The following is a 53466-nucleotide window of genomic DNA, read 5'->3' as shown; positions in this document are numbered from 1 at the left end:
TTATACATACAGTACAAGAATTCGAGTGTAGCTATGTCTGTTATCCTTGAGCACATTAGCAACAAGCCTTACGAAATGGCACCTTTTTTCAGTGATTTACTAAGCTGTGGAGTGATGAGTCCGTGCGCCGGGCATGAAGATAATGAATTAAATTTGCATGAATATGTAGTCCGCAACCGCCCCTCAACCTTCTTTGTCAGGGCGGCGGGCCTCAGTATGATCAATGCCGGTATCAATGATGGAGCAATACTGGTTGTGGATCGGTCTTTAACAGCACGACACGGCTCTATCGTCGTTGCGCTGGTGGATGGAGAGTTTACGGTAAAGATCTTACACACGTATCCTGAGCTGCTTTTGATGCCTTCTAATCCAGCCTATAAGCCGATACGTGTAAATCCTGAATCCCTTGAGATATGGGGCGTCGTCACCTTTGCACTGAATCAGTTCAGCCATGTACATGCACGTTGATATTAACGGAGCCTATGCGGCATTTGAGTGTGCGATGGATCCCAAGCTGTCAAAAAAGCCGCTCATCATAGCCAGCAATAACGATTCGTCCGTCATTGCAATGAATAAACTGGCTAAAAGCGTTGGTATTAAGCGTGGGACCCCAATTTTTAAGTGCAGGGATTTGATTCAGCAACACCGGATCGAAGTCCGGAGCTCTAACTTTACTTTGTATGAAGACTACTCAAATCGCTTCCATGAAACGCTGGAAAGCTTCGCGCCTCAATCGAGTCGATATAGCATAGATGAAAATTTCATGTTATTGAAAAACATGAACAAGATAATAGATTATGAAGATTACGGCCGGTTGATCAGAAGTACACTTCTTCATAATCTGTCCCTTACCTGTGGTGTGGGTTGTTCAAGCACCAAAACCCTCGCTAAATTATGCACCTATGCGAGCAAACGATGGGCAGCTACAGGCGGGGTTGTAGTTTTGACTGATCAGGCCAGGATCAGGAAGCTCCTGAGCCTGATCAGTACCAGAGAAATATGGGGTATTGGTCGAAAGATTAGTGAACGCCTGTCGGCTTTCGGGATCATCACTGCCGGTGATTTTTATAATAGCGACGTTCGCTTTTTACGTAAAAGCTTTGGCGTTGAAATCGAGCGTACCTGGCGGGAACTGCATGGCGAACCATGTTTCCGGCTGCACGAGTCTCCTCCTGTCAGGCAACAGATTATCGTTTCCAGAAGTTTTGGTCAGCGCCTTAATGAGATAGGCAAGCTACATGAGGCAGTTTCATTTTTTACCGCCCGGGCGGCAGAGCAGCTGCGCAAGGATGGCTCGTGGACCCGTCAAATCACAGTCTTCATTCAGAGTAGCAATTATGCGCAAGGTGAAAACCGCTACAGCAATTGTGGTATCGAGCCGCTTACCGCTACACAGGACACCCGCGATCTGGTTGATGCAGCCATGACCATCCTGAACCGCATTTACAGACCCGGGATAGCGTATGCGAAAGCAGGGGTAATGCTCTCCGCTATGACTGACGGCACAGAGCAACTCAGCCTGTTTGATACTCGCCCGGCCAGGCCTGGCAGTCAGGCACTGATGAAAGTTATGGACCGGTTCAATAAAGAAAAGCGCGGAGCTCTGTTTTTACTGGGGGAAGGCATTCAACAGGATTTTCGTATGAAGCAGGCCATGCTATCACCGAGATATACGACCCGCTGGGATGAATTACTCGTTGTAAAAGCGTAGCGGCCATGACCGGCATGGCCGTACTCATCAAATGTGAAAGTAACTTTAGGCCCCGCGAGCTTTTTCGATTGCGCCCTGCAAAGTTGCTGCGTCCATAGCCCCGGGGATAAATGTGGTAGTCGCCGCATTCGGCTTTTTCATATTCATAATGATGAAACCGGGTGTGCCGGTGATCCCGAGCGCTTCGCCCAGCTGCATATTGCCGGAGATCACGTTTTCATACCGGTTTTTTTCCCTGTCAGAAAACGTGCTGTTAAACCCTGACTTTTCCACCACAGTATTAAAGTCAGTGAGTTCGAATTTGCGTTGAGAGGTCATGAAGGTATGAGCCACAGCCATCAGGTTGTTGTGGTACTTACGATAGGCTTCAGCACCGAAATTCTGATAGACGTGCAGACCCGTAGCGGCCCCCATGGCAGATACAGGTTTTGAACCGGCAAAAATCGGGAATTCTTTAAAGAAGAATTTTACATCTTTGCTCTGATTCATTACCGATTCAACAACAGGTGTAACCCGCATGCAGTAAATACACTGATAGTCGAAGAACTCGATTACCGCGACGTCGGCGTCATCAGGGCCGATGTTTGGCGTCTCCTTGGTATCCAGCAGAGCTGGCGCATATGGAATTATTCGTTCCACTGAGGCACTCACGTTCTGATTTTCCAGCGCCTTACCTGCTTCCACTAAATAATGGGGATTTTTTACCAGGTAAGTAGCGGCAATTTTGCCAATTTCTTCCTCACTGAGCACCTTCGGTTTAAAATAAGTTGCCGTGATTAACGCCGAGGCAGCGGTAGCAATAACCGCAGAAATTAAAATCGTGGCCATCGGTTTTAAATAAAATTCTTTAGACATAGCTACCTTTATGCTTTTCAGCCTGTTAGTTATTAACCTGCGATGGATTATACTGGCCCGGTAAATCGGAATTATTCGTGAAACAATGCTTTTTGGAGATTAAAGGATGATTAGGCAGGGCTTTATACTCACAACCGCAATGCTTTTGAGTGGATGCGGATATCATTTCGCAAACCAGGTAGATGCGTACGATCTAATGCCTCGTCCTGTTACAAATAAAAGGTTTCAGATAGTCCCTCCGGACGAAAGTATTCAGTCCAGAATGTTTTCAGGCCGTTTTGCTGATGGATTAGCAAAAAAAGGAGTCATTATTTCCACTCACCAGCCAGATTATGTGCTCAGGTTCCGAATCAGCAGCTCACAGGAGAACATGCAGTATAGCGAGCAGCTTCTTACTGGGGTGACAGGCTACGTTGTAGATAAAAAGACAACGAGAACTGACAAGCATGGCGAATTGCATACTGACTATGACTACAAGCCAGTCGATGGGGTAATAGGCACTGAGACGATGTCGCAGATGCACTATATGCGACAGCTGGATGTCGAGGTATACCCGTCAGCGAAAGGAGCAAAGCAGGTTCTGAAAGTGAGTATGCAAAGCAATGCACCTGTGCCGTCAGACAGCATTGCTTATTCAGCAATGATCGACGCCTTTACTGATAAATTTGATGCGCCGCTGCGTTCCGGAAATTATGTTGCAGTGATCCCCTGGAACTGAAAGCAGACGGCGGGAAGAGAATGTTCAAAAGTGACTTTTGGACACGCACATTAACGTGGCTATCGCCCTCCCCCATTAAAATCATAAAGTCGGTAAAGATCGCCCATCGTGATGGAATTGGGCTTATTAATGAACAGATACTGTAACTGTTCTTTATGTTGAGTACTGGCAGCTGCATTCATAAGCACTTCCAGGTAGAACTTGTAGCCTATGCTTCGCTCTGAATACATATACTGGAACTGCATCAGTAAAATGCCTGACATAACATACAACAGCAGCAGACTGAGTAATACAGTGCTATCAGGCTGTTCCAGTGCCATACTGACATACCCTGAACCCAGAATGCACAGAAGCCACCCCGTCATTAGAGCAGGCACCCTACGACTCAGACGTTTATAACAACGTTTTATTACGGGATCCCGGAGATACTTTTTGTCAGGTATCCCCGTTGCTCTGATGACGAAGCTACTGAGTATCGACATCTTTTTTCCTTCTGGACGCTCTCAGTCAATAAATCAGGCCAGGCGCTCATTGAAAGCTACCACGAGCTGCGAATCGGGATTTTTTACCAGTTCGGGCCGGATAACTTTTAGTTGCCTCGTTGGGGCGAGCTCATCTGTAGGCCTGATGGTGGTATTACCCGGCCCCTTGCGGGTACTGTCGGTGTTTACCTTGAGCTTTTTATTTCCCAGGTAGCTTTCCATCTTTTTAGAGATGGTGTCACCTGTGGTCGCAACACCAGAGAGTTCCTTTAGATGTTCACCTTTATCCATTTGTACCGATGACATCAGAAATCCGATTCCGGGATCGTTTTCCGTTCCACAGGCTCCGTACTGACATTGTGCAGCGAAAACGGGCTGTACACCTACAGCAACCAGCATTAACGTACTCAGTAAAGTAGATTTCATACACACCTCTTACAGTCGGAAAAGTTACTTTTGCGCAGCGCCCATTTGGGTCACCAGGTTTTCCGGGCTCAGCCACCCCGTAAATAACTGCGGTTTGCCGCTTAGTGTCACCATGGTAGGAGTACCTTGCAGCGGGATTGTTGAGGCCACCTGGAAATGCGATTTGATAATGTTTAAGCAAGCCTCATCAGGACGTCCTTCCGGGATAGTTGAAACCGGATTCATCGCTGCATCCAGAGCTTCGTTTGGCTTTGCTGAACACCAGATTTTGGCCATGTTCCCGGCTACTACCGAGTTCAGTCCTGCACGTGGGAATGCAAGAAACTTAATCGAAATACCGGCATCAAGATAAGACTTCAGATCATGATGCAGTTTTTGGCAGTATCCACAGGTTATATCGGTAAAGATAGCAAGCCGGTATTTTTCGTTTGGTGATTTGTAGTCGATGGATTTTGTTTTGGATGCGAATTCCCGGACGCCCATTAAAATGGCCTGCTCAGTGGTGTTTACCACATCTTTACCTTTCACGTGGAATAAGCTTCCGGTAAAAATGTAATCTCCGTCTTTGCTCACGTAACTTACCCCCTCCCTGGAAATCACCGTAAAAATATCTTTTACTGGCGAGGGTTCGACGTGCTCGATTGAAAGCCCAATGGCTTTGAGCTTATCCCGGGCTGCATCTGGCAGTACCATTGTATTAACCGGCTCGGCATTCATCGTGAAGGCGGTACTTAATGAAAGAAGTAATACCGATGCCTTAATAATTTTTTTCATTTCCGCTCCTTAAATCGAGCACTAATATTATCACGCCCCAAAATTCCAGAATTTTGCTTAAACGCTTAAATCAACGGGTAAAGCCGAAAGAAAGTCGATAGATATATGGGAGAATAGATAAAACGTAGATTCAGTGGAGAAATCGTTGTGTTTACACCACCAGCAGATGATGTGAAACCTATTCCCGTTCCTGATGAGATTTACACTCAGTGCATTACGGATGCCGCCCGCTACTTCGGAATTGATGCTGAACTGGTTTTTACGTTGTTTGACAATGAAGGCGGTAAGGTTGGTACTTTCAGCAGGAATACTAACGGCACTTATGATATTGGCCCAATGCAGATCAACTCATCCAATCTACCTGAAATAAAAAAGCATTTCCCGACGGTAACGTGGCGGGTTCTGGCTTACGATGCTTGCGCAAGTTTCTGGGTTGGAACATGGTGGCTCTATAGAAAAATTGTTGATCGCAAGGGCAATGTGTTTGAAGGGATTGCAGATTACAACAGCAAAACCCCAAAGGTACGTGCAAAGTACATATTTAACTTCATGGTAAAGTACAATCGCCGGATCCAGCAGCGTAACGGGATGGGTGAGCTTTATCAATGGACCCAGCAACCTCCTCGATACAATGGCCATATAGCTAAAAATGTCCCGGAGCAAAACCCGACTCCTGTTGTTAAATAAATACAACCCGATATTACAGAAGATCATCGAGTGGCTTGGGTAAACCACCACAAATATTTCACACTGACTCAGGAGTAATATATTGTCTTCTTCTGCAAGAAATTTATTTAAGATTCTCTCTTCTTTCTTGATCCAGAAAAACCCTCATCATGAAGAAGTATGTGTTCATGAAGAAACAACAGCTGGTTTATGGGCCCCTCTCCCTGATTCGCATGTCGTGCTTTTCTTAGATTTCGATGGGGTTTGCCACAGGTGTAAAAATGAAACCTTTGAGCGAATGCCACTGTTAGAGAAATTGCTGGATAACTGCCCTGCCATGGTGATTGTTATCTCCAGCTCATGGCGTGAGTGCGCTAATACAAGTTATCTGAAATCTCTGTTCCGGGTGCCTTATAGAGACAAAATCATAGGTGCAACCGGTTCGGTATATTTAAAACACGGACAGACTGGTGTGCGGGCTGCCGAGTGTGAGGACTTTGTCTTTTCACATCGAGTTAAAGCATTTATCTGCCTTGATGACGACGAATCATTATTTCCGGCCGGTTATCCGCATTTGCACAAAACCGATTATTACACGGGCCTCACCGAATCTGACCTTGCAGCTCTTAACGCAAGGTACCATCAGCTCATGGGACGCTGATGAACAAAGTAACTTTCCTTTTACCCTGTCACTGCTGATCTCGTACGCCCATCCACTTTAGGATTGATTGTTTTATACCATACGCAATAATGTCTCATATGAATTCGACAAGAAAGGGACATTATGCTGCATCACTGTCAGGCTAAGTCACTGGATGACATATACCTTGAGGATATTCCCCACATCATACATCCGGCCACGGCGGTACATGACCTCGAAGATACCGCCCTGCCAAACCGGATTATTCAGGAATGGAATTTACCGCAGGGATATACACAGTTTGTCAGCCGGTATCACCAGTTCCACCATCAACGCCCCTGGCTCGCTTACCGCGATACGCTTGACGACATCAGATACGGTAAGATCGTTCTGCTTAGAAAAGACATAACCGGCAATGCCGGGCCGGGGGTTATATCAAATGGCAACCTACGCAATGACCTGCCCCTGTCCCTCTTTACCCGTCTGCGCGATATCATCTCTCGTCAGTTGAAACGCCCGGGGTATTACGTTCGATCAACGACACCAGCACAGCACGCCCAATCAACAAAAACCATTAATTCCAAAGCGGCTGGTCGTCTTCTCGCAGCTGGCGGGCTTTATAATGGAAATGTGGAGGGATTTCGACATACGGCTGAACAACTTGGCGGCGAAGCTGTTGAAGGCTATGACCAGGTATTGAACGAAACAACTTCAGGTATGCTGGTTGCAGCGGCTTCACTTCTGGTTATCCGAAATCCAAGGTCTGCGGATGAATTGACAAGTTATCTCGGCAAGTACAAAAAAGCACACGTTTTGCTCGATGATATGAATGTTAGCGAATTGAACTACATGCGCCGAGACAGAGCTGAATATTTAGCTCTCCGTGGACAATTCAACAATACTGTACGCCCTAACTTCCTTAAATCACTTTCAGACCACCCAGATGCCCTGGCTACGTTTGAACCTAACGATTTGATGAAACTTGCAACAGGCAAGGTCCCCTCTGGGTGGCAGGTTCACCACAAGATCCCTCTTGATGATGGTGGCACAAACGCTATAGACAACCTGGTACTTATTCAGAATTCACCATACCATTCAGCACTGTCGAAAGCACAATCCATCATTACGAAGGATCTACCGTATAATTCAAGCACCAAAGTTCTATGGCCATCGCCGAACGGTGTTATCTACCCGGTAGGAAAGTAAGAGGCGCTCATGAAAGATTTAACTCAACTACTCAGCAGCTTAAAGAGGTTGATGGTTGCAGATCACTACCCTTTAGCCAGCCCGGTAGCCCCGGAAGTCTTGAAAGACTTAATCTGCAATCCGCCTCCAGTGGAGTGGGCAGATCACAAAAAGAGCGCCTATATAGATATACAGAAACTCATTAAAACCAGGCTTGATTATGCCCAAGTGTTTAATGCTATGGATGGTTTTGAGTACAACGGACTTACGTTTTATAACCTTGTTCAGGCAGAGAACGAAAATCTATTGTGGTCAAATATTTACATACGCAACTTTGAAGCACGAGACAATGAAATCTACGTTGACCCAAATCTCACTGATAAGGTGTTAATCGGAGAAGATGGCATGTCACTTTTCGCTTATAGTTTTGCAGACGACTGCTTTCAGATAAGAGACAAAGCATCTACTGATTATGTTATTGAATCTCATACAGAGTTTGATAGATTTTTGTCTTCACTGATTCAAACCGTCAGTTGAATGTTCCGCAAGAGCGGTACTTCTGAAAAAAAGGCCGCAAACACATACTTTGCGGCCTTAATTGTTTAGCAGTAATTTACAATCTATTGATAGTCATTTCAGGAGGTTATATTCAACCTCCCTTATTTTTTATTTTCATTAAGCCACTGATCCGCTTTATCGACACGTGACTGGTAAGGCTCATTTGTGTTGCTCAGCTCTGACTTCATGTACTGAATGAATTCATCTGCTTTCTGAGGCCCAAAGCGTGGGTCATCCGTCAATTGCTGCCGGATAGCCCTTTCAGAGTTCTGCGCTGCATTCGCATAAGTCGAAACGCCGTCGCTGCTAATACTCTGATACCGGTCACTTACAGCTGCGACGCCATCAGACATCTGCATGTGATTAAGGACTTTACCCTGGAGAGAATCAGGCATATTTGCAGGGTTAGAGGCATCATTTGCTATCGATGTCTGGGTTTGAAGGATGCCCGCTCCCGTAAGCATCTCATTTACCGGTTTCGCCCCAACGCTGGTTAGCGTATCCGAAACAAATTGCTGGCCCCCGAGTAGCGCACCAGAAATCGCGCCCCGCTCAGTGTTGGCCTCTATCTTTTCCCCAACCAAGCGATCTGTGACGGTCTGAGTGCGGTTACCAACGAGACCACCGCCCGACCCACCTTCTCCCAGGTTTGCCCGTACGACTGACTCAAGTGAACCATCAGCTCTGTTATGAGTGTTGAAACTGCTATGGATGCTCTTAACGTCATTCATACTCCAGTTAACGTTATAGTTACCCAGTTCATTAAGGATCTTCTGGGTATCCGCTTTGAGCTGCTCTCTTTCGGCACCGGTAGCCATGGTGCTGGCACCATAGGTAAAGACAGCTTGCTGTGCCAATTCAGCTCGCTTATCGTCCCGGCTTAAGTTCGGGTTGTTGGCAACACGACTAAAGTAGTTATCAGTGTTATTAGATAAGCCACGAACTTGCCCGCTCTGATACATACTGTTCAAAGCAGTGGCTCGTTGATCCATTCCATCACCAACCACCCGACCTCCAACCTTTTCCAGATCGTTAAATGTGCCTTCTGCATTTCTGACATCCTGACCCGAATTGACGACTTTCTCTACACCCTGATTATTCAGTACAGGTCCATTCTTTTCGAGAGAATTAAGCACATTCCTTTCTTCATCAGAATAAGTGCGGCCCACGTTGTTGTTATGTATTCCCTGAATATCGCCTTTGCCCGCGTTATCAAGGTTATACGGAGTAAAGCCAGCTTCACTTTTTCCAGGGACATGCTGTGTCGCGTCCTGAGCGTTGGAGGAAAGACCGAGTTTAGCCTGCGAATCTACACTTCCACCCAGTTCCCCTACGCGTGACGCACTCATCACGCCAGACGTATTTACGCTGTCAGGAGTTCTATCCTGTGCCTGAGTGATAGTATTAATTCCTGACCCGTCACCTGAAATTCTGTCGAGCTGATTGGTGATAGGTAGCAGCTGCTGTGCATTACCACCGAAGTCGGAAACCAGACTTTTAAGCAGGCTGGAGGTTTCACGGAGATCCTGTTTATTACTTTCGGCCGTCTCTCCCCGGGCGGTATCAATCGCAATTTTTTGCTCACTGAAATCTCGGGTTGCAGCCACAAGCGCGTCAGTACGTTGAAGCTGCGATCCAAGCTGATTACTGGCCTTGAAGGTATCGTTATAGGAGTTGAATTTCTCCATAAACGCATTCTCATCCAGCCCATTCTTACGAGCAAAATTCCTTACATCATCATCACTGAAGTTTTTGTTGCGAATAGAATCGGAGAACCTGTCCAGGTTAATGCTTTGTTTAGAATCAAGGCTCATTCCACTATTGGAGCTTGCGTTAGTCGAAACCGATGTAGAAATATTTTGCGCCATCGTCTGTGTCGCCTGGTTCATTTTCGACGATGCTTCTTTAAACGCATTAGTATTGGATATCTGATCGCTGCTTACCTGAGACGCCGCTTTACTGAACTGGTCAGTTAACGCAGAATCCTGGCTAAGCTGATTCGTGATTGCTTTTGAAAGGTCATTTGAAAGCGAGTCACTGCCTGTATTGGTCTTAGATGCACCGCTACTCAATTGCCCTGCTACAGCCGCTTTCAGCCCGGCTCCATTGCCAGTTCCAACACCTCCATTAAGCCCAGCGTTGAGAATAACATTTGAAGCAATGCTGGCCATCTGAGACGCACTCACCCCATGTTTCGTTGCAATACCTTCTGCTACAGAGGCACCAATCTTATCCGAGATCTGCTTCATTGTTTGCAGGTTGGTTGAGAACTGCTGGCTCGACTGTCCTGACCTTCCAATTTCGCTCATCTGACTGTAACCAGCCTGGAATGAATTACTTGCCGCACTCATAACTGATGAGGTTACAGCTGATCCTTGTCCCTGGCTGTTAGCGATACTTGAACCAGCATTCCACATTCCAAGACGGAAATTACTTGAATCAACTGCGCCGCCATCGCTGTATCCCTGACCGGTACTGGTTAAGGCGGTTCGTGTCACGTCACCAAATGAAGATTTACCGCTGTTAGGGCCATCCCATACTTTGGGCGTTACATGACCAGTATCCACCGGCGCATCGGGGGTCACTCCCTTAACCGCATTCATCATCGGGTGAATCGACTGTGTCATCAGGAATAATGTGAGTACCGGAATCAGAGCATAGAGGGCGGAAGCAACAGACAGGTATGAACTGTATGTTTCCGCAAGCCCTGGGAGTCCCATCCACGTGACGGCATTATTCTGGCTGTTGAGGGTGCTCCAGGTATCCAAGTCGGCCGTCGCGACTTTCTTCACATACGCGTTGACCATTACTGCCGTAAGCGGCCACATATTCACGAAGAGGATAAGTTGCAAATATTTCGCCGCAGCGGCAACACCATTACCACCTAACGCCAGCAGCATAAGCAAAGCAAATGGAGCAACCATATAAGCAAACATTTCAAGGAATGCGATTGCTGCTCCCGACAGTTGTAACCACAACTGGCCCTGTGAAGCCATTGTGTTGGTTCGCTTCAGAGAAGCCTCAAACAACTGCATATCGGAAGCCAGACCGAGTGGGGTCTTATATTTGCTTGCGCCATTTCTGAGCTCATTCATAATGAACAGGTTCAGGGTGGCGTCATACGAACCAATAGCCTTACCGTACATACCATTTGCTGACGCCATAACATCAGTAAAGCTTGCGCCGGTAGGTGCACCATTTGCTTCGTCTGGAGTAAGGATGCCGTTTGTCTGTCCTATAAGGGAAATAGTCTGGCGAGCTTCAGCTGTACTGGTAACCTGTTTCACAGTTGACCAGACCTCATCACACGTACCAGATTTTGAACCGTTAGCGCCAACAATACTGGCAGAGGCATTCTTCAGTGCGCCTTTCATCGCCTGATTAATCCGGTCCATGCTATCTGCCAGATTAGCTGAGAAAATATCGTTAAAAATAGTTTCTTTACCGGCAATATTTGCGCTTGAGTTTTGGGTAGCCTTCAGGCAGTTGTATGCAAGAGACTGAACGGTAGCACATACGTTCATTGGCCCTAGCCCGCTGGCCGGTTCAGGAAATGCGGAACAGTAGCCCTGGCTATCGCCGCCCCATTGCAAAAACTTCACGAATCGGATCATCGGACCGAGGGTGATGTCATCGTCCAGAGTTGTTGCAGACAGGTCCACCGGAGAAAGCGGATCAAACGCTGTTTTATAATCCTTCAGCAAACCCTGGCTTAAGTTAGTGGTGACGGTTGCCATCGCAGCAATAAAAATTGGAATTCCGTCGACGTTTCTGACCTCTCCCGACTTTACAGATTCAATAGTTACATCCACTCGAACCATTGCCATCATGAAAAGGATCAACCCCAAAAACCAGGAGAAAAACGGTAATTCATTTTTGGTCGGAGCCTGAAGCCATAGCCACGTTTTATAGAATAGGCTCACACCTGCTACAACGGCGGCCGTGGTCAGGAACTCTTTTACACCAGTATATTGAGAAAAGATCAGGGCAATACCGGTAAAAGCCGACCAGACAAAATCAATATCACCCAGGGTATATATGTTGTAATCCATGTCAGACCTCAGTTACGTGTGCCACGAATACTTTCAGTGAAAGCCTTCCGTTGCAGGCGACGGTTATCCCAGGTTGAAATGACGTCCGAGCTGGTACCGACCTGGTTGTGCGATAGCTCATAGGCGGCTTTAACCTGTTTTGAGAGATTGTCTGTTAATCGGTTGAGATCATCCCTTTTACCCGACAGCGACTCACTCGGTATGCTCATGGTTGAAATTTTGGCCTCAACCTGGCGCAACATGTTGATTACGAGGCTCGTCGCAGCAATAGTGCTGATGTCCTGAATGTATGCGTACCCTTCCGGTGCTTCGAATGTTTGCAAAGAGTCGATAATGGTCGGGATGCCGATATAGGAGATAATGCGTAATTCATCATCTGAAACACGAACGTCGTTGATGATTTTTTTCTGTACGTTTAAAAGAAGATCAGAAATGGTATCCTTCAATCCCTTAAAACCACCGTCATTAACTTCTGACATGACAAGGCACTGAGCCTTTCGTGGGGATGATGGATCTGGTGCCGGAGAACACTTGAGCATTTTAATTGATCCGCCAGCTGGTGGCCCCATGATGTAATCCGTGACAGTCATGGTAGACGGGCGGACTTCCATTCCCGCTTTTTCGCCTTTGCTATCCCAGTTGATAATGACAGTACCTACGAGAGACATAAGTTGTTCTGCCAGTTTATAACCGGATAACTCCGTTACCCCTCCGATGTTCATCGTTCCCTTATCAATATCCATGAACGACATATAGAAGAGGTTACCACTGAATTTTTCAGCGAACTCTTCGGGATCCTTTGCTTTAACCTGAGAAGTGACAGCTTCAGGTGACTTTGTCATCGATGAGCCAAAATCAGGAATAAGACCATTAATCGATCCCAGAATTGAGGCTGGTCCAGAGCTAACTGAGTTAGCGAACTGGCTTGGCGTACCCACGTTTTCAGAAAGGAAAGAGTAAGTTGCATTGCATGAATCTTTCGCAAATTTATTTAGCGCTTGCAGTTTGTTTTGGATGTCATTAATCGTTGCAGCACAGTCAGCACAAATAGCTGAAACAGCAACGTTAAAAGCATAGATAGCCGCACCCTGGGCAATACCACGGGCCACCTGCACAAGCTGGTCCCCGTTGATCATGCTGAAGGACCCAAGAAAAACGTCAATACCGTTACAACCGACAGAAGCTTTTGGAAACGACATGGAAACAAGGTTGGTATTAACGTTTGTTGTTCGGTAAGACATTGACCCGCCAACTATGCCTGTACGGGTTGCTGTGGAAAAGGTGGCCGGGCTGGTAGACGTCATCATGCCATTGAAAATGTTACGCATTGCGTTGTCTGCATTTGCAGTCGGGGCTAAAATTGCAGCACAAACAGAAAGAGACAAAAGTAACTTTTTGAAGTTGAAAACGGCATTACTGCGCATAAGTGCCTCCAAAACTGCCGCCAGCATTGAGATAATTGACCGGATCGGCCGTAGGCATGTCATAGCCTTCGAGTTTTTGGTCCATTATTTTTTGAAGTAGGAATGGGTCTGATTCCATTTCGGATTTATTAACGGTAATAACGCCATCATCGCCGATGGTATATTGCCTTTTAATATCTAGAGTTGACTGGAACGAAGCGTCATCGATCAGATTCATGCCCTTCGCGGCAAGTATAATAGTGTTCTTTAATTCATCAGCGGAGATCATGCCTTCACTAATGCGCTGAGCTGATGTCCCATCCTTTGAAACCAGGAAAATTGTAGGTACCTCTCGAATTTTAAATTGATCAATAATTTGTGCGTTGGGGATGTTAAAATCCTGAAAAAGGCCATTATGCAATGGCCTTCCATCCATACTGATTGGAAGAATATCTACCGAATAATAGTTCTGCATAAATTGAAGTATTTGGCTTTCTTCGTGGCAAAACTGGCAAGTACTCTGGAAAAAGAAAAATAAACCTGACTTAGTAAAGATATCTTTCATTACCGTTTGCTGATTTTTTTCAACAACAGTGCGGTGAGCATCCAGTGCCACCTTTTCCACTGGTTGCCTGCGTTTTTCAGACATCATCGGGTTTTTAAGAAAATAATCTTTTGATTTGTCAGAAAAACGCGTACTGATATCCAGCATTAACCTTTGCGCCGTGTAATAACGTGATAGATTTTCTGCGGTAGGGTTATCCATTGCCTGCGTTAACAGTCGAGGCATATTCTCTTTTAGCCATTTTGAATTTAAATCTACCATTTCCTCTTTTGAAGGCGAGCTAGCAGCACCGGTTGGTGGCAAAACCTCTTCTTCTTCAGCTTCGCTTTTTTTAGCAGGATCGTCATACCAGAAGAAACCCTTCTTATAAGCCTGGCCAGATACAAAGGGCGTATCTTTTATTAGGGGTTGCTCAGGGCTGGCGTGGGCACCAGTAATTACCAAAGACATAAGCAAAACCATCTTTGAAGGCGCTAATGCAATACGAGTCATAGACCGTTCTCCTTTTCTGATGCGGTTATGATGGCATACAAAAAAAAGGTTAGAGCTCGTATAGCATGGTCGTTTTTATGTTGAAAAGGACGGAAAAGGAGTGCTGACTAAGAAGATAGTCTCGGTGATGGAAAGATCATCCATCTTGCACGTTGTCAAAAATCCGGTGTAACAAAAACATGGTTTTATCGAATATCTAAAAGCAAATATTGCTTTGAAAACAGGTGTATTTAGAGCTGAAAAAAATCATCACAAGTAATGCTGTTTCTATATTTCAAAAAAGGAATAGCTAAGGATCAAAGAAGCGAACTTAGACAAGAATATAAAATATATTAATTGAAAGCGATTAAGAAGTCGTCATGCATAGAAGGTTTTGAGAACCTAAGTAGTTTTACGTTTTCAACAGAAAAAAAGGTGCACATTTTTGGAACGAAGAAAAACTGAATAAAGAAAAATCAAATTATATCTTTACTTGTCAAGAGTTGATATTTAAGTTGTAACTAATATTTGATTGTAAAGCAAACAACAGAATTTGACTTAAGTCAATATTTAGATTCAGACAAGGCAAGTTTCGCGATATCTTTTTTAAATTTAATCTAATTCTTCTTGAGAATACCTCTCTATGGCTGAAGCAGTTGAAGATAATCTGCAACGTGGACAATGAGCATCATTTGTCACTGGCACAATGTATGGGCGTTTACATTTTTCGCAGGCACCTAGTTCTTCAATTTCTTTCATAGAAGTAAGGATTTCTATTATTTTATTAACTTCCGGTGCGCATACAAAGTATCCCAGATTATGAAGGACACTCATTATTCGGTTGAAGTCAATTTGCCGAAAACTCGCTTCCGGATTTATTGGATCAAAACCAAAATAGTTAACTGCGACATCAATAACAGCAGAAAAGGCTCGGCGGTTATCTGTGCGTTTGCTCCAGCCCCGGATACCTTTTTTGAGTTTTGTTTTTGCACCAGGCTCAAAATCGATATTTTCAGCAACATGATTACCGTACAAAATTCGTATTGTATTTTTATTTGCCCCAAGCGACATAGTTCTTGCTGCTCGCAATAGAGCATTAGCTTTTGTTTGATCGACCTTTGCCATATCAATAATCCTTTAACATAACTTTATTTGTTAAAGTGTTGAACACATCCTGACGGTGACTGGTGAACATAGTGTCATAACGTAATAGTTCCATCAAATCATCACTAACTTTTCCTAACCGGATGTCAGCAGACAATTCATAAGCCCAGGCAAAAACTTTCGTTTTAAGTGAAACACTCTCTTCAATATGCCCTTGTGAGAAAGCAATTGTACGTGGGAAAAGAACGACATCGTTAATTGTTTTTAACGATGAATAACCAATGTCTTTAATAGCATCAGCTGTAGTTGGTTTTAAACCAAAGAAAATACTTACAAACTCTGGTGCGAGCATTGAGATAAAGAACACCTGCATAAAGTAGTCATTCTGTATATCAACACATTTAGAACGCAACTCATGAATCTTCTTGGGATTATAGATATCCACTGTACCATTCAGAAAAGTCACTTTTTCACCGGCATCGTAAATACCATAGTCAATATCATTTGTATCATATTCACGAATTACATTGGAATCACCGTCCAAGACCGCAGAAAAAAACCTCTCCCATGTAATTTCCTTTCCGAGTGTACGCGGAACCAAAAAACTACCTGGACGTGTTTCCACTTCAAAAGCTAAATCAGCGGCTGTACTAAATCCTTTCCCAAATAGGCGACGCTGGAGAAGAGGAGTCCCAGTTTGATATGCAGAAGATCCATGCACAGGCAATAACATTAAAAATGCACGGTAACTACGAATAAGCGAAATCTCAGTGCGGAAAAGTTTACCGAGTAAGCTACGAGTTAAATTATCAGATTCTGACATGTGCTGATTGTCCTTGCGCCATTACAATTGTTCAAATCTTCAACATGGATTTTTTGTTAGGTGTTCGGTAGGGTGAAAAGTAACTTTTAGTATTTTCTTAAGGCTTGAATAAGCCTTAAATCTATCCCTTCAACCACACCGCTTACTTGTAACACTTTTTAACCAAACTAACCAGAATTTTATCAAAAATTCCTGCGCATGCTAACGAAATGTGAAGCGATTAAAAAAAAACCTAAATCCAGCCCCTCCCAACGTTGGATTAGAATAACGACGTCTTTCACTGACCGTCATAAACTGACATTTTTACTTTTCATCAACCTCATGCTTACATAGGATCACTAAACAAAGAAAAGTGACCCTATGAATGCCTCACATAGGGTCACTTATGTTTGAAAAGTGACCCTATGTAATGTCGTCATAGGGTCACTTTTTATAAAAGTGTCACTATGGACAAAGTTCCATAGGGTCATTTTTTTTGGAAAAGTGGCACTAGATATATGTATAACTTTAATAGAGCAATGCACATTATCAAAAGCAATAATCCACAATGGTCATTCTGTCAAAAGTAACTTTAGGGGGTAGCGATGGAAGTGAGGCTAAACTCGCTGTTACTGTTTCTGAAGGCCCCTCCCGAATGGGGGAAACAGCGAGTGCATTACATCTGTTCAATTCCCTCATCAAAGAGCATTCAAAAATCTTCTGTTCGTGAAAAAAAACGGAAATTTCCTCCGGTATAGTAATTTCACATCAGGAGGCGTCATGAGTAATTCAAATCTTATAAGTTCTATAGAGCTAACACGTAAAAATTTACGTGCTCAGATTGAAGGTTTGCGTGTTGAGGCTGAAGATCTCATTACAAAATACTGGATCAAGTGGAAGGAACGAAACCACCAAGAGATTAACCTTACCCGACATAGCAAAGTTCCAAAGAGGGAGTACCTGGGTTCTTACGCACCAAAAGTTGAGCTAATTGGTAATGCCAGAAAAGTAACGATCACTTGGCATCAGTTCAGCCCTTATAAAACAAGAGCGCCTAGCCACATGTCAAAACGGGTGCAACCAATGAAAAGTGGAAAATATTCTAAGAACTGTTTTGTAAACCATGCCAGCTGGGAATACGAAATGATTTCTGAAACGGAAGCATTGCTGGAGCCTTACAGAGAAATGCTTGAGCTCTATCATTCAGCATATATCGAACTTGGACGAAAAATCCGTCAATACTCAAAAACTAAGGTGGCACAATGAACGACGCAATTATCACGGACAATGAGCGTATTAACATTGAACCAAAAGATGTAATGGTAAAAGGTTCAAATAAAAAGCAAGGCGTAAACGCTCAAACTTCTACTCAACGTAGACCAGAGCACCAGGGTATGGCCAAAGTTATTATTAACCCCGGCACCCCAGACTTTAACCGGTTTTTAACTGCCAGAAATGGAGCAGTCATCAGAGGTTTTGATGATGTGAGTATCGCTATTTCCTCTCTCTTTAAAACGGTTGATGCAGTTAAACATCCTGACCTTGTTCAGGCTATTCAGGATTGGTTCAACGAGCTGCATGAAGAAAACAATAAGATGAAAGAAAATCTTGTTGCTTATATTAAGTCAATTGAGTTCGACAAGAATGACTCATTCATGTCATCAACTCAGTTTGTACCTTTCAGTTTTGAACCAGTACAACTCAACTTCAATAACCACAACACCATGAGGTTTTACAAGTACATCTTCGAGATGAACCAGCTCATGAACACAATGTATGAGTACAACTCATTGGGTTTACTGGCTGTAAGCGACTATCCGGTTATGTCTCACAACATTATAAAGAGTATTAATTTATATGTTGAGAATGTGAAAAAGACTCTGAATGTTTCTCGCCGTAAGGATGGGCCATACAGTCCAGCAGAGTTCATCACCAAAGTAATGCAATATAAAAGTGTGCAGGCATACATTGCAGCCGAACTGTCAGGCAAACGTCGATAAGGTATGATGATGAATTTCAGGGCGCTGTATTTATGTATTAAACGGATTTTGGGGATATTCTCATCTCAGGAGAATGATGCAACCTCTGTAATGATTGAGGATATATCAAGCCTCTCTCCTTTTGCGCAGATTCTAGGAGATCAGAAGTACACTGTTCCTGATCATCCAAATCCAGAAGTCCTGAAATTCATCGAGTATCCAACTCGTCCGACGGGCATACAGACATTTAATGAACAGTCAATCCTGTCTCTGTATCGGGAAAAGCTGCACTCAATTTCAATGATGTTAGCTATCAGCGATAGCGACATCAGGGACGATGCATATACATTTACTAATTTAGTTTTAAAGCCCTTGGTTGAATATGTTCGCTGGATACATCTTTTGCCAGCTTCCGAAAATCATCATCATAATGGTATTGGTGGGTTACTTTCTCACAGCCTGGAAGTGGCCATACTCTCTTTAAAAAATGCGCATCACTCAGAACTGAGACCAATCGGATATCAAGATGAAGAAGTAGTCCGTAGAAAAGTATATCTCTATGCTGCGTTTATCTGTGGTTTAGTCCATGATGCCGGAAAGGTTTACGATCTCGACATTGTAAGCCTGAATTTAGCTAGTCCGATCATTTGGACGCCAAGCTCACAAAGTCTTCTTGACTGGGCACGTGAAAATGACGTGGTTGAATACGAAATCCACTGGCGAAAGCGTATTCATAATCAACATAATATCTGGTCCAGCGTTTTCCTTGAGCGAATCCTAAACCCGGTATGTCTTGCATTTTTGGATCGGGTAAATAAAGAACGTGTTTATTCAAAAATGATCACCGCCCTAAACGTTTATACTGATGGGAATGACTTTTTGTCTAAATGCGTGAGGACCGCTGATTTCTATTCTACTGGTACAGACCTTAATGTTTTACGTGACCCTATCATGGGTCTGCGTTCTAATGATGCAGCAGCAAGGGCCATTAGTACCATCAAGCACAACTTTACCAGTATCAATATCAACAATTACAATGCTAAGCCTATGCACATCATTATCGTAAATGGTGAGGTATACCTTAACGAGAACGCATTCCTTGATTTTGTTCTCAATGATTTCGAATTACATAAATATAACTTCCCTCAGGGAGAGGCTGGTAAGACCGTATTGGTAGAATCCCTAGTTCAACGTGGTTACGTCGAGCCCTATGATGATGAGCGTGTCGTTCACTACTTCATTCCGGGTATCTATTCGGAAAACGAAATATCAAACATCTTTAGAAATGGGATAGGGAAACTAGAATTCTATAACCTTCTTAAGCTAAGGTGGATTGGTTTAATCTTTGATTCCTATAAAATCCCTGACTCAGTGCCGGGTCTTTTTAGCGTTAATGCCAATAAAGACTTTATTTACATTGACGAGCAAAAAACAGTTACTGAATACAGAAGACCAGTGCCCGGTCGGGACGTTATAACTAAAATTACTGATACTGTTGAGACGGCTGTTCTTAAGGTTAATGATTTAGGCCGCTCCTCTGCCTCTATTGATGTTGATATACATTCTAAGAAAAATGAAGGCTCATCCGACGATTTTGAGAAGAAAGCCGAAAGTGATAATGAAATTGATAATGACACGCAGATAGTTAAATCTGAGGGTGAGGAAGCAGCTGATCCTGTCATTCCTGATATAGAAGAAAGTGAAGATGAATCGGCAAAGGACACGGAATCCCATGTCCTGGTCAACCAACTTCATGAACTCCTTTTAAGCGCTCCACTTTCCAATGACTATATAGTGTGTGTTGATGCTGTCCCCTACCTCAACATAGATACCACTATGGCATTGCTGCCGGGATTAGATGAAAAAGCATTCAGTGAAGAGCCCTATTTCCAACTGACATTCAGAGAAGGCTCTCTCGATGGAATGTGGATAGTAAGGGACATTGACGATCTGCGTTTAGTCCAGCTCGGCGATAACTGCGCCGGGTTCCAGCTCACCTATCATGAGCCAAGAAGGCCAACAACTTTAAAGTCACTTTTCAATACTTCTATGTATCAGGCATTAGTGATTAATGATGAGTCTTCTGTTGAAAACTCTGCCCCACGTCCAAAGCAAACGCTTGAGCTGCCTCCCCCACGTGTAAATGCAGTCGAAGAACATTCTGGCGACGTGGAATATCATGGAACCGATAGTGCATCCGCGACTGGTCCGCTGAAAACTGAGGCTGTGGAATATGAACATTATCAACATCTTTTTGAGAAAGAAGATGAAGAGCATGAGATCATTGATTATACCGATTTCTCACAGCTTAGTGTTTCTCGGCCAGAAGTCGGTAGTTGTGCAACAAGCTCTTCGGTCCATAATGAAAAGCTTCTCTCCGAGCCGTCAGAATTACCAGAACTTAACCGAGAACAGAACGCTGATCCCCAGGGTACGAATGAACGCTCTATGGATGTTTCTGTAGGACAAGAAAACTCAGAACCAGATACTGAGGGTAACTGCCCACCACCAGCTGAAGTTGTGTATTCCCAGACCGAAGCAGCCGCAACCAGTGTGATGGCAAGTGAAGAGCCCGCCTTACCTCCTGTACTTGAAGAATCAAATGGAGAGCATGCGCCCACAGACGCTAAGGGGCATCATCTTTCGCCAGCACTGGCCAGACTGTTCGCCCCAACAGCACCGGTAGAAAAACAAAATCCCAAGCGCAACCGGAATAAATCATCGGACAAAGCAGAAGTACAAAAACCAGCATCACCTGTTTCTGGTCACAATCTGAACAGTAAAGTCTTTGCATCTACTGAATCAGACCAAAATGGTGAATTCTCGCTTATAAGCGAAGGTGACGTTACAGAGCTTGAATTTGTAGAAATTGCGTTAGTACTGCATCAAATTCTGTCCAAAATGGAGGTGGCGTTTAAAAGAAAGCGCAAAAACAGATTTATGGTAAGTACTCCTAATACTCTCTATCTGACCCAATCTTGCGTGGAAAAATTTGGGTCGCAGTTAGAGGCTCAAGATCTTTTCAATAAGCTTCCTCAGTACCTCGTTAATTCTGGTGCTGTGATCAATACAAAATGCCATGCATTTAACATGCCTACTTTGCTGGCCGCATCAGACCGGGCGAAAGTGGACATTGAACGAATTATCAATAACCTGAAAGAGGCTGGGAACCTATAATGTCAGATTCGAAGAGGACTAACCTCCATGCACAAGAGAATTTTTATCGGCCTATTCTTGAGTATCGTAGTGCCTCAATACTTTTGATTTGTTCGGTTTCTATGCTTTATATGGGACTTTCTTCAGACGGACTGGACATCGCCCCAATAGTTCTGTTCACCTCAATATTGCTTTTTTTGCTGTGCCTTTATCGTTGCAAAACAGCAGCGCCATTTTTGATGGCTCATTGGCGTGTATTCAAGCGACATTTCATGTTCGTTAGTCTTGATTCACTGCGTGTAATTAACAAAAGTAACTTTTTCTCCAATGAGCGAAAGTATCGTCAACTGGTTCAGGATTATCAAAATAAAAATAAGGATATACCCGAGCGAAAGTCCTATTTTTGTGATGGGTTTGAGTGGGGTCCGGAACATGCGGATCGGGCATATCAAATAGCTAACCTCTCCAGTGATAAACGTGAGATCGAGTTGCCATTCGTCTTCAACCCAATTAAGAGACATTTTGACGCAATGGCTCGTAAGATGGGCGGCAGCAATGCAATTTTTGCTGTGGAACGTAGGGAACCCATATTTGTAACTGAAGACAATTGGTTTGGTCATACTCTGATAACCGGAAACGTGGGTACCGGGAAAACGGTGCTACAGCGTTTACTAAGCATTAGCATGCTTCATCTTGGTCATGTTGTTGTTGTCATAGATCCAAAGAACGATGCAGAGTGGCGAGAATCTCTAATGGAAGAGGCTAAGACCCTCGGTCTTCCTTTCTATAAATTTCATCCTGGCCAGCCAGCATCTTCGGTCTGTATTGATGTCTGCAACACCTATACTAATGTTTCTGACCTAACATCTCGTCTTTTGAGCTTGGTGACAGTTCCCGGTGAGGTTAACCCATTCGTTCAGTATGCCAAGGCTCTCGTTTCCAATGTGATTTCCGGGCTTTCTTACATAGAGAAAAAGCCTTCTATTTATCTGATTCACAAGAACATGAAAAGCCACATGTCTATTGTGAATCTTACAGTCAAGGTAATGGAGTCATGTTACGCGAGATATTATGGTTACGATGTCTGGACCGAAAAAGTTAAGTACGTCGCTAACGATACCTTGCCGGTACGTTTCAAGCGTCTCGCTGAATGGTTTACGGCTCATTTCATGAATTACGAGGGGTCCGAACAAATAGACTGGTTAGATACTGTTTCCCAGCTTATTGATTACTCAATGTCCGACCCAGAGCATATGGCTAAAATGACCGCAGGTATTATGCCTGTTTTCGATATGCTCATTGAAAAACCTTTAAATGAGCTTTTATCTCCTAACCCGAACTCAGTATCATCAAGAGAAATTGTAACAAGCGAAGGGATGTTCAGCACTGGCGGGGTGCTATACATTTCGCTTGATGGCCTTTCAAACCCCGATACAGCAGCTGCTATTTCTCAATTAATAATGTCAGATCTGACCTCCTGTGCCGGTAGTCGCTACAACGCTCAAGATGGTGATATGTCAGCTAATTCCAGGATAAGTATTTTTGTTGATGAGGCACACTCAGCCATTAACAACCCTATGATTAACCTTCTGGCGCAGGGTCGTGCAGCGAAAATTGCACTGTTTATTTGCACCCAAACCATCTCCGACTTTATTGCTGCGGCAAGTGTTGAAACTGCCAATCGAATTACGGGGCTCTGCAACAATTATATAAGCTTGCGAGTCAACGATACTCCTACTCAGACGCTTGTTGTAGAGAACTTTGGTAAGAGTGCGATAAGCACAAATATGGTCACTTATACGACCGGTTCAGAAACATCTTTGCCGCATAATAACTTCTCAGGTTCAATCTCAGAAAGAAAGCAGACAACTTTAGAAGAGAGTATTCCAAAGGATCTCTTGGGTCAGGTCCCTATGTTTCACATAGTTGCCAGGCTTCAAGATGGCAGGAAGGTTGTAGGCCAAATCCCTATTGCTGTTGCTGAGAAACAAATGAAGCCAAACACAACTCTGTCGGAAATGCTTTTCAAGAAGGCCGGAAAAGTTACTTTGCGTCAAAATCTCGATATCAAAAATCTTAATAAATTTCTAAGGAAGTTGCATTGATGGATGAAAAAATTGTCCTGACGCGCCAGCAAATTTTAAGCTCTGCACTAAAAGTCAGCAAATGTCGCTCGCTCGTAAAAAGGCGCTTTCAGTCTTTGGGTTTAAAGTACGCAGATTCTCAGGAAGTTCGAGATCGGCTAACTATGATAGAAAAAAACGCGTTTCATCATTTGGGAAAATTTTGTCAGAGCAACGATATCGATTCCCTATTCTCCATGGCAAATACCCTGTCTGAGCTTTTCCTTTTAAAGGGAGAGTTGATCACGACTGATCCCTTTGGGGACCGTGAAACCAGCTACTGGTCGGTACCACAAGGATCATGCCATGAATGGATTCAATCACTGACCACCAGCGAAGGTCCTGAACGTAAATTCGTTAGTTTCCGTATTTCTTTCGATAACAATGACGTACGGTGTGATCTTGTAAAAAAGAATGCCCGTATGCTTGGTTGTTATCTTTTGCCTTATTTCGTCGATTTAACACGCACGGTGGGCGCATTCATTAATTTGCCAGGTAGTGTCTCTTTTAAACAAGTACAGCGCATCAAACCCCAGATTCATCCAGAAACAACACATAGTCATATAGTTACTATTGAGGACTCTCCCTTTCTTTCTCGGTTAAAATTTAAAATCATTACTGCCATAGATCAGCTTCCTGACCCTAATGGCCTTTATACAAACACCTTTAACAGCATTATTGACCGTGCACTGCTGACTCATCTCAAAACCGAACAGGAAAAAATAGATAGTCCAAGAGTCTGCAAAAATGTGATTTCGGCTTTTGCCGACTCAACTCTTTCTCTGCCGGTGTTTAACATCGGCCTAAACGAGCAGTACAGATACTGGACGCCGTGGGGCATCAACTTTATAGAATTTTCCCGCCAGGCCGCAAAAGCAAGGACCGCTGTATTTGTTCCTGATGTGGGACAGATCGAGTGGAAAAGCGCAGAGCATAAAGAACTGGCGGAGTTAAGCCTCATCGACCAAATCATACCTAAACAGTACCACTGGCTCCTGGGTATCCCGACGATGTGGCGTAACAACTATTGCAATCACGATCAGAGGCTAGCTCTTTTTCGTGAATGGAGGGAAAGCAATGGCTGCGGATAATACAAGCAGGGCAGCAGTGCTCAGAACAATGCTTTTTTTTGGCATGGTCATTTATTTTGGTTACAGCTTGGCTTTCCAGAATACTGAGGAGCTCAAATATCAGATTACTCAGGAGGTTAATGCAAGCCGGTCCATCATATCAAATGACCGTTGGAAGTCTGTCATTGCAAATAGTGAAGCGACTTTAAATTGGTTGGTACATGACTATAAGTTAATTGACTATCTGAATACTATTCTGATCCCTGACACCAAAAAACCAGCCAGAGGTATTAACATTGTTGCTGAAAAATTTACCTCTATTAATTACACTATGGCCAAAAACATACCCCTCTTACTTTATCAGTCCATTTTCCGGTGGAACTTAATCCTGGGGTGGCTAATCGTTTTTCTGCCCTATCTATTTGCCATGCTAGCAGATGGAATGTACCAGTGGAAATTGAAGAGGTACGTATTTGGTAAGGTTACAGTTCAGTTTTATCGTATTTGGTTTCGAGCATTTTGGGTGATCAGTGCTTTAACGATGGTCTACCTGGTCATGCCAAATATGTCACTATTTAACAATATCGCTCAACTTTTCCCACCAGTCGCTTTATTGATACTGGGAATTGCATTGAATCGCTTGTGGTCTAACTTTCAAAAACTCATGTAAAGGTGGTCAGATGTTAAGCAGTAAAAAAAGGAAGTCCCCTACAAATATCAAAGAATCGCTCAATGATAACGCTGACCGTTTTTATAAGATGTTTCGCATTCATACCACGGCAAAAGTTGCTATGTCGCTAATTGCCATGACCGCTGTAGGGTTTTCTTTCTACAATCTTTACGAACAATGGCAGGACGCTGAAGGGAAGAAAGACCATATAGCTGTAATACGGATTTCTGGCGAGATGGGTACCGGCTCGGAAACGGGCGATGGAACAGTGATCGCAACAGCTCTTGCCAAAGCTTACAATAATCCCCATGCCAAAGCAGTTATTATCGAGGCAGAGTCAGGTGGTGGTGGTCCCTCTGACGCCATCATTATTTACCGCCAGATAAACGCGCTTAAAAACCACCAGCCACAGATTGAACGCGTATCAGATGCCGGTGGCTCTCTTTCATCTGTAGCCGCTGACAAGAGTAACAAAACCGGGAGCACAGAACGTGGCGATGAAGCACGGTCGAAGCAAAACTCCCTCGAAGTACTCTCCAGCGGTACCGGTCGTTTTTTCTCTGATATCGCAGACTCATATAAACCAATCATCGTTAGTGTGAAAGGCATATGCGCATCCGCATGCTATTACGCGGTATCGCCCGCTGATGCAATTTATGCCGACAGTAATGCCCTGATCGGTTCTATCGGTGTGCGTATGGACCACTGGAATCTGTCAGAGATCATGAGCACAGTAGGCGTCAAGAATGAGCCCCTTACGGCCGGTGAGTTCAAAGATGCTCTTGACCCCTTCCACCCATTGTCCGATTCAACGAGGGAGTTCATGCAGAAGGAGATCCTGAACACGATGCATGAAAAATTTATAACTGATGTTGAACTTGGACGGGGTAAAAAGCTTCTCTCGCGTCATGATGCCGATGCTGTTTCTCTCTATTCAGGCCGTGTATGGCCAACACCTCAGGCAGTTAAGTACGGCCTGGTGGATGGAGATCTTACGTCAGTAGAGATCCGTACACGTCTTTCAAAAATGTACTCCACTGACACGTTCAAAAACTACAATGAGCCTCATCGTAATCTCCGTTCTGCACTCGGCATGCTGATGAGCCTGTCTTCAAATATTGAGAGCCTTACCGGTACCACTACCCGCTTAGTAGAATCTGTTAATGCCACCAGCTACCCCTCTGTGAGGTAACATGGATGCTTTCAATCTGCTGTGGAGCATTACGGGGGTAGCTTTCATTATCCTTATTTTCGTCGTGTTGCTGTGTCTGTTGGGATTTATGACCTCTGCCATAGCGGAACGGCGGACTGCAAAGGCAATTGAATCTGGGCTTCCTGAAGAAGCTCAGGGGCTACTTAGTGATCTCACCTTTCAGTTGTCGGCTCATAGCACTACGCAGGTTGATCACATTCTCGTAGCCCCACATGGTATATACGTCATAGAGCAGAAAAACTACGTAGGCAAGCTCTACGGTACTCTGGAGGAAAGCCACTGGCGGAAATGGACTCAGTCCCGAACCCTCAAGTTGCAGAACCCGTTTAAGCAAAACCAGGGGCACATCAGGGCTATTCAGTCTGCTCTTAAGGCTAGAGAACTGGAATGTATCAATGTCGTCATCATAAACGGACGTTGTAAGTTTGATGGCATCAAGCCGGAATGGTTATGTATGGGGATGGACGATTTTATCCATAAAGTCAAACAACGACGAGGGCTACGGTTGTTCACACCGGAGTCTGTTCAGCACATCTGTTCGGTGTTGAAGTCAACAAGGAAGTCGCCAGGGCTCTATACGGACCTTACTCATATTCATAACATAACGACAAAGTACAAAGCCCCGATGAAATTCGAGCAACGAGTAACATACATTCTGCTCAACTTTATCCATTATCTGTGGGCAAGTCTGTTCACTAAGCAGAAGCCTTAGCGCTCTATCATTGGTAAGGCTGTAAAATGTCTGCAAAAGGCCCCATCGGTAAATTGTTGGGGCTTTTTCTTTGCGTAGTTCTGATACGGTTTATCCTGTGGAGCATTATGGCCACCAGCCAGCTGGTGACTGGCCAACGCTTTGTATGACGTAGCCTACTCAGGGCAGGCTATTTTAGAGGGACCGATTTTTATCCGGGCTAATTTAGAAAGAGATAATTTGAACTTAGGCGGGCTGACCACCAGCAGAGAGGTAAATCACTAGCCGGTGATATTGACAGAAGTCGTCAGGGGTTTAACGCCGGAATATTTTGCCAGGCCTCCTGCAAGGTCTGCAAGACTTCTACAAGTGATAGTGACGGCCACAGGACTGTTTCCGTCATTATCACTCCAGGTGGCTCGCACTCTACTGGTACCAGAATTAAAACAACACGAGTTCCTTTTACCTGGTAGGCAAGGTTTACTGCCGGTTGGCGGTAGGAGGCCAGTACACCCTCACCATATTGAGCAGGGTTACTTGCCCAGTTCCGCACCATTGCATACACCTGAGGCATATACCGACTATCCAGATCCCCTTTGGGCCGTCTGAACGGCACGATTTCTTCTGAGCGGTAGGTGGTCGTTGTTGTATTGGTTGTCATCTTTGTCACCTCCCCTGTTCGTCCATTTAGAGTTTTAAGCTGCTTTACACATCACACTCAACTGATTATTTAAGCTGGTCATCGTCTCTGGCCAGCATAGCCCAACCATTCGCCTGGTTTTCGCGGGAGTAAGGATTCATTTCAAAATAACTATCTACCGCGTCGCTGTCCGCAACAGAACTGTTGTTAGCTCTCTTTGAACCCTGAACCACTACAGCATCAACCTCTGCGGCTTTCCCGTTGCGCTGTACCAGGATTTTAACCGTATTGGGCTTACGTCTTGCGAGCAGTTTGTTGGCGATAAAAAGCACAACAATCCAGGCCAAAAGCACGTATAAAAATGTATTCATAATGCCCTCCTTTGTATGTGATTATTATACCTGCTTCCATTGCAGGCCAAACAGGTTCGGTGCATGAAAAATAGACTTCTCTCCGGCGTATAGCAATCTACTTACTGATCTGTTTTCGTATCAAACTGTATGGCATAACCGAGGGGCGTACGTGGTGAGTCAGAAAGTTACTTTTCCGTAATAGTTAATTTCAGATCCTTCTTCCAGTTACGCTTCAGTATAAAACCGATACCCTCTAATTCAGCATCCTTCACGTTTAATACGCTTCACTTTAAGGCAGGGCTTTTCGGTTGAAATGAATTCTTTTTCCGGTTGCTGGACATGGGTTTCATCCTGATAGTTAAAGTTGCAGGCTATCAGTCACCACCACCACCTCCGTCACCTCCTCCACCGCCACCATCACAACCACCAGCTATGCTATTTTCACCATTACAATCACCTCCGAGGGGGTTCAAATGGCTGCTCCCCTGTAGATGGTGTCCTTGCCAGATCGAACCCGAACCAGCGCCTCCTGAGCGTCTTTGCTTGCCCTGAGGCAATTGTGCAGGCTCACCAGCACCGGCGGTACCAAAAATGTCCCGGGCAATTTTATAAAGAAGGTAAAAAGGTACGCCCAGCATCATAAAAAAGATTACTGAAAATATTACACGTTCCATTGATGATCTCCTGTCTTGTGAGAGACCAGTTATATCAGGGTGATTCAGTATTTCCGTTTAGAAAAGAGTACTAATTTGGCCCTGTTCGCTCTTAATTTGCCATCCGGGAAAAAGTCATAGGGATAGGCCTGCCAGAGTCAATAACTTCCAGTGATCTGGAGGAGACCCCGGCTCTCTGAGCCCTCATGGATGGTACGGCTTTACCCCTTGTAAACAGATTCACGTTCCGCAGGACAAACATCGACTACTGACGTCTCATATTTGCTGACGCTAATCCGACGTCTCATTGCCGTCTGCTTGTTTTCTTTAAAGGGTGTATTAGACGAATATCAAATCGGAATGGTAGGGGATGTGTGGGCACCATGCCCGGCCCTCTTTGAGCATCTGAGAGATTGGAGACCTAGCCGGGTAAGATAGCTACTTTCTTACGGGTTACCCTTCAAATCCAAAGACGAAACGGACGCTGCCGTTCTCCACGTGGAGACGCTTTACTTCTTCGACAAATTCCTGGATCACCTCTCCGGCGTTATCGGGTGGTATGGCTGACAAAATTTCTTCCGAAGTCAGCCATGAGTATGAATGTTCACCGAATAAATCATCATCTTCGGACGGTATATCATCAGGTAATCCGCGTAATGCGTGGATAAAAACTGCTGATGTGCTCGCCCTTTCACGATCTACATCAAATCCGAGCCAGGCAAAGTGGAGATATGATCGGTCCCCTTTATAATTGCTTGATAAATTAATCCATTTACCAGGCTTTTCTTCCCTTTGAAATCGCCAGCAGATATCAACGCCCATTAAGAAACTCCATTACTATCGTTCGTATGAGATAACTATCATTTCAGAATACTATGACTTCTTCCCGTATAGAACTAATCGCTCACGCCATTTAGCTACTTACTTTTTTTACGTACGCTTGCAGCGCAGTACCTTGAGAGAAGTAAGTAAGACTGGGCGAAGCCAACCGGTTCCGCCACCTCGCTCACCGGCTTTTAGGCGTAAGCACTGAAGTCAGCCTCCATGCTAACTGGCGAGCCTGCGAAAGTCAGACTCGTTGTTATAAAGCGGCATATCGTAAGCAGTGTCTGAAATGAACATTCGGATCTGCTCAAGCGTCATGCCACAATGAAAACGGGTTACGCTCACATTGGCCCGGGGGAAGTCAGCACAAAATGCATTCAAAACATTCTCATGGACAATACCAATGTTGATTAACGCAGCTGGCCCGTTGTCACGGAAAGATACGACACGGAATCCCCCATACCAGCCTGACTGGGAGAAAAATGAAAATGCACTCGTTGCCAGACCATTAGACAGGTCATAGCGCAATTTCCCGCTCAGAGACTGGCTGTCTCTGCTGTACACGCGATTAATGAAAATGCCGGGACCAACTTCTACCGGCTGCTTGTTGCTTGCTAAACACGGAAAGCCCACCAGCGAAACCTCCCTTTCTCCTAACCAGTTTACCTGATACCCGGCAGTGAGAAAGTCAGTCAGTTCTACGCCAGAAAGAGCATTAATGGCCGCAATATCGGTATCCAAAATATTTACGTTTTTCATATTCATCTCATCTATATTCTAAAGTGCGTTTTTTGTCTATCAGCCCGAGGATTGAAAATTTGAATATTTAATGTGACAGAAAAATACCTGTCACCTTTTCAAAAACTGCCTGCAATTGAATATCGAGAGAGTCCATTTTAAAATCCACCAGCTCAGCTTTATTATCGCAAACCGAATAAAAATAGGAGTCAAATGCGTCTGTATCTTCATCTTTAAAAATACGGAAGGAATTAATTTTATTATGCCCTTCAAATTCGGCATGAATACCATAGCGAACCGAGCCGTCATCGAACTGAACAACCCGTCGTACAGAATTAATCCGGACGTACTGTTTTAAGGCCCTCGCGAAATCGGCATTTAACGCCAACGCTCGTAAGATTGAATCAGCGGTTTCATTCTGCTTTTTACGATCATATTCAAACATCCCACAGCCGGTGTTACGAAAGACCGGCTGAAGAGCATTAACCAGGTTGAAGGAATCCACGTTTCTGTCGTTTCTGTACATGAGATATCTCCTGCCCCTCCGCTATACGAAGGGGCTTGATAGGGTTACTGCCAGGCTGCGATCACTTCTTCGCACTGGAAATGAGATAAGCACTGCTGGAGTAAAAGGGCCAGCACCGCTGTGTTAGGGACGCGATTGTTACACCACGCGTTGAATAGCAGCTGCCATGGACCGGCATAATACCCGGCCAGTTTCTTTTTTTGTTTATCTGTGCAGCAGCTGGAAATGGCCTGCTGATAAAGGCTTTCATTCTCGGCACCAGAGCGTTGTTGCAGTGCCTGATAAATATAGGAGTAGACAGAATCGGAGCAATTAGATGCATAGGCCAGATTGGTTTTCATAATACCTCCTGTGTTTTTGGGTATTATATAAAACTCCGACCTACTGGCTAATAACCCACACTGTAATTTCTTTTAAAAACACAATAAATTTTCAAAATTGGACCAGTGTGGATTTAAGCGAGCAGTTTAAATCTTTATGAACTAGCTTTCAAAGAGGTTGGTTTTTCGGGAAGTTTTTTGCCAGACCAGCATGTTGTTTTTTTTTCTGTAGTGCAGATTAGCTGGTACCTGCCCCTTCTTACCTCTTTGAGCAATGACTGTTTGAAATATGGTAAGCCCAGTTCAAAAACCCAGTAACGACCGTCTGCAAAAACGACTGAATTTTCAACGCCATCCGAAGCCACCAAGGATGCATCATTAAGTAGACGTTCTTCATAATGAAATGGTAATGAAAATGTCAGATATAACGCACAAAGTACAAAGATTCCTGTGAGACTAACTGCCAGTGAACCACAATAACCAGAATAAACATTTAAATTTCTTTTGATAAATTTCTCATGCAAGATTACAAGCAGACAGAATACACAAGCTACCAGCCCAAATCCTACATGCAGATAAAACTGTCTTATTTCATCATTCCAGACGATGTTGTCCCATTTCGTGCTTAAGATTGAACCCAACAAGGAGATAATAAAAGCGGCAATTTGAGAACTGATAAAGTAGGAGAAAGCTGACTTTGAAGTTATTTTTTTCATAGAAACAGGAACCTCTTTACCTCGTTCCTGATCAGAGAAAAGACACAAAACGCACCATGCGCAAAAAACTGCAAGTCCAGATGCAATAATCTCGCGTAAAAACATATTAAACGTTTCCGATAATGAATAAGTAATTACCATATCCTCTCCGTAAGTCTACATATAATTCAGACGTGACAAATAATTAAAGGCATTGCTATTCTATCATTATGCATTGCGTTTAAAATCATTTCTAATTCAGCAGAGTAGCGATACAGGCATTTCGCTATCCTAAAATCTGGTAGCTTTCCATTTCCTTGCTGAGATAAATCAAAATAATTCTATTTATTGCCTATTCGGATGCTGCAAAACCTTATAAATCCGGATGTATATCACTTAACAGTGAACCATTCGGTGACTTGCTCTCCGTGAGGTCCACCGGGTTTATCCAGTAGGGAACATTCTGCTTTTACCGTTTACTGCATACGCGAGCAGGAATTCTGTTGCAGTTCTGCATTTGCCTGCTTTTCCAGTGCTGTCATAACCCGGCGGAGCATCGCCAGAGCCTGAACAGGCGAGCTCCCAAACTGCACTTTCACTTCATCCGTATCATGATCCTGAATCAGGTCGAGGATGTTCACTTCGATCCCTGCCCCGTTTTCATCTTTTGCCGTGCACTGAATACTTACCCGGGTCACCGAATCCGTCAGGACTGGCAGTGGGTTAGTCTTGTCTACGTTGATAAAAGCCTTCTTCATTGCCCTGTTTCCCCTTGTCCTGAAAAAGTTACCGACCCGTCCGGATGGAGGGGTCGGTCAGAAAATCATGCCTGTCCCTTATTCATCTTCTCAGCATGCTTACGCAGGTACTCTTTCAGGTCAGCATGAGCATTGATGATATCGTTCATTTCATCATTGGTCAGAACAAGCGTGTAAGTATCAGTGCTGACAGATTCACCTTCTTTAAGCTTGGCTTCTTCAGCAATACGTTCAAAAATCGGGATCGCGGTGTCGGCAATGACGGTCACGGTCTTTTTGTTCAGAACGCTGGACATGGATGGTGCTTTACCTGCCGGGTTCTGTTTAGGAGCGCTGTCCTTTGGAGCCGGAGCTGGTTCCTGTACCGGTGGCGTAACCAGCGTCTCTGTATTGCTTTCATCATTCAGTTGATCCGGTACCGGGGTGTTAACGGTAGCATTACCTGCCGGTTGCTCATCACCGGAGTTTTCCGGAGTCTGCGGATCTGCCATGCGCTCTTCTACCTTGGCAGCTTTGACGAATTTCAGCGTGTTTTTCGTCGCTTTACCATAGATGGAGATCGCCTTGTTGATGTTATCTACCGCATCCTCACCGCTGTACATATACTCGTCCAGCGCAACGTACATGCTCACCTGATCGCTCACAAGCATGGTCTGTAGTTCAGAAGGCAGGTCCAGTACGCGAACCATCTGGCGAAGATGCTGCTCTGATTTACCACGTTTTTTTGCCAGTTCCGCAAAGGTCTTAGGCTCTTCTTTATCTTCAACAAGACGCTTAATTGAAAGCGCTTCAGCTACGACAGACAGCGCCAGGTTGGAGTTGCCGGTCAGGGTGAAGAGTTCTGCTTTTGAAGCGCTACCGCGAAACTCTTCGCAGCGAATACGAGTAATGCGTTCACGCCCTTCTGCTTCCAGCTGGCGGTTTGCAATAGCGATGGAACGGATACGGCAAGCCCCCTGACGCAGTACAGGTACGCCATTAACCATCTGAACAACGATAGGCGTCACGCTGAACGGGTCTTCCATGTAGGCATCGGCCAGGCTGTTCAGGTGTTCCACAACGTGAGGCATTGAATAGTAGAGCTCGCCCATACCGGCCGTGCGGGTGTTAAAGCCTTCCTGCTCTACAACAACCGAAGGGTCAATGATAAGGCCGTTACCTTTACGGGCACCGTTACCAGTGCGTTCCAGGTAACCACGAAGGCTGATTTCGTTGCTGTTGTTTTTTACTTCAGTTTCGATTGCGGACATTTTTGTTCTCTCTTTTGGTTGGTTGTTTAACTGCGCTACAACACAACAATACCAGGTTCGACATTTTTTCTAATAGGTTGCACAGAAGAAAAAGTAACTTTTCTTAAAAAAAATTCCTGAGACAATACTACTCGATCCGTCCGTTTTAAATCTTCACAACAGTGGGCCGTTTTTACGTTTAAGCAAAATAGCTGGTTCAGAAGGTGAGTCGGAGAGAAAAGTTACTTTTCCGGTTGTCTGGGCCAGTGATGAGAGAGTGGCAGGACAGGAATGGCTAAACCGGTGCGGGTCTCTTGTAAGTCGCAGGGGATTGAGGAGATATAGAGGTAAACCGGTACGTTCAGTTTTTGGATTGAGCCGGGCTTTTGGCCCGGGCTTAAGGAAGCGGAAATTTGAACGAACTGGCAGGTAATGATTTATGCCGCCGACAGCTGGCCGTCAGTGCTTTGCTGTTCTGGTTTGACAGTTGGGGGATAACCGGCAGTTAGCCGCTGGCATTCCGCATCACAGAAAGCCCTGAGGTTGCTGAAGACGGACTCCATGAAATCAGCATGAGCATACGAGTCTACAGGACGTGTCTTGTTATCTTTCATCTTGTTCTCCTCAATCATTATTAAAACCAGCGGATTTAGTTCCTGGCGCTCCATCTGCTGACCGGCTTTCCCAGAGAGCAGCGATGTGTCGGGTTCTGTTTCTCATTTTATCGTTTTCATCGGGCCCATCCGGCCGTATAAGAGACCGATTTGGCATGTTTAAGAAACGTACTGGCGACATTAAAAGCTGAGGTTGGCTTTGGAATAAAAGGATACTTTTCCCGTTTGTCAGGTCTTTCGCTACCGCTGCACGATGATTCTGTCAGGCATTCTGCGCCCTCCTTGGCTGTACATCTTGAAACAAGCGGTGGGATGTTCCCTTCCCCCTGCTCACCGCAGAATAATTGGCAAGTCCCGACGGTCGTTCCGTACGAGCCGGGTCCAAATAATGAATAAATACAACGCCACTTCAATTGTATTGACAATAGAAGTTAGGAGGATCATAGTGTCATTCATGGTGCGGCTTTCGCACCACCGCCCCGGCGGTACCGGGCAGAACTGGAGTACCTCATGAAACTTTCCCGTCAGACGACTTCTGATACTTCTGTTGATGGCCGTTCACGCGCATATGCCTGGGGCCGTGTCCATTATTTCATTATCGAACATGCACCAATGGCTGAGCTGGTCGCTATTGACGAGCTGCTGGAAAAAGCTGGCTGGAGCAATGACGGCTGTCCGAACTATGAGAAAGATGACGAGTTTGGTAATGCTGGTTACAGCTGTGGTTACTGGATCGATATTGACAGCGTGGGAAGCTTCAAGGCTGACTACAAACGTCTTAAGGGTGAGATTAGTGCGCATATCGCCTCAAAGGCGGCAGAGGTGGAGATCCGCGTACTGGACTCGATGTCCGACAAAGAATGTAAAGATGTTGCCTCGGTGGCATGTACTGTTCGCCGTGACTTACGTACGCAGTCCGAATCGCTTCATTCACTGCGTACTATCGTAACGGTTGATCATTACAATCCCTATGTGATCACCAGCCGCCCGCTGAGCATTTCCGCCTGGACACTTATCCACGACTGTCTGAAAACCGGCACCATCAATGACGTCTGTTCACGGTTGAGTTCATTAATCCTGCACTCTGAAGCCGCGATTGCCCGTTGTAAGGGAAGCTCCGACTACTCTTCGGAACACGCTCAGCTATCGTTTTTTGCTGGTAACGACTATGTCACCAGACGCACCCTTGTTGATGCAGCTCACGAAGAGGCTCTGCGAATGAACCGCCGCTTTGATGAACGTATTGCAATGAACGCGGATTCTGATGCCAGAAGGCTCCAGTGCGAATTCAACCTGAGCAACCATGTCGTACAGCGTCGGACCGTTGAATCTGCTCATATCCAGGCAATCAACGAAGACGTCACCCGTTCACAGGCGGAACCACGCTGCCCTGGAAAGCTTCTTCTGAAAATGACCAGTCATGAGGAAGTGCGGGACTCACTGAGCACCTGTTAGTCCAGCGACACCCCCTGCGGCTCTACTACCGGGCCGCAGTCTGCTCCGGCCAGATGGTGCCAGTGGCGTAATGAATTTGTTTAATAAGGCTGAGTATGATGAATAAAGAACAACTAATCGACAAACTGGAACGCGTGGTATGTGGTCAGTACTCCTACGAAATGCAGGAGCTTGCGTATTCGGCCCTCTGCTGCATTAAAGGCACCCCGGACGACTGCGCTAAGTTCCCTGTTACGCGTCCGCTGCCTGACACCTTAGTGGACGTATGGGACGAGATCGGGCAATACCTTGGCACAGGCAAAGCCATTGAAACTCGCAGTTGCGGCGTTTCGCTTCTGCTTCATGGACACTGCTACGATTCAAATCATGTGCTGTACTGGCGCAATGCTGGCGCACTTCCAGCAGCTTGCGATACGCCACTGGCTGGTGGGTCTCGCAAACTGTTCACCTGCTCAGCCTGTGGAGTGGACGGTCTGGATGAACCACCTGAAACCAGTTGCCACTGCTGCACAGAGGGGGCCCACTGGATTGAGAGCAGGCTCTTCACCTCCGGGCAGGCAGACCCTGAAGAATTTAGACCCGTGGCGGTCGTGAAAGAGTGTGCAGGCTCAACGCCGGATGATCGGCTCATCTGGAGCGTGATTGAACAGCTCAACGGCGAACTGGCGGAAGGCGATAAACTATTTAAGCAACGCTGACAGATCACGTCAGCATTTATATCAGACGAACTCCAGAATAATTTAAAGCAACCATGAACATGAAAAAGCCCAAAGCTGCATTACAGAATGCCATGAAAGAAGATGTGCCAGCTGTGACACAGATTCAGATGCGATCTACGGTTTCCAGAAAGGTTCGCTATGTAAAACAGGCAAATCGAGAGGGTCTGAAATTATCTGAGTGGATGTCGCGGCATCTCGACGCTGTCTGTGATACCGCAGATGAGATTCATAAAGGCAAACGCTCAACTCCGGTTGCGCCTGGGAAGATTCCCCCTGAGGTATACCAGGTGATATACGATCAGTGCGGCGGGTTCGTGGAGTGTGATGCTAATGCCCAGGTAATCTGGGAAGCCTGCCGTGATGCCATTCTTAACGGAGACAAAGGGTAAACGGCAGGTATCGCCTGTCATTTTTACCCTTGTGAGGAAAATCCTGATGAACCATGAGAGCCGAACTGTATACCTGAACACGGCCATTGAGGCCCTGTTGAAAGCTGAGGCGGCTCTGAACGAGCTGGCATTAGCCTATGTACTCAAACCAGGTGAAAAGGCAAGCGCATGCCATCCCCGAACCGGTACGCTTTCCACAGCTTCCCAGGTAAGAAAACTTCGCCGTGTTCTAGAAAAAAACAAGTTATGACGGCCCTTATACGCTGGCATAATGTACCGTGCTTCGCTCATCCCAGCAGTATGGGTTTTAAACTCTTCCATTTTTAAGAGTACGGGAAGAGCCTTATTATTGTCGCATACCCTACGGATGCATTGCAGTTCAAACCGCTGTTCGGTGCAATTATTGCTGTATCCGGCGGATTTGAAAATGACAGAAATAGTGATGTAAAGCTCCGCCATTAAAGAAATGCCCCGTAGTTTGGCGAATCAACTTTCTGAATTATCTCGATGAACACCATTTAAGGAAATCGAATGTGTGATTTTTGCAGGGCTGACGAAAATTACTTTCATATGGCAGAATGCGTGTATGACCAACTGGTTAAAGAGTATCCCGTAATGTGGCTGCGGGATTCAACCCGGATCGGGGCCTGCTACCTCTGTCGAGAACTGCTGTCGCCGGAGGGGATGGTCCTGGCGATGCAGAGCGCTTTCCCTGCGAAGGGATGGCGGCTGCGTATTTGGTACAATGAAACCATTGACGAAGAGATAGAACCGCAGCGTGGAGACTGTATTGAGCTGTCCTCCAGGGCGGACGCTCTGCTGTCCTTCATGTCGTTCCAGGAAAAGGTTTAGCGCTGCGGCCCCCCTCACAAAAAGGCGCTTTCCGCGACAAATCTGGTACGACCGGACAACGTTGAGTCAATTCTTGCTTCCCCGCAGAAGAATCCCTATGAAGTAAAGTAGAGGTAGGCATTACGCCCACCAGCAAACCTGATAACTGTTCTTTGCGTAACATCCTCAAACTTCTGGTGCCTTCGTAGACTGCGATGCGAATGCCCATGAGCTGAATTCACCGTATCATTTGACCGGATGCAGCGAGAACAGAAATGACAATGTTTGAACGATTTGCCAGACGGCCATAAAACTCTACTGGGTACAGAATAAGGACTGACCGCAATGGCTACGTTCTATGAGCTACCGACCAGTGAGAAGTCCATTGTTTCCGGTACGTGCCCGGACGAGCACCGGTGAAATTTTTCCCGACTGGATTACGCTAAGGCTTTTGAACGGTTTGCGTGAAGTGGGACTCTTTGGGTCTGGTTCTTGATTTATACAAAAGGCTATATGCCACAAGACGGGAGGAAAAAAGGGTTTCCCCGACTGGAGAAACCCTTTCAAAAGGTGCCGATGGCATACTAATCCACACCCCGAAAAGAGGGGGTTGCCCCCCTCTTTGTCAGCTACTTACCGGATTCGTAGGCCAGGATAGCAGATACCTCCCTTGTTCCGTCTTTCATCCGCAACTCGCAAAGCGAGTTTCGTGTGAGCCAGGTGAATATCAACAGCGTTAAACAAACTATTAATATGCACAAAACAATGGGTTGGTTCGGCATTTTCATGGCCTTCTTCTCCTGTCAACGCAAAGCAGAAGTGTCACCATCGGTGCGAAACAGAGATGTCATGCTTTGGTTCAGAGAATGCGTTTGACCGCCTCGCTATATACTTCCGAGCGTTCTCTTTTCCCAACAGAAATCACGAAAACGACAACTTTCTCGTCTATAACCTGGTATACAAGGCGATAGCCTGAAGACCGGAGCTTAATCTTGTAACAATCAGGCATACCACGGAGCTTGTTTGCTTCAATCCGGGGTGACTCAAGTACTTCAACCAGCTTCTTTTTCAACTGTTCACGTACCGTCGAGCCCAGCTTTCGCCATTCCTTTAGTGCCCGCTCGTCAAAATCCAGAAAATACGCCATCAGAGTTCATCCAGCGTCACACGTACTGGCTTAGGATTACGAAGTCGTTCTTTCACTATCTCCACAAGTTCAGCATCTTCATCACTCAGGAGTGTCTGTTTGAACGGCAAGCGTTCATTGTCAGCGATATACTCGAGCATGAGACGAAGCGCTTCAGAAGGAGTTACGCCCATTTTTTCAAGCGCGGCGTAAGAACGCGCTTTAAGTTCATCGTCAATACGTAGGTTAATGCTACCCATGTCTTACACCCCTTGTAATTACAAATGTCATTACAAGTATCGCACTACAACATGCTTAGGGCAAGTCACGAAGTAAGTCAGAAAGTAGTCGTAAGAACGGTGATCACTGTCCGCTTTGTGCCAGAAGCGGACTTTTTAAAAATATTGCGTGCCCAACAATTGGGCGCAGGTCACATCAAGTACCCTCAGAATTATAGAGAATACCTGAAATTTTTGTAGAGCGAGGTTTGTTACCCTGCCCGACCAGCGACATGTGGTTAGTTTAGTGATCAGAAATGTCGAGCGTTTGGTCGTTCATTGACGCGGGATCTTCCAACGGTTCCACATGAGTGGTGATATGGATAAAAGGCAGTGCGGTGCGGATATCATTCTCTATACGCTCGGCCCAGTCGTGCCCATATTGAACAGTCCATCGCCCAGGAACTAGGATGTGCATTGTCATAAACGCCCGCCCGCCAGCCTGGCGTGTACGTAGTGCATGGAAATCAAGCCCCTGTTCACGATATCCTGCCAGCAGTGACTCGATTTTTTTGAGTTCTTCCGTGGGTAGCGATACGTCCATCAGACCTGCAGCTGAACGACTCATAAGCTGATAACCAGTCCAAACGATGTTGGCTGCGACCAGCAATGCAACGATCGGATCGACCCAAAACCAGCCGGTCAGATAAACCAGTCCGACACCAAAAATGACACCGACCGACGTCCAGACATCGGTCAGCAGGTGATGAGCATCTGCCTCAAGAGTGATAGAGTTGTGCTGCCTGCCAGCCCTTAACAAAATGCGAGCCGTCACAAAATTAAGGATTGATGCGACTGTTGAAACCAGTAATCCGAGACCAATCTCCTCAAGCGGCTGTGGAGTTAACATCCGCTCAACTGCGGTATAGGCGATACTGGCTGCCGCCAATAGGATCAGAAATCCTTCGAAAGCACTCGAGAAATATTCGGCTTTGCCGTGCCCATATGCATGGTTCTCATCGGCCGGAAGCGCAGCCAAGGTCAGCATCCAGAGCGCCATTAGGGCTCCTGCGAGGTTAACTACGGATTCGATGGCATCAGATAGCAGACCGACCGAACCGGTCATTTTCCACGCCACACCTTTGAGTCCGATAGTGGCAATAGCCGTGGCAATGGAAAGCCAAGCGTAGTGCGTCAGCGGACGAGGTAACCCTTTTGTTTTAGTCATTATTAACTTCCTAAAATAGGACGACTAACTCACATTTCTATCCATGATAGATAATTAAACAATCATTTCGCCATGAATATTTTTTCGTTTTTATTAAATTTAATTAAAAAGTCTCTGCAAGTGCTGTTTCATCTTCTAGTAAACTAAATTTTATTTTTAGGGTTTTCTTCAACTTGAAGTAATATTATCTCACAACAGATTAGTCACTTAGGTTAACTGAGCGGCTTTTATATTTTTCAATTAAAATATGCAAAACTCCCATTGCACCATGTGCATAAAAATAGACCTCAATGAAAGTAGTAAAGAACTTATGCCAGTGGATTACTGTTTCAGCCAGATTTGACTGCATGGTATTCAACAAGAACCATAGGCCACCTGAAAGTGCTACAATTAGCAATGCTAGAACTCCAAATCCTTGGATTGTACTGGCAATACCTCCCGAATGTGCATCGGGCAGTCGGAAACTAGTCAACGTTTTTATATCTTGCTTAATACCACTAAAGTCAAGCCCTACCCATGAAAAATAATAAGTAAAACCTCTTTGAGTAAGCATCCAACTTAACATAATAAAACCACAAATAATCAGTCCTAACCCTGAAATAATGTGCATCCAGGTTATAACTCCTTCAAGACTATGTTCACCAATTGCTTCGGTCTCTGTCAGATTAGAGTTAATAATTTGTGATAATATTAGAAATGCCACAATGATGTGAAGAATACGAAAAAAAGGAGCGTAATCATGGGGTAATAGATTCCAGAGTCGCAATTTCATTAATGAGTCCTTAGTAAATTTATCGATGATCTTAATCATACAAAAGAATTATTAGGATAACCTTAATTCTTAAAATTGCAGCAGGCATTAGTTCACCTCTGATATGGCCACTTGCGAAATGGGAATGGTAACTGTTATTACTATGTGTTTACTTGCTGTTCTTGTTACGCAGCCCCTTAAACACATTACTTTCAAATATGATTTCCTGCTGGGTTTAAATATGTGTCTTTCTATAGTGCGGCAACCTATTTTTACACCAACTCATGAATTAAATAAGAATCATAAATTAAATGAGAGGTTTAATTCTCTTGCTTAACGCGATGATATTAAATGGAAATTTTAATTTTTGTAATTTATTAAACAGTTAGAATGAGACATGGTAAATACGATCTTCCTTTAGATAATTCTGATAGCACTTTTTCTACTGGGCAGTCTGCAATGTCCGCTTCACGCCCTGAGACATTCGACAAGCTTTTTATGGCTTCAGTAAGGGCGAGTGTCTCGCTTCGAGAGCCAGCAAATATTTCGCTTCGTCATAACAGGTTCTGGCCTTCCAGCAGCGGTAAATGATCCTTATCCATTTGAACGCCAGTGCCCGGATCGCAGACTGATGAGATTTGCCCTTTTCTCTAAGGCCCTGATAATACAGTTTGGCCCAGTATGATGAATTAACCGTCTTGGCAGCCCATTCAACAAAGGTCTGCCTGACGAACTTGGCACATTGCCATCGCCAGTGAACCCATGATTTTTGGCCGCTTCGTTCGGTCACCGGTGCTATACCTGCGTAGTTTTGAATTTCTTCAGCGCTGTTAAACCGGTCACGATTATCACCAAGTGCAGCAAGCATCCGTGGGCCCATGCACGGTCCCATGCCCGGAAGTGATTTGAACAGCCCCGCATCTGGCAATGTGTCAAACAGCGTTTCGATTCGTTCGTCATAGGTTTTGATGATTTCACTCACGACTTTAATTTGTGTCGCCAGTGCTGCTGCCATCAAAGCATTAGCCTCTATAACACTCGGGTCTGTAGTCAATGGGATCGCATTATCAATACTCGCAACACGTTGCTCGGTAAGGGCCATAGCGCGACCACCTTTGGCATTCAGAAAGTTGCGGATCGTGTCGCGTCTGGCTCGTTTCAGTTGTTGCAGACTGGGCCACCGGATAATCAGCTCACACAACAGTAAGCTACCCCGATGTGAGAACCACTCCAGTGGCTGAGGATAATACTGTTTAAGCGTGTTGATTATCCGGTTCACAAAGCGTCGTTTATCTTCAACCAACTGACGACGTTGCTCAACCAGTTGCTGAAGTAAGCGAATATCCGCATTGTCGGGTTCAATAGCTTTTATCTTCTGGGGGTAACGCAGCATTAACTCTAATGCCAGCTCGGCATCCTGCGGATCATCTTTAGCGCCGCTGGGCGAGAAGGCTTGCCGATAACGAGCCAGGGACAATGCGTGGACGGGGAAAACGGTGATAAAGGGGTATTTTTGAAGAGCATATACCACGGGGCCCTTCTTCAGTTCGAGAGCTATTGCGATTCTACCTTTTACTTTCTGGTGTAACTCAGTAAGCCAGGCATCAAGCGCTTCTGCTGTATGTTCAATCACATCGAATACGCGTTCACCGTTTTTAAACTGAACACAGACATCGTGTTTTTTATCAGCCCAGTCCAGACCAACGTGCGCAGCAAATTGATTAGTCACAGTCATCACCAACTCCTTTTTATCGGGGATTGGTATGCATTCCACGCTCTTCGAAAGAAATATAGCCAGCAGTTTATCTGCATGCCCTGAGTATTCGTTAGCGAACGTGGAGCACCTACTGGCTCGAAAGAAAAGCGGCGATCATCACATGATTCTCGCTCAATATTCGTAACCAGTAAGCGCATACCCTGAATCACTTCAAAGTGTAATTCTCAGGGTACGAATGACTATATCTCGCTCTTAGCGGACATTAGCATAGGCTATTTACCATAACGCCGCATTACGCGTACCGCTCAGACGGCCTGAGCGCGTTTCTGACGTGTCCCCGTTAAAAACAGTAACAAACCACCCGAAAATGCACGCCAGAAACGCTACGTAAGAATCTATCCTATGACTGGATATGCACTCAACTGAATAACGCCTGGTTTCAGTCCATTTTATCGGGATCAGCCTTCTTTCTGGGTAATTTAGGGGGCTTCACTTGCTGATTACTTTGCGTGCGGCGCGTGAGCCAAGGATGGTCAGCTTTAGGTTTTACGTAGAATTTTGAGCGTAAATCAAAACGGGCATTATCCACACGTTCATGGACACTTTTTTCATCATCCAGTGGTATAGGCTCCGGGCCATCAACATATTTTTCCCATCCCAACGCTTTCCCATCATACAGAACCTTAATTTCACCGTTAAAGCTTTCGCATACCGTGACAACCGAATGCCGAAGTCGATATCCCCGGCCTTCACTGCGAATCTGAAACGCACTGCTTTTGTACTGGAAAGTGAGATTTTTGGAGAGAACGCGCTTCGCCTGGAGGCTGAAGATATAACCCAGTTCCTCTTCAGAATGGTGTACATCAAGATGGGCGTTATCAGCAATACGAGGCGGCGTAGCAAACCGGTTGTTATAGGCTTCAATAAAGGTCGGCAACCATGCGTTTGCTGTTTCAATATCACTGATACCCTGAAGCCGCATTTCTTTGACCAGCCTGTCCTGCAGTGTCTGATTGGCACGCTCTACCCGCCCTTTTGCCTGCGGGCTGTTGGCATGGATTGGCTCGATGCCCAGTGTCTTTATCGCACGTGTGAACTGAGTCAACTCTCCTTCCCGCTCCGGGTTATTTACTCTGAATATACTGTGTCTGTCAGAATAGAGAGCCAGTGGTACGCCATGATCATTAAGGTAACCCCGGAGGGTTTCCATGTAAGCCCGGGTTGTTTCTGCAGGAGCGAATCGTAGCGCCATCAGAGCGCTGGTAGCATCATCGATAAAGACTATCAGTGTGCATTTGGGGCCCCGACCTTCAAACCAGTCATGAGGCGAGCCATCAATCTGGATGAGTTCACCGTAGGATGGGCGCCGCATCCGGCGCTGATAAATTCGGGCAAACTTACGACGACGTTCGCGCCATATGCCCTCCTCTACCATCCACTTCCTGAGAGTTTCAATGGATAAACACAAGCCGTGTATCTCGCGCAATTTTTCGCACGCAAGCGTAGGTCCAAAATCAGCGTAGCGGCCTTTGAGGAGTGAAATTACTGTTGCTCTGAATTCGGTAGAAAAGGAATTATTGGGACGCTTTCCACGTCGGCGGGAAACTAGACCAGAAGGCCCTTCATTTCTATACCGTTGCACCAGACGTTTAACCTGCCGAATAGAAATGCCAATGCGTGCCGCAGCTTGTTCCTGAGTAATATGGCGATTAAGTGACTCCTGAATAATGTGAAGTCGGTCGAGTTCCTTATGACTCATCGTAACAGTCTCTTTGATCATGAAAAATCCCCCAGAGAATTGTCTGGGGACATTTTAGAATGGTTCAAAGGGGACATTACAGCTTGGTGTTAACAATGGCCTTCTTCTCCTTGCATTTAAGCAGGCAAGAGGCTACTCTGAATGTGACTAGCATACAGGGGCCTCGGGTTGTACTGACCCCAAAAAGTTGGACAGTTAAACACGAGGCACATAGGTCTGGGTTCGATATTCAATTGGACTCAGACCTTTTAATTTCAGGCTAATTCTTCTGCTGTTGTAGTAGTCAATATATTCCGTAACAGCATCCTTCAGTTCGCTTATATTACTGAACTCGTCAAGATAAAAACACTCCGACTTTAAGGTTCCAAAGAAACATTCCACGACTGCATTATCCAGACAATTGCCTTTTCTGGACATGCTCTGTGTAATGCCTTGTTCTTTAAGGATGTTTTGATACCTTCTCATACGATACTGCCATCCCTGGTCAGAGTGCAGAATAGGATGCTCGTGAGGCTTAAGCTTTTTGAATGCCTGATCGAGCATATTCTCGACCATGTTCATCACAGGTCTTTCCGACAGGCTGTAAGAAATAACTTCGTTGTTGAAGAGATCTATTACTGGAGACAAATACAGCTTTCGCCCATTGACTGCAAATTCAGTAACGTCGGTAACCCACTTCTCGTTTGGCCGTGTAGCCTTGAAATCCCTTTGGAGAACATTGGGGGCGGTTTGCCCTACCTCTCCTCTGTAGGAGCTGTATCGCTTGACCTTAATCGCTGCCTTAAGCGAGAGGGTTCCCATCAGGCGCTGAACGGCTTTATGGTTAATCCGTTCCCCGTCTCGATGGAGAGACAACGTTACCCTACGGTATCCGTAACGACCTTTATTCTCGTGATAAATCTCACCAATACGCTTTTTAACATCCGCATACTTATCAGGCTTGCTGAGAGCCTTTAGATGGTAATAAAACGTACTGCGCGGTATCTCCGCTGCCTTGAGAAGCTCATCAAGAGGGTAAAACTGCCTTAGCTCGTTGAGTACTTTCACTTTTTCGCGGGATGAGCTAAGGCTTTCAGCTTTTTTAGATACGTAAGCCGCATTTCAAGGAATCGAACTTGTCTTTCAAGATCCTCAATACGTCGGTCTTTCGACAGCTCCAATGCTAACGCCGCTTTTTCTGGATCAACTGACATTGTAATGTTTCTTTTGGTGCCGATCTTGAGTGCGCGTAAACCAGCTTCTCCGTGCTCCTCATAGACTTTCAGCCACTTGGCTACAGAACCACTACCAGCAAGCATAAAGTGAGCAGCAGCCTGATTGAGGGACATCTGCTGCTCGGTCACGGCTTTCACGACCTTAATGCGCAACTCTGGATCAGCACTAACGCCTTTAGGTTTGGGAATTAAACCTTTTTCTCCATGTTTTTCATAGAGGGCAACCCACGTCCTGACCTGGGTTCGAGGCACACCAAAACGTGCAGAGATGATCCTGTAACCATCATCAGTTGTGAAGTAGTGATTCACGACTTCAAGGCGCTTTTCGAAGGGGTATTTTGGCTTTGACATATCAGGGACTATTCCATTTCATCGTCCAACAAAATGGGTGCAGTACAGGTTAATTGAAAAATTACTCGGGGCTTTCTGCTTTTACCACAGTCAAACAGTGTTACCGCTGGCTGGGGCAAAAGCCTCCAGCACCAGCGTTATTATACCACCCTGCCCTGATCAGCCAAACACCCCGCCTACATAAATTACTGATTTTTCATTTATTTGACATGATTCACTTCCGGTTGTCGGCGAAAGTCATTTTATACTAAAGAAAAGGGTAACGGGCAGCTGCTGGGTCGGAACATACAGTGCAGTTCCTGCCCGTTTAATTTCCGGATGCAATGGTAGGATCAGGAGGCACTGCTTCCGTTGATTAGGGAAATCTTATGTGCCTGAATACGGCTGTATTCGAGATGGGATGCAATATTACAGATGCGCTCCAGTCGATCATGCAGCCTCGTGTAGGTCAGTCGATGAATACCGGACATTTCATCAAGTAGCCAGCGCTTGATGTAAGGGTTACAGGAAAGCCGGGCAAGATCGTCGTCATCCACTTCGTCAAAGAACCAGTACTGCTCCATCGGGACTACCTGAAATATCCACGGCCGGGGATAGTCCCCTGTGACAACCAAAAACCATGCAAGAAAGCATAGACACAGCTCAACGACCATAAGCATCGAAAATTGCGAATAACTTAGACCGGGCACATAGGGTGAACTATCCGCAACATACCCCCTGAGCAATTCCGCCACAAGGTAGCCCAATAGCGTCAAGGCCAGCATCAGGGTCAGGATTAATCCCCCATTAAACGCTACCGAAGCCTTTTGAACCCGATCAGGTGCTGTCCGGCTGCGATAGTTGGTCACTACTCTTTCTACAAGTGCCCTTATGGCAGCCTGTTCTTTACTGACATCAGCTCCGGAAAAACCGGACGGGCTTTTATTTAATTCAGTCATACCCCACTCCTGTTATGTGCTCTACTTAACAAACACGTAGATCATACAGAGCTCACGGACGCACTCCTGCCAGATAAAGGAGGGAATTTGGCTGTAAGACGGTTAGCCAACAGTTCAGGTTATGCGTGGGATCCGCCCAGTCAGAAAGGATTCCGTTAATAACAGGCAAGGTTAAAGGCAGATGGACGGTGAAATTGTGGGTGCTAAAAGGGGGTATTACTCTTTTTCCTGCATAGCGGTTTTTTCAGCCCGGGTGGCCAGACGAACATTTCCGAAAGGCTCACGGACAAGCAGTGGCTTCTCCTTCTTCCAGCCCCTGATAGCCGTTTCTCCAAACCGACGTGGTGCATTGCCGTTCCAGCGAGCAATCACATGGTTATCATGAATTTCAATAATGACAACGGGGTGGACAATGACCGTTGAAATGGTGGTATTTCCCATTTTGGTACGGGTTACAGACCAAACCTGCATCCCGGATTCCAGCTGGCTGATTTTCATATTATATCCTTAAGCCATCACGAACTGCGCCACAAACAATTAATGTGGCGCAATTTACCATAAACAATAAACATCAGATACCCGTGAAAAGATTTCCCTTTATTTTAAAATTCTTCTGGAGAAAAAATGATATTTCCAGAAGAGGTCAGCGAAATTCAGAAACGGCCATCACAATGGTGCTGCGCTGACGCTGGCGTTCTGCCTTGCGCTGCCTGCGGCGATAGATCTGTTTTGCGCTGACGTAAGGGCAGTCCTCACGGGTATACCAGCAGCAGCCGCAAGGTTCGGGCCGGGGTTTTCCGGCAAGTCCAAATGGTTTCATCAAGTCACCTTTTTAATGTTTTTAATGGAAAGATACTTACCTAACCCATTGTTTTATAGGAAATAACGTTGTTGCATAAACAGATACAGATAACCCTCAGGAGAAAACATGCAAAGGTTATCAGTGATAACCGCGTCCAGATACCGAGTGTCAGTCTGTAAACGTTTTATCACCAGAAAATGTGCTGCCGCAGCCTTAATGCCAGAACTACCGTTTACAACATTATGTATACCCGCTTTGAATAACGAACGAGCATGAATTACCTTTTCCCGGGCCGCTTCGATCTCAGCATTAATAACGCATTGCCGCGCCTGGATGACTGCCTCTCCGGTTAAATCGCGGAAATTCATTAGAGATGTGATCATGATTGACTCTCCAGATTATGTGGAATCATTATAACAACTGGCACCACGCCACAAATAACCTGAGATAAATTCTTTGAAATATTCCTATATATAAGGAATTACAGTCGGAAAAGAAACAATGAAATAGCGCCGACCGCTTAAAATCGATAAATTAAAATGGACGGCACTGGAATGAAAAACTGAAAGTAGTAAGACCGTAATTATCCTTCACGGATGTAAGCTTTAAAAGAGGAGTACTGGCAAAGCTTTGCCAAGTACTTCGGCGGTTGTGTCTACGATTTTACGGATGTCATCGATCTGCGAAGGCTTATTCAACACCACCGTAAAAAGCTCTCCTTCGTTATCAGCCTGCTCGCAGTTTCCGTATCGGCTCCCGTCGTACAGCTGCACAATACGTGACATAGAAGACTTTGTTTGTTTCATGGCTTTGCACCTGCTTTTAGGCAGTTTGGTTACTGGTTATCAGAAGCTGGTTTCATGCGCTTCCGGCTGGGACACGAACTGGTATTTGACGCCGCCAGGCACACCTACTGCTTCGGCAATAGAGTCGCAAAGCCGCGATAAATCATTTAGTGTCATCGGATATTCAATATCTACTGAATATAAAGCACCTGCATTTTCAGCATCTTCGATGTTTTTATACTGGGCACTAAATATAGCAATGGTCTGAATTTCGTGGTTATGCATGAACCGGTCCTTATTAAATTATAAAAGCCACCCGAGAGTGGCCTGAGTGGAAACTTAAATCTGTGAAGTATATTTGAGAGATTTTTTGCGATCCAGATGCCGGGCAACAATGGTTCCGATAACAAGTAGCGTGATGACCGCACTGAAGAAGGTGCTGTCAGGGACGCCCTGGAAAAAATCACTGAAACTGTAAACAATAAAAATCAATGCGCAAAAATAGAAAACGATACGAACATAAGGGGTAAAAAACATTTTCATCGGTTGCCTTCCATTCAGGGAGAATTCTCAGTAATTACATCACACCTGAAGAGAAACTATTTTCGTATAAATGAGCATTTTCGACATATCAGAGGGGGGTTTTACTCATAAATGAGGTAGTAAGGGTCACACTTGAGATGAAAGTTACTTTCCTGGCTGCGAACGAACTATCTCAAATGTTAGAGGTGTGCGTTCGCCTTAAGAGCTTCATGCCCTGAGGAGCTCAACTTGAGCCGATAGTATAAACCTGGCTCCAGATGCCTTACTGGCTGGCATAACTCCACGAGGCCCAGCCGGAACAGGACCGGAGAGCTCCTGCACGTCACATCATCAGGATTCCCCATAAACGTACGCCGTTCTCTGGCCCGTCTGAAATTGCCAGAGATATCATAGATCGTGCCGGATGCCATCCGTCTTAACACGTAAATCTGCGCCCTTGTAAGCTTCTGGGCGGAACTGCTTAAACCTGACATACCTTCCCGGCCTTATATAAAACAATCCGCCAGCAGCTCGACTGGCGGACAATGTTTGACTGGAAACAGCAAGGACATACTATTTGCTGACAAGTTTGATATTGGTTTCACTCATTCGAAGTCGAAACTCCTGAAAACCCTGCTCTACCGCTAACTCCAGCCACTCAACGGGAATGGTATAGCTACAATCAGACCCACCCAAAGCGGCATCACAAGCGTAATCCCAGTCCTCATCCAGTTTTGGATTCATCCCCTGGGCGTAAGCCACAGTATCGCGGGATGCGGGAGAGCCCTCAAGCTCAGCATTAGTGATCAGGTATACACCATGACTGTGCGCGAGAAGCACTTTTGGCACCAGATGTGTGCTGGCAATTTTTGAGGATGAGGGAAAGAAAACCCTACCAGCTTTACGCGCCTCTTCTTCAGTCTGTCCCTCAGCGTTAAGGAGGGCTCCCCCCGGATAGCATGCCGGGTCATAGATCTGATCTGGGGTGACCGAAAACGTTTTTGCGGTGCGAATTTCTTCGATCAGTTTATTGATATCTGCCATTTCAAATACGAGAGTGGTCACAGGCTTACTCTCCCTCTTCAGTGGACAACATCAGATACTTTGTTGCCAGCAGAAGCTCTCCCACATCCTTGAGGGACAATTCAGCTTTGCCTTCTACGGCAAGCTGCAAGCGCTGTCGAATTGCATGAACAGAATCTGAAGATAAAGATGCCATTTTGCGCAAAACGGCATTAGCCTTTTCTACAGCAGGATACAGAATTTCTGAGTTGGTATTATCTTCGTCATTATCAAAGATAATTTCAGAATCCATATTGATGTTATCTTCAAGCCAGCTTGAAAGCACTTCAAGTAATGACATCACCTTTTCAATTTGCATATCGCCTCCTCTGTTAACATGAAACAAATATAACAAAGTGGCTTACCCGGCTAATAACCTGAGCAGAAAGTTTTCGAACTTAGTTTGAAAACAAGTTTTCTGCTCAGGTTAATGTTAAAGTCGCTGGGTAAAAGATAAAAGGCACTGAAGATGATTTAAGCATCAAACAGACTAAATAGGATTCCGTCTTTTATAACGCTTTTAAAATAGAATGAATGAAATATAAATTTTGCGTTTAAGAATGAACGCTGTAGAGGATGATTTATCCTGTGATATGCAGTTTGTGGCCTTTAAAAAGGCTTTATTATGGACTTGAATTGCAAAGAGAGCACCGACATTTTTCTGGGGGCTCCCGCAGAGAAAAAGCTGTGAGGTTATGAAGACGTATAGGAGGTATTCGGCGAAATACTGTATGGCCACAGGAGAGCTTCAGCACCCATATCCTGCCGCCTCGCTCGCCTGTGGTGATTTCAATATGTTCTACGTCATACCACGTAGTTGTATTTCTCACTTTGTTTATGCTTCCTGACACCGCGTGAACGCAATCTTCGTCTGGATGCGTTCATAGATGGAAAACTGCCTTTCAATGGAATCGGCATTAGACAGTAATTCATGAAGCTCAGCAGAATCTGTATCAGGAACGATAGCGACAGAAACTCCATATTTACGCCCAGTTCTGATCAGGTGCGCAAGTTTTTCCTTCTCTGATTCTGTGAGCATTGCCAGATCCCTTCCGGATACCTGCTCGATAAATGGACCAAGGTTTTTCGGAAAAAAGGGTTCGGCATCAGAATTATGTACCGGGAGCGTTTGCGGCTTATCGAAGCTATTGGACATGAAAAGAACCTTTATAGTTAGAGAGGTGGAGACTGAATGCGTAGCCCATTAAAATTAGTAGTGCCACACTCGAATGCTAATCATACTTTATGATGGCTATGGTAGGAATGGCCGTCAACTTAAACCGCCAGAAGCGAGCCATTCACCGTTAAAGTAACTTTCCCGTATGATGTTCTTTTTATGGAATGAGTTGTTCACACTCCTCTTTAAGAGCCGCCCTGGAACGAGATCGACAGACTTTGCTTAATGAAGAGCGTAATTGATGTTCATCAACCCCATCAGCGACAAACTGACCAATTTTCTTTTCAAGACGCTGCATTGCCTCATAAAGCTTGGCATCAGTATTATTTTTAAGAAACCTCAGTATATAATCAGCAATAATTTGAACAGGAGTAAAGTTACACATCATGTATCCTTAATAAGTTGTGTAAAAATAAAACCATAAAAAACATAATCAGAAGTAGATTATTATACTTGAGTAAGCTTTTCAGCTAACAAGCTGGAGAAGCAGATTCCGGTAAATTACTACATATTTGATAAAAGTTACTGAATAAAAAAGCCCAGCGTACCGGGCTTTCATTCAATTTGATTCTAAGAATCTGACTCGCCGCCTGATTTTTATACCAAGAAGAGCGAACAAAACGCCAACGAATGCGACGGGACTACCTACTTTAAGACAATTAACCGACGCTTTTGAAAAGGTATGTGATTTAGACATACGTTTTTGCTCATAACGAATCGCAAGTGGTGAGACGGATTTATCTAAAGCTGTCTTTTCCAATGCATAACGAACTTTCACGGGAATATTTGACTGTAATACACCAGACATATACGCCCTAACAACATTCTGTGTTAACTTCACATCTGGCTTGCCGAGTTTTATATGTAGTTGCGCCTTTAAATAGTTTACAGATACCTCTTCGCCTGAGGGCCAATTACTATCATTTAAATATGCGACAAGTTTATCGTATTTTTCATGTTTTACATATTTCTTGATAACCTTTACAGTCGAAGCTGAAGTGGCATCAGTCTCTTCCGAACCTAAAGCAGATGTAAAAACTGACAAGCCGATAAGAAAAGCGCCAGCAATTAGAAGCATCGGGAATATCTCACCTATTTCCTCCCCCTTTAAAATTTTAAAGGCAGTTGAAGAAACTACTAATAGCCCCATAATCCCTAATAGCAACTTAGAATATGTAGTTAGGAAGCCTCCAAATGCATCGCCAAAATCCGAAACCACTAACTTATCTTCACCTTCAGATGAATTGAAGAATGACAAGGGCACATCAATATCAAAGTCCAGAACTGAAGGTGAGAGGTGTAATGACAGCAACCACAAGCAAAGACCAAAAATCATTATCAGCAGGCCCGCACCAAATATCGCGAAACCTGAATTTCTAATCTTTATAGACCGGTGAAAAAGAAATGACAGTTCACGGGAAAAATCGTCACTACTCTTAAGGTTACGCACCATGATCTACCCCTTTTTGTGTCAGTCGGGTGCGCAAATTCTCACGCATGGCAAGAACCTGTTTTTCTGTTTCCCTGAGCTTAATAGCCCCTTCTCTCTGGATTTTAACAACATCGCCAACCGTCTGGATAAGCGTATCCTGCACCTCTTTAAGGGTGCTTATATCAATAACCAGCCGTTGGTTTGCTTTCATAGTTTCTACTGCATTGCGATGCAGTAATTTTGCATTACTACGGAGTAACTCATTGTGGCACTGTTGCAAATAGTCGGTGGTGATAAACTTATCATCCCCTTTTGCTGATGGAGC

General features: G+C 45.0%; 60 protein-coding genes and 1 pseudogene. 20 read left to right on the top strand and 41 right to left on the bottom strand.

The features are described 5' to 3' along the window. Positions 1-33 precede the first annotated feature (33 nt). Complete coding sequence (gene umuD / locus ACOTX7_RS19185) at positions 34-468, top strand: translesion error-prone DNA polymerase V autoproteolytic subunit (protein WP_000111290.1); 435 nt, start codon at positions 34-36, stop codon at positions 466-468. Further along, positions 458-1711, top strand: a complete 1254-nt coding sequence (gene umuC / locus ACOTX7_RS19180; RefSeq protein WP_001371894.1) for a translesion error-prone DNA polymerase V subunit UmuC — start codon at positions 458-460, stop codon at positions 1709-1711. The genes umuD and umuC overlap by 11 nt, the downstream gene beginning before the upstream one ends. A gap of 45 nt (positions 1712-1756) precedes the next feature. Here the strand turns inward: umuC and ACOTX7_RS19175 are convergent, their stop codons facing one another. Beyond that, on the bottom strand, positions 1757-2566 hold the full coding sequence (locus tag ACOTX7_RS19175; RefSeq protein ID WP_000031378.1) for a DsbA family protein: 810 nt from the start codon (positions 2564-2566) through the stop codon (positions 1757-1759). Between the two features lie 370 nt (positions 2567-2936). Here ACOTX7_RS19175 and ACOTX7_RS19170 point away from each other — a divergent pair, with 370 nt between their 5' ends. Beyond that, positions 2937-3284 (top strand): hypothetical protein, encoded by a 348-nt coding sequence (locus ACOTX7_RS19170; protein WP_121343843.1) that lies wholly within the window; start codon positions 2937-2939, stop codon positions 3282-3284. Positions 3285-3343: 59 nt separating this feature from the next. On the opposite strand, the gene ACOTX7_RS19165 is transcribed toward ACOTX7_RS19170, so the two are convergent. The 3 genes from ACOTX7_RS19165 to ACOTX7_RS19155 form a co-directional block, all read right to left on the bottom strand. Further along, positions 3344-3604 (bottom strand): hypothetical protein, encoded by a 261-nt coding sequence (locus ACOTX7_RS19165; RefSeq protein ID WP_001439466.1) that lies wholly within the window; start codon positions 3602-3604, stop codon positions 3344-3346. Positions 3605-3799: 195 nt separating this feature from the next. Next, positions 3800-4192, bottom strand: a complete 393-nt coding sequence (locus ACOTX7_RS19160; RefSeq protein WP_000843243.1) for a hypothetical protein — start codon at positions 4190-4192, stop codon at positions 3800-3802. 24 nt (positions 4193-4216) lie between these two features. Continuing rightward, a complete protein-coding gene (locus tag ACOTX7_RS19155) occupies positions 4217-4966 on the bottom strand; it encodes a thioredoxin fold domain-containing protein (RefSeq protein WP_000720274.1) in 750 nt (249 codons plus the stop codon). 147 nt (positions 4967-5113) lie between these two features. Here ACOTX7_RS19155 and ACOTX7_RS19150 point away from each other — a divergent pair, with 147 nt between their 5' ends. From ACOTX7_RS19150 to ACOTX7_RS19135, 4 genes are all read left to right on the top strand, one after another. Continuing rightward, on the top strand, positions 5114-5653 hold the full coding sequence (locus tag ACOTX7_RS19150; protein WP_000494968.1) for a lytic transglycosylase domain-containing protein: 540 nt from the start codon (positions 5114-5116) through the stop codon (positions 5651-5653). An 82-nt stretch (positions 5654-5735) separates the two neighbouring features. Continuing rightward, a complete protein-coding gene (locus ACOTX7_RS19145; RefSeq protein WP_001371950.1) occupies positions 5736-6293 on the top strand; it encodes an HAD domain-containing protein in 558 nt (185 codons plus the stop codon). A 123-nt stretch (positions 6294-6416) separates the two neighbouring features. After that, on the top strand, positions 6417-7478 hold the full coding sequence (locus tag ACOTX7_RS19140) for an HNH endonuclease signature motif containing protein (RefSeq protein WP_000902297.1): 1062 nt from the start codon (positions 6417-6419) through the stop codon (positions 7476-7478). 9 nt (positions 7479-7487) lie between these two features. Then, positions 7488-7994, top strand: coding sequence for a YrhA family protein (locus tag ACOTX7_RS19135; RefSeq protein ID WP_000654195.1), 507 nt, complete (start codon positions 7488-7490; stop codon positions 7992-7994). Between the two features lie 122 nt (positions 7995-8116). Here ACOTX7_RS19135 and ACOTX7_RS19130 read toward each other — a convergent pair whose 3' ends face one another. From ACOTX7_RS19130 to ACOTX7_RS19110, 5 genes are all read right to left on the bottom strand, one after another. After that, positions 8117-12067: a conjugal transfer protein TraG N-terminal domain-containing protein gene (locus tag ACOTX7_RS19130; RefSeq protein ID WP_000386160.1), complete on the bottom strand. Its 3951-nt coding sequence runs from the start codon at positions 12065-12067 to the stop codon at positions 8117-8119. A gap of 8 nt (positions 12068-12075) precedes the next feature. Next, positions 12076-13491 (bottom strand): IncHI-type conjugal transfer protein TrhH, encoded by a 1416-nt coding sequence (trhH, locus tag ACOTX7_RS19125; protein WP_085013660.1) that lies wholly within the window; start codon positions 13489-13491, stop codon positions 12076-12078. Beyond that, entirely contained in the window at positions 13481-14527 is a 1047-nt protein-coding gene (locus ACOTX7_RS19120; protein WP_000196727.1) for a thioredoxin family protein, read from the bottom strand. The genes trhH and ACOTX7_RS19120 overlap by 11 nt, the downstream gene beginning before the upstream one ends. A 591-nt stretch (positions 14528-15118) precedes the next feature. Then, positions 15119-15631: a hypothetical protein gene (locus tag ACOTX7_RS19115; RefSeq protein ID WP_001140952.1), complete on the bottom strand. Its 513-nt coding sequence runs from the start codon at positions 15629-15631 to the stop codon at positions 15119-15121. A 1-nt stretch (position 15632) separates the two neighbouring features. Beyond that, on the bottom strand, positions 15633-16433 hold the full coding sequence (locus tag ACOTX7_RS19110) for a hypothetical protein (RefSeq protein WP_000004208.1): 801 nt from the start codon (positions 16431-16433) through the stop codon (positions 15633-15635). Positions 16434-17192: 759 nt separating this feature from the next. Here ACOTX7_RS19110 and mobI point away from each other — a divergent pair. From mobI to ACOTX7_RS19070, 8 genes are read left to right on the top strand one after another with little or no spacing between them, the layout of a single operon-like run. Continuing rightward, positions 17193-17678, top strand: a complete 486-nt coding sequence (mobI, locus tag ACOTX7_RS19105) for a conjugative transfer protein MobI(A/C) (protein ID WP_000071885.1) — start codon at positions 17193-17195, stop codon at positions 17676-17678. Further along, entirely contained in the window at positions 17675-18412 is a 738-nt protein-coding gene (locus ACOTX7_RS19100; RefSeq protein WP_000995978.1) for a hypothetical protein, read from the top strand. The genes mobI and ACOTX7_RS19100 overlap by 4 nt, the downstream gene beginning before the upstream one ends. Before the next feature lie 9 nt (positions 18413-18421). Next, positions 18422-21568: a MobH family relaxase gene (gene mobH, locus ACOTX7_RS19095; RefSeq protein ID WP_001011152.1), complete on the top strand. Its 3147-nt coding sequence runs from the start codon at positions 18422-18424 to the stop codon at positions 21566-21568. Next, positions 21568-23652: a conjugative transfer system coupling protein TraD gene (traD, locus tag ACOTX7_RS19090; protein WP_001284073.1), complete on the top strand. Its 2085-nt coding sequence runs from the start codon at positions 21568-21570 to the stop codon at positions 23650-23652. Before mobH ends, traD begins: the two co-directional genes overlap by 1 nt. Beyond that, positions 23652-24761, top strand: a complete 1110-nt coding sequence (locus ACOTX7_RS19085; protein WP_000343600.1) for a hypothetical protein — start codon at positions 23652-23654, stop codon at positions 24759-24761. Before traD ends, ACOTX7_RS19085 begins: the two co-directional genes overlap by 1 nt. Next, entirely contained in the window at positions 24748-25410 is a 663-nt protein-coding gene (locus ACOTX7_RS19080; protein ID WP_000718549.1) for a DUF4400 domain-containing protein, read from the top strand. The genes ACOTX7_RS19085 and ACOTX7_RS19080 overlap by 14 nt, the downstream gene beginning before the upstream one ends. Positions 25411-25420: 10 nt before the next feature. Beyond that, positions 25421-26602, top strand: a complete 1182-nt coding sequence (locus ACOTX7_RS19075) for a S49 family peptidase (RefSeq protein WP_000952985.1) — start codon at positions 25421-25423, stop codon at positions 26600-26602. A gap of 1 nt (position 26603) precedes the next feature. Continuing rightward, on the top strand, positions 26604-27335 hold the full coding sequence (locus tag ACOTX7_RS19070; RefSeq protein ID WP_000338612.1) for a nuclease-related domain-containing protein: 732 nt from the start codon (positions 26604-26606) through the stop codon (positions 27333-27335). Between the two features lie 286 nt (positions 27336-27621). Here the strand turns inward: ACOTX7_RS19070 and ACOTX7_RS19065 are convergent, their stop codons facing one another. From ACOTX7_RS19065 to ACOTX7_RS19015, 11 genes are all read right to left on the bottom strand, one after another. Next, complete coding sequence (locus tag ACOTX7_RS19065; protein ID WP_000210769.1) at positions 27622-27975, bottom strand: hypothetical protein; 354 nt, start codon at positions 27973-27975, stop codon at positions 27622-27624. A gap of 65 nt (positions 27976-28040) precedes the next feature. Continuing rightward, positions 28041-28325, bottom strand: coding sequence for a hypothetical protein (locus ACOTX7_RS19060; RefSeq protein ID WP_001091367.1), 285 nt, complete (start codon positions 28323-28325; stop codon positions 28041-28043). Between the two features lie 356 nt (positions 28326-28681). Beyond that, complete coding sequence (locus ACOTX7_RS19055) at positions 28682-28981, bottom strand: hypothetical protein (RefSeq protein WP_000442693.1); 300 nt, start codon at positions 28979-28981, stop codon at positions 28682-28684. Between the two features lie 432 nt (positions 28982-29413). Then, positions 29414-29782: a hypothetical protein gene (locus tag ACOTX7_RS19050; protein ID WP_000537761.1), complete on the bottom strand. Its 369-nt coding sequence runs from the start codon at positions 29780-29782 to the stop codon at positions 29414-29416. 225 nt (positions 29783-30007) lie between these two features. After that, complete coding sequence (locus ACOTX7_RS19045) at positions 30008-30544, bottom strand: hypothetical protein (RefSeq protein WP_000800251.1); 537 nt, start codon at positions 30542-30544, stop codon at positions 30008-30010. 67 nt (positions 30545-30611) lie between these two features. After that, complete coding sequence (locus ACOTX7_RS19040) at positions 30612-31049, bottom strand: hypothetical protein (protein WP_000286108.1); 438 nt, start codon at positions 31047-31049, stop codon at positions 30612-30614. Between the two features lie 44 nt (positions 31050-31093). Beyond that, positions 31094-31390 carry a hypothetical protein gene (locus tag ACOTX7_RS19035; protein ID WP_000856246.1) on the bottom strand — a complete coding sequence of 99 codons (297 nt, stop codon included), beginning with the start codon at positions 31388-31390 and terminating at the stop codon, positions 31094-31096. A 134-nt stretch (positions 31391-31524) separates the two neighbouring features. Then, positions 31525-32226, bottom strand: coding sequence for a hypothetical protein (locus ACOTX7_RS19030; RefSeq protein WP_004248818.1), 702 nt, complete (start codon positions 32224-32226; stop codon positions 31525-31527). Between the two features lie 314 nt (positions 32227-32540). Further along, positions 32541-32822 carry a hypothetical protein gene (locus tag ACOTX7_RS19025; protein WP_000708863.1) on the bottom strand — a complete coding sequence of 94 codons (282 nt, stop codon included), beginning with the start codon at positions 32820-32822 and terminating at the stop codon, positions 32541-32543. A 65-nt stretch (positions 32823-32887) separates the two neighbouring features. Continuing rightward, positions 32888-34072, bottom strand: a complete 1185-nt coding sequence (locus tag ACOTX7_RS19020; RefSeq protein WP_001272971.1) for a hypothetical protein — start codon at positions 34070-34072, stop codon at positions 32888-32890. 416 nt (positions 34073-34488) lie between these two features. Then, positions 34489-34665, bottom strand: a complete 177-nt coding sequence (locus ACOTX7_RS19015) for a hypothetical protein (RefSeq protein WP_001371930.1) — start codon at positions 34663-34665, stop codon at positions 34489-34491. Between the two features lie 510 nt (positions 34666-35175). Here ACOTX7_RS19015 and ACOTX7_RS19010 point away from each other — a divergent pair. The 4 genes from ACOTX7_RS19010 (at position 35176) to ACOTX7_RS18995 (ending at position 38080) form a co-directional block, all read left to right on the top strand. Then, positions 35176-36120 carry a DUF5417 domain-containing protein gene (locus ACOTX7_RS19010; protein WP_000778029.1) on the top strand — a complete coding sequence of 315 codons (945 nt, stop codon included), beginning with the start codon at positions 35176-35178 and terminating at the stop codon, positions 36118-36120. Between the two features lie 95 nt (positions 36121-36215). Next, positions 36216-36818 (top strand): hypothetical protein, encoded by a 603-nt coding sequence (locus tag ACOTX7_RS19005; protein WP_012695474.1) that lies wholly within the window; start codon positions 36216-36218, stop codon positions 36816-36818. A 59-nt stretch (positions 36819-36877) separates the two neighbouring features. Further along, a complete protein-coding gene (locus ACOTX7_RS19000; protein ID WP_000743059.1) occupies positions 36878-37228 on the top strand; it encodes a hypothetical protein in 351 nt (116 codons plus the stop codon). A gap of 531 nt (positions 37229-37759) precedes the next feature. Further along, positions 37760-38080 carry a hypothetical protein gene (locus tag ACOTX7_RS18995; protein WP_000332796.1) on the top strand — a complete coding sequence of 107 codons (321 nt, stop codon included), beginning with the start codon at positions 37760-37762 and terminating at the stop codon, positions 38078-38080. Positions 38081-38688: 608 nt separating this feature from the next. Here the strand turns inward: ACOTX7_RS18995 and ACOTX7_RS18990 are convergent. The 3 genes from ACOTX7_RS18990 to relB all read right to left on the bottom strand — a co-directional run bounded on the left by ACOTX7_RS18990 (position 38689) and on the right by relB (position 39445). After that, positions 38689-38847 (bottom strand): type I toxin-antitoxin system Hok family toxin, encoded by a 159-nt coding sequence (locus ACOTX7_RS18990; protein WP_001447866.1) that lies wholly within the window; start codon positions 38845-38847, stop codon positions 38689-38691. Positions 38848-38918: 71 nt separating this feature from the next. Continuing rightward, positions 38919-39206, bottom strand: a complete 288-nt coding sequence (gene relE / locus ACOTX7_RS18985) for a type II toxin-antitoxin system mRNA interferase RelE (RefSeq protein ID WP_000323025.1) — start codon at positions 39204-39206, stop codon at positions 38919-38921. Then, complete coding sequence (relB, locus tag ACOTX7_RS18980) at positions 39206-39445, bottom strand: type II toxin-antitoxin system antitoxin RelB (protein WP_000534858.1); 240 nt, start codon at positions 39443-39445, stop codon at positions 39206-39208. The genes relE and relB overlap by 1 nt, the downstream gene beginning before the upstream one ends. 24 nt (positions 39446-39469) lie before the next feature. Between relB and ACOTX7_RS18975 the strand changes: the two are divergent. Further along, positions 39470-39586 (top strand): annotated as a pseudogene (locus ACOTX7_RS18975) (hypothetical protein); the annotation flags it as partial. Positions 39587-39707: 121 nt separating this feature from the next. On the opposite strand, the gene ACOTX7_RS18970 reads toward ACOTX7_RS18975, so the two are convergent. The 18 genes from ACOTX7_RS18970 to ACOTX7_RS18885 all read right to left on the bottom strand — a co-directional run. Further along, the gene (locus ACOTX7_RS18970; RefSeq protein ID WP_000167917.1) at positions 39708-40631 is read right to left on the bottom strand and encodes a cation diffusion facilitator family transporter; all 924 of its coding nucleotides are present in this window, start codon (positions 40629-40631) and stop codon (positions 39708-39710) included. A gap of 199 nt (positions 40632-40830) precedes the next feature. After that, a complete protein-coding gene (locus ACOTX7_RS18965) occupies positions 40831-41403 on the bottom strand; it encodes a cytochrome b/b6 domain-containing protein (protein ID WP_001515348.1) in 573 nt (190 codons plus the stop codon). A gap of 475 nt (positions 41404-41878) precedes the next feature. Next, positions 41879-43117: an IS110-like element ISEsa2 family transposase gene (locus tag ACOTX7_RS18960; RefSeq protein ID WP_000219087.1), complete on the bottom strand. Its 1239-nt coding sequence runs from the start codon at positions 43115-43117 to the stop codon at positions 41879-41881. Positions 43118-43538: 421 nt separating this feature from the next. Then, a complete protein-coding gene (locus ACOTX7_RS18955; RefSeq protein ID WP_000589001.1) occupies positions 43539-44879 on the bottom strand; it encodes an ISNCY family transposase in 1341 nt (446 codons plus the stop codon). Between the two features lie 174 nt (positions 44880-45053). Beyond that, a protein-coding gene (locus tag ACOTX7_RS18950; RefSeq protein WP_085949440.1) for an IS3-like element ISKpn8 family transposase occupies positions 45054-46423 on the bottom strand; the annotation gives its coding sequence in 2 pieces (ribosomal slippage) (positions 45054-45943 and positions 45943-46423; 1371 coding nt in all). Positions 46424-46755: 332 nt separating this feature from the next. Beyond that, positions 46756-47361, bottom strand: coding sequence for a hypothetical protein (locus ACOTX7_RS18945; RefSeq protein WP_000137794.1), 606 nt, complete (start codon positions 47359-47361; stop codon positions 46756-46758). A 216-nt stretch (positions 47362-47577) separates the two neighbouring features. After that, positions 47578-47859, bottom strand: a complete 282-nt coding sequence (locus tag ACOTX7_RS18940; protein ID WP_000703842.1) for a hypothetical protein — start codon at positions 47857-47859, stop codon at positions 47578-47580. A 145-nt stretch (positions 47860-48004) separates the two neighbouring features. Beyond that, positions 48005-48181 carry a hypothetical protein gene (locus ACOTX7_RS18935; protein WP_000802040.1) on the bottom strand — a complete coding sequence of 59 codons (177 nt, stop codon included), beginning with the start codon at positions 48179-48181 and terminating at the stop codon, positions 48005-48007. 53 nt (positions 48182-48234) lie between these two features. Then, a complete protein-coding gene (locus tag ACOTX7_RS18930) occupies positions 48235-48546 on the bottom strand; it encodes a hypothetical protein (RefSeq protein WP_000633161.1) in 312 nt (103 codons plus the stop codon). A 222-nt stretch (positions 48547-48768) separates the two neighbouring features. Beyond that, positions 48769-48969 (bottom strand): hypothetical protein, encoded by a 201-nt coding sequence (locus tag ACOTX7_RS18925; protein ID WP_000814953.1) that lies wholly within the window; start codon positions 48967-48969, stop codon positions 48769-48771. 39 nt (positions 48970-49008) lie between these two features. Then, positions 49009-49233 (bottom strand): hypothetical protein, encoded by a 225-nt coding sequence (locus ACOTX7_RS18920; RefSeq protein WP_000551490.1) that lies wholly within the window; start codon positions 49231-49233, stop codon positions 49009-49011. A gap of 54 nt (positions 49234-49287) precedes the next feature. Then, on the bottom strand, positions 49288-49491 hold the full coding sequence (locus tag ACOTX7_RS18915) for a hypothetical protein (protein ID WP_000781547.1): 204 nt from the start codon (positions 49489-49491) through the stop codon (positions 49288-49290). 552 nt (positions 49492-50043) lie between these two features. Further along, the gene (locus tag ACOTX7_RS18910) at positions 50044-50535 is read right to left on the bottom strand and encodes a DUF3085 domain-containing protein (RefSeq protein ID WP_001371932.1); all 492 of its coding nucleotides are present in this window, start codon (positions 50533-50535) and stop codon (positions 50044-50046) included. 4 nt (positions 50536-50539) lie between these two features. Next, the gene (locus ACOTX7_RS18905; RefSeq protein WP_001165367.1) at positions 50540-50851 is read right to left on the bottom strand and encodes a DUF957 domain-containing protein; all 312 of its coding nucleotides are present in this window, start codon (positions 50849-50851) and stop codon (positions 50540-50542) included. A 516-nt stretch (positions 50852-51367) separates the two neighbouring features. Further along, positions 51368-51688 (bottom strand): hypothetical protein, encoded by a 321-nt coding sequence (locus ACOTX7_RS18900; protein ID WP_000071366.1) that lies wholly within the window; start codon positions 51686-51688, stop codon positions 51368-51370. A gap of 178 nt (positions 51689-51866) precedes the next feature. Then, positions 51867-52094 carry a hypothetical protein gene (locus ACOTX7_RS18895; protein ID WP_000336109.1) on the bottom strand — a complete coding sequence of 76 codons (228 nt, stop codon included), beginning with the start codon at positions 52092-52094 and terminating at the stop codon, positions 51867-51869. A 174-nt stretch (positions 52095-52268) separates the two neighbouring features. Then, the gene (locus ACOTX7_RS18890; RefSeq protein ID WP_000252081.1) at positions 52269-53162 is read right to left on the bottom strand and encodes a hypothetical protein; all 894 of its coding nucleotides are present in this window, start codon (positions 53160-53162) and stop codon (positions 52269-52271) included. Further along, a partial coding sequence (locus ACOTX7_RS18885) for a toxic anion resistance protein (protein WP_421626145.1) occupies positions 53152-53466 on the bottom strand: 315 nt, incomplete at its 5' end. The genes ACOTX7_RS18885 and ACOTX7_RS18890, both read right to left, overlap by 11 nt.

The sequence above is a fragment of the Enterobacter cloacae complex sp. IR5418 genome, from assembly GCF_049238105.1.
GTDB classification, from domain to species: domain Bacteria; phylum Pseudomonadota; class Gammaproteobacteria; order Enterobacterales; family Enterobacteriaceae; genus Enterobacter; species Enterobacter hormaechei.
Note: the sequence above shows the minus strand (reverse complement) of the source record. Positions and strands in the feature narration are given on the sequence as shown.

What these genes read in the sequence shown, in the direction of transcription:
- ACOTX7_RS19175 (WP_000031378.1), bottom strand. Translation starts at nt 2,566, where the DNA reads ATGTCTAAAGAATTTTATTTAAAACCGATGGCCACGATTTTAATTTCT.
- ACOTX7_RS19045 (WP_000800251.1), bottom strand. Translation starts at nt 30,544, where the DNA reads ATGAAAAACGTAAATATTTTGGATACCGATATTGCGGCCATTAATGCT.
- ACOTX7_RS19060 (WP_001091367.1), bottom strand. Translation starts at nt 28,325, where the DNA reads ATGAATACATTTTTATACGTGCTTTTGGCCTGGATTGTTGTGCTTTTT.
- ACOTX7_RS19030 (WP_004248818.1), bottom strand. Translation starts at nt 32,226, where the DNA reads ATGGTAATTACTTATTCATTATCGGAAACGTTTAATATGTTTTTACGC.
- ACOTX7_RS19115 (WP_001140952.1), bottom strand. Translation starts at nt 15,631, where the DNA reads ATGGCAAAGGTCGATCAAACAAAAGCTAATGCTCTATTGCGAGCAGCA.
- ACOTX7_RS19160 (WP_000843243.1), bottom strand. Translation starts at nt 4,192, where the DNA reads ATGAAATCTACTTTACTGAGTACGTTAATGCTGGTTGCTGTAGGTGTA.
- ACOTX7_RS19155 (WP_000720274.1), bottom strand. Translation starts at nt 4,966, where the DNA reads ATGAAAAAAATTATTAAGGCATCGGTATTACTTCTTTCATTAAGTACC.
- ACOTX7_RS18955 (WP_000589001.1), bottom strand. Translation starts at nt 44,879, where the DNA reads ATGATCAAAGAGACTGTTACGATGAGTCATAAGGAACTCGACCGACTT.
- ACOTX7_RS19065 (WP_000210769.1), bottom strand. Translation starts at nt 27,975, where the DNA reads ATGACAACCAATACAACAACGACCACCTACCGCTCAGAAGAAATCGTG.
- ACOTX7_RS18925 (WP_000814953.1), bottom strand. Translation starts at nt 48,969, where the DNA reads ATGAAACAAACAAAGTCTTCTATGTCACGTATTGTGCAGCTGTACGAC.
- ACOTX7_RS19170 (WP_121343843.1), top strand. Translation starts at nt 2,937, where the DNA reads ATGCAGTATAGCGAGCAGCTTCTTACTGGGGTGACAGGCTACGTTGTA.
- ACOTX7_RS19075 (WP_000952985.1), top strand. Translation starts at nt 25,421, where the DNA reads ATGTTAAGCAGTAAAAAAAGGAAGTCCCCTACAAATATCAAAGAATCG.
- ACOTX7_RS19140 (WP_000902297.1), top strand. Translation starts at nt 6,417, where the DNA reads ATGCTGCATCACTGTCAGGCTAAGTCACTGGATGACATATACCTTGAG.
- traD (WP_001284073.1), top strand. Translation starts at nt 21,568, where the DNA reads ATGTCAGATTCGAAGAGGACTAACCTCCATGCACAAGAGAATTTTTAT.
- umuC (WP_001371894.1), top strand. Translation starts at nt 458, where the DNA reads ATGCACGTTGATATTAACGGAGCCTATGCGGCATTTGAGTGTGCGATG.
- ACOTX7_RS19005 (WP_012695474.1), top strand. Translation starts at nt 36,216, where the DNA reads ATGATGAATAAAGAACAACTAATCGACAAACTGGAACGCGTGGTATGT.
- ACOTX7_RS19085 (WP_000343600.1), top strand. Translation starts at nt 23,652, where the DNA reads ATGGATGAAAAAATTGTCCTGACGCGCCAGCAAATTTTAAGCTCTGCA.
- relE (WP_000323025.1), bottom strand. Translation starts at nt 39,206, where the DNA reads ATGGCGTATTTTCTGGATTTTGACGAGCGGGCACTAAAGGAATGGCGA.
- ACOTX7_RS19015 (WP_001371930.1), bottom strand. Translation starts at nt 34,665, where the DNA reads ATGAAAGATAACAAGACACGTCCTGTAGACTCGTATGCTCATGCTGAT.
- trhH (WP_085013660.1), bottom strand. Translation starts at nt 13,491, where the DNA reads ATGCGCAGTAATGCCGTTTTCAACTTCAAAAAGTTACTTTTGTCTCTT.
- mobH (WP_001011152.1), top strand. Translation starts at nt 18,422, where the DNA reads ATGAATTTCAGGGCGCTGTATTTATGTATTAAACGGATTTTGGGGATA.
- ACOTX7_RS18905 (WP_001165367.1), bottom strand. Translation starts at nt 50,851, where the DNA reads ATGCAAATTGAAAAGGTGATGTCATTACTTGAAGTGCTTTCAAGCTGG.
- ACOTX7_RS19055 (WP_000442693.1), bottom strand. Translation starts at nt 28,981, where the DNA reads ATGGAACGTGTAATATTTTCAGTAATCTTTTTTATGATGCTGGGCGTA.
- ACOTX7_RS18965 (WP_001515348.1), bottom strand. Translation starts at nt 41,403, where the DNA reads ATGAAATTGCGACTCTGGAATCTATTACCCCATGATTACGCTCCTTTT.
- mobI (WP_000071885.1), top strand. Translation starts at nt 17,193, where the DNA reads ATGAGTAATTCAAATCTTATAAGTTCTATAGAGCTAACACGTAAAAAT.
- ACOTX7_RS18940 (WP_000703842.1), bottom strand. Translation starts at nt 47,859, where the DNA reads ATGAAAATCAGCCAGCTGGAATCCGGGATGCAGGTTTGGTCTGTAACC.
- ACOTX7_RS18920 (WP_000551490.1), bottom strand. Translation starts at nt 49,233, where the DNA reads ATGCATAACCACGAAATTCAGACCATTGCTATATTTAGTGCCCAGTAT.
- ACOTX7_RS19035 (WP_000856246.1), bottom strand. Translation starts at nt 31,390, where the DNA reads ATGAAAACCAATCTGGCCTATGCATCTAATTGCTCCGATTCTGTCTAC.
- ACOTX7_RS18890 (WP_000252081.1), bottom strand. Translation starts at nt 53,162, where the DNA reads ATGGTGCGTAACCTTAAGAGTAGTGACGATTTTTCCCGTGAACTGTCA.
- ACOTX7_RS19070 (WP_000338612.1), top strand. Translation starts at nt 26,604, where the DNA reads ATGGATGCTTTCAATCTGCTGTGGAGCATTACGGGGGTAGCTTTCATT.
- ACOTX7_RS19100 (WP_000995978.1), top strand. Translation starts at nt 17,675, where the DNA reads ATGAACGACGCAATTATCACGGACAATGAGCGTATTAACATTGAACCA.
- ACOTX7_RS18895 (WP_000336109.1), bottom strand. Translation starts at nt 52,094, where the DNA reads ATGTGTAACTTTACTCCTGTTCAAATTATTGCTGATTATATACTGAGG.
- ACOTX7_RS18970 (WP_000167917.1), bottom strand. Translation starts at nt 40,631, where the DNA reads ATGACTAAAACAAAAGGGTTACCTCGTCCGCTGACGCACTACGCTTGG.
- ACOTX7_RS19025 (WP_000708863.1), bottom strand. Translation starts at nt 32,822, where the DNA reads ATGAAGAAGGCTTTTATCAACGTAGACAAGACTAACCCACTGCCAGTC.
- ACOTX7_RS19110 (WP_000004208.1), bottom strand. Translation starts at nt 16,433, where the DNA reads ATGTCAGAATCTGATAATTTAACTCGTAGCTTACTCGGTAAACTTTTC.
- umuD (WP_000111290.1), top strand. Translation starts at nt 34, where the DNA reads ATGTCTGTTATCCTTGAGCACATTAGCAACAAGCCTTACGAAATGGCA.
- ACOTX7_RS19000 (WP_000743059.1), top strand. Translation starts at nt 36,878, where the DNA reads ATGAAAAAGCCCAAAGCTGCATTACAGAATGCCATGAAAGAAGATGTG.
- ACOTX7_RS18945 (WP_000137794.1), bottom strand. Translation starts at nt 47,361, where the DNA reads ATGACTGAATTAAATAAAAGCCCGTCCGGTTTTTCCGGAGCTGATGTC.
- ACOTX7_RS19010 (WP_000778029.1), top strand. Translation starts at nt 35,176, where the DNA reads ATGAAACTTTCCCGTCAGACGACTTCTGATACTTCTGTTGATGGCCGT.
- ACOTX7_RS19050 (WP_000537761.1), bottom strand. Translation starts at nt 29,782, where the DNA reads ATGGGCGTTGATATCTGCTGGCGATTTCAAAGGGAAGAAAAGCCTGGT.
- ACOTX7_RS19130 (WP_000386160.1), bottom strand. Translation starts at nt 12,067, where the DNA reads ATGGATTACAACATATATACCCTGGGTGATATTGATTTTGTCTGGTCG.
- ACOTX7_RS19135 (WP_000654195.1), top strand. Translation starts at nt 7,488, where the DNA reads ATGAAAGATTTAACTCAACTACTCAGCAGCTTAAAGAGGTTGATGGTT.
- ACOTX7_RS19165 (WP_001439466.1), bottom strand. Translation starts at nt 3,604, where the DNA reads ATGGCACTGGAACAGCCTGATAGCACTGTATTACTCAGTCTGCTGCTG.
- ACOTX7_RS18995 (WP_000332796.1), top strand. Translation starts at nt 37,760, where the DNA reads ATGTGTGATTTTTGCAGGGCTGACGAAAATTACTTTCATATGGCAGAA.
- ACOTX7_RS19040 (WP_000286108.1), bottom strand. Translation starts at nt 31,049, where the DNA reads ATGTACAGAAACGACAGAAACGTGGATTCCTTCAACCTGGTTAATGCT.
- ACOTX7_RS18990 (WP_001447866.1), bottom strand. Translation starts at nt 38,847, where the DNA reads ATGAAAATGCCGAACCAACCCATTGTTTTGTGCATATTAATAGTTTGT.
- ACOTX7_RS19080 (WP_000718549.1), top strand. Translation starts at nt 24,748, where the DNA reads ATGGCTGCGGATAATACAAGCAGGGCAGCAGTGCTCAGAACAATGCTT.
- relB (WP_000534858.1), bottom strand. Translation starts at nt 39,445, where the DNA reads ATGGGTAGCATTAACCTACGTATTGACGATGAACTTAAAGCGCGTTCT.
- ACOTX7_RS18930 (WP_000633161.1), bottom strand. Translation starts at nt 48,546, where the DNA reads ATGATCACATCTCTAATGAATTTCCGCGATTTAACCGGAGAGGCAGTC.
- ACOTX7_RS18915 (WP_000781547.1), bottom strand. Translation starts at nt 49,491, where the DNA reads ATGAAAATGTTTTTTACCCCTTATGTTCGTATCGTTTTCTATTTTTGC.
- ACOTX7_RS19020 (WP_001272971.1), bottom strand. Translation starts at nt 34,072, where the DNA reads ATGTCCGCAATCGAAACTGAAGTAAAAAACAACAGCAACGAAATCAGC.
- ACOTX7_RS18900 (WP_000071366.1), bottom strand. Translation starts at nt 51,688, where the DNA reads ATGTCCAATAGCTTCGATAAGCCGCAAACGCTCCCGGTACATAATTCT.
- ACOTX7_RS18960 (WP_000219087.1), bottom strand. Translation starts at nt 43,117, where the DNA reads ATGACTGTGACTAATCAATTTGCTGCGCACGTTGGTCTGGACTGGGCT.
- ACOTX7_RS19120 (WP_000196727.1), bottom strand. Translation starts at nt 14,527, where the DNA reads ATGACTCGTATTGCATTAGCGCCTTCAAAGATGGTTTTGCTTATGTCT.
- ACOTX7_RS18935 (WP_000802040.1), bottom strand. Translation starts at nt 48,181, where the DNA reads ATGAAACCATTTGGACTTGCCGGAAAACCCCGGCCCGAACCTTGCGGC.